The sequence below is a fragment of the Pannonibacter phragmitetus genome (assembly GCF_050510895.1).
GTDB lineage: Bacteria > Pseudomonadota > Alphaproteobacteria > Rhizobiales > Stappiaceae > Pannonibacter > Pannonibacter phragmitetus_B.
In genome coordinates this window covers 4,272,654-4,330,324 of record NZ_JBNINT010000001.1, presented here as the reverse complement: position 1 = coordinate 4,330,324, position 57,671 = coordinate 4,272,654, and the positions used below count along the sequence as shown (strand labels likewise).

Below are 57,671 nucleotides of genomic sequence, written 5' to 3'. Positions count from 1 at the left end.
GTGAAGGCGCTGAACACGGTCAGCCCCCGGCGAGCCCCAGAACCGCCAGCCCCATCGCCCCCGCACGCCGCGCAAGCTCAATGGTCCCCGTCTCGCCCAAACACCCCTCCGCCCGGCAGCCCGAAGGCCCTGCCGAATCACACCCTGCACACAGGCGTTAACCATGGCCTTGTCAAGGCAGCAAGGTCAAGATTGCGGCGCAAATGGGCGGTGGTGTTTGGGGGATGGGGGATGGGGGATGGGGGATGACGCTTCCCCCAAAGGTCAATCAGATATCCCGGCCCAGAGCAGGAGGAAGCATCAGCTCCGCCTTCTCCCGCATCGGCGCTCCCTCCCTCACGGCACCCCGTTGCTTCCGTCTTGCCATGGCTTGATCATGGCATGACGGAAGGGGGCTTATGAGACACGAAGAAAGCAACCATCCGGAGTGATTCTCTGTCATTGGCTGGGCCGATAGCCCAAAACGGGTAGCCAGACCGCATAAGCCTTTTGCGTGATCGAGTGAACGACTGGCAAATCCTCAGGGTTCGCTGCTCTAATCTCGATCATTAATTTCGCGCAGCGATAGCGGCGGCGGCCCCGCCCAGAGCGATGGCTCCAATCCGATTGGCAATCCGTGTGGCACGAGGGGTTCGCAATAGAAGCCGCGCCTTATGGGCGAGGAAGGTCTAGGTCAGATCAATTGCAGCCAGCGTCATCAGCGTGACAGCGGCGAGGATCGCCCATTCCCGAACTCCCGTCACCGAAAGATCGATCAGGGACGGCAGGAGGGCAAGGTAGAACACCATAATCTTCGGGTTGCCCAAGGTGAGCGCCATACCCGCACCGAACATGGACAAGGGCGAAGCCCGCCGGGGAAGATCGTCAGCAGCCTCGCCCACCGGCTTCTGCCACATCTTGAACGCCAGCCAGCAGAGATAGGCAACGCCGAGCCACTTCAGGATATGAAAGCCGAATTGGAATGTCTGTGCCAGCGCGGTGAGGCCAGCCATTGCCATAGTGAGCCAGATAACCTCACCGATCCACATAGCCGCGACGAAGGGTATAACGTCCCGCCAACCGCTGGTGATCACCCGCGATACAAGTGCAGCGATGCTTGGACCGGGGGTTCCCGCATTCAGAAGCAGGGCACCTGCGAAGATAGCAACAGACAATAATTCCAAGGGTTTTCTCGGGTGGTCATTTGATCGACATTCAGATCGTGTCGCCACCGCGTCAAACCGGATATTCACACGCATAGCAGGATACTTCCACTCCGAGCCCAGAGCGCCGAATGCTGCAATGTGTTTGAAGGGCCGCTATTTCGCCAAGACGAATTGGGTCATCCCGGCACCCAACTGGTCGGTAGGCCGCTTCTGAAAGCCAAAATGCTGGTAGAATGTTTCTTTACCCTTCGCAGACATCAAACCAATTGTCGCGCCCGTCGCGGCGCGTGCCAAGGCCTCTTCGAGAAGCTTTGAAACAATCTGTCGCCCGATTGAGCGGTTTTGATGGCTTGGTCGCACGATGATGTCTTGAAGGTAGAAATACAGCACCCCATCCCCGACCACGCGACCCATACCAATGAGATGTTCACCTTCAAAGCAGGTCAGATCAATGACACTTCGCTCCAACGCTCTTTTCGCAGTGTCGAGACCGATCTCGCCCCATCCGCAGTCAGAACGCAGCTCTATGAAATCTTCTGGTTTTGGTGGGGCGAATAGGTATGAAATTTGATGATTTGGCAAAGCTGGGGCCCTCTGCTGCAAGCTGACATTCCCAAAGTGGCGTCCCGCTTGACGTAGGGGTCGCACGAACCTGACCGCTGGACAAGTGCTCTTTGCGCCGAGCGGCGTCTTCGATCGCGCGGGCTCAATGGTCCCCGTCTCGCCCAAACACCCCTCCGCCCGGCAGCCCGAAAGCCCTGCCGAATCACACCCTGCACACAGGCGATAACCATGGCCTTGTCAAGGCAGAAAGGTCAAAATTGCGGCGCAAATGGGCAGTGGTGTTTGGGGGAAGAGGAAGAAATGAGAGATGGTTCAGTTGCTGCACGGAATGCAACAACTGTTCTTTGGCCACTGATGGGCAAACTTGAGCTCAACATAACCTATTCGGCGTTCAAGGCAGCAACGAGAACAAATCAAATTAGAGGCCCAGTTCCCGTCGCACGACCGCGAGCTTCGCGTTCACGCTCTTGAAGTACCTCACGCCACATTTCATAGGTAGAGGCAACCATACGTTCCAATTCTTCGCGGGAATACAGTTCAACAGCTTCGTCCGTATAGAGCTTGACCGCGCGCCGATCATCCGAAGGATCGCCAAATTGAACGATAGTCAGCCGCACATCGGCGAAGTCCTCGTCAGCTGCCCGTATGCGTTCGTGCATCATAGAGAATGCAAACCTGCGCCCATCCGCGTTTAAGCCGCGGTTGCGCCGAGGCTCTATGAACAAAGCGCTTGCGCGTTCGTCAATGGCTAGGATCATTGGAAGCCAGAGAGTAATCTTTTGCCCCATGGCCATCGACAGCGGGAAGAACTCATGCCTACGACCGTAGATCCGGCCGGAAGTTGCAAATTCGTAAAGGCCAAGCGCAACTCGTCGATTGTAGGTGAACTCCTCGTCCGAACGGCTGCGCCTCTGCAACTCGGCCTCAATCACAGACCAAGGTGCCAACTCTGCTACACCAAAGCCTAAATCAGGCTGGATGTTAAATATATCGAAAAAGCAAGCGCGCACCGGTTTGTAGGAGAAGGTCGAGAAACCGCCTTTCATCTGCTCCAAACTCTTGCGCTTCATATCATCGGGCAGGGGTGCGATGCGAGCAAGATCAATGTCAGGCAAAGGGCGTATCGTCACTAGGCGGTTCTCCTGCACGAGGATCTGAGCCGACTGAAACCTTGTGGTGCCGGAATCGCTCAATGATTATATCATCCGATATTCTCATGCCGAAAGCAACATTTGTTCGCGCTTTGTCCACGACGACTTCCCACGGCGACCCCTTAGCGTGGGAGAGATCCACAAGCCTGCCAGGCGGAAGGTGCCCATACGATCTCATCACGTCAGATACGAGGTCAATGACATCTAGGTCTGTCGGTTTTGGCAGATCGCGAGCTTTTCCCGTAAGAGGATCTTGCGCAACCGCCCGGCTATTGATCGGCTCGGAACCTGACGGTTTGAACGCACGATAGACGGAAGGATGGACAGGACCGTATTGCCACGCCTCGAAGTAACCAGACACGAGAGGACTCTTCATTTTGGTTAGATAGAGGCCGTGAGCGAAGTAAAGCAGTTTCTGGAGGGCAAGATTGGTGATCTTCCAGCCGCGCCGATCGGCTTCATCGAGCAAGAGGTTCGCAATAGCTCTCGGATCGTATGGCCCGCTCATAATATGATAACTGCCGCACCAGAGTTCGACTTCTATTAACCATCATGCTCCACATCGGAGCAATTTGGCAACGGCGGAAAAACTGGTGCCGCTTGCAGGACTCGAACCTGCGACCCCATCATTACGAATGATGTGCTCTACCAACTGAGCTAAAGCGGCTTATCCGGCTGGAGCCTTGAAGCTCTTGCGGATGGTGTCCGGCGCAAGGCGCGGAGACCGGCACCGCTTGGTGCGGTGGTGCGCGCTTGATAGCGGAGGCGGGGCGGGGATGCAAGAGGCTTTCTTGCAAGATTTTCACCGCCCTTCCCGCCTGTGGATGGTGCAGCTTCCCCGGCCCTGCGAGGCGTTTGACGGCCTGCGGCAGGACGCGCACCAAAGAGGCCCCAGCGGATTGCTGCCGCAAAGGCTGGGAGCACGGCGGCCCCACTGGCACTACCCCGGCAAACGCAGCGTGGGCCGCGCAGCAGCCATGACACGGCGCAGCAGAGCGTCCCTTACAGGTCCCGGCCCAGAGATCAGCAGGAGGCCGGGACGGTGCGTGGGGAGGCGTTGTGCGTCTTCCAGCGGTCTGGGACGGTGCTACTTGCCCCAGGATCGCCCCCGTCTCAGTTCACGAACTTCGGCTTGGGCAGAGGCACTTCATCGGCAGCATCCGGCCCCGGATCATCCGGCAGGCGCGGGAAGGGATAGGCGGCGGCATGGCGGACGGAGCCGCCCGCCTTGTCCGGCGCCGGAGCATCCACCGGCTGGCTCGCCGCCGGGTTGATCACATCAACCTGTGCCGTTGTTGCCGCAGGCTTGCCAGCCTGAGCGGTGGCAGTGCCGTTGACGAGCGCAGCAGCTGCCCCTTCTGGCTTGGGGGCTGGGGCGGCTGGCTTGTCACCGGGTGTTTCGGCCGGCTTTACTGCCGGTTCCGGTGTCAGGTCCATCACCGGCTCGTCATCGGCTTCCGGCTTGGGTGCACGCACGGGCATGTCGAAGGGGCCACTGGGGCGCGGCGCCTGTGAGGCTCCATCCTGCGGCGCGGCAAGGCCGGGACGGTCGAACAGGGCCTCATCAGGCAGATCCAGCGCAAGAGCACCTGCAGGGGCTGGTGGTGTGTCCCAGACGAAGGCATCGAGACGTCCCGTCACCGGCGAGACCGGAGACCAGTCCGCCGACACCACGCCGTCGGCAATCCATGCCTTGTCGAGCGGGGCGCGCACGGCGCGGGCCAGCCACTCGCGCATGCGGCCCTTGTCGCCGCTTTCCGCTTCTTCCAGATCCGCCATCAGCAGGAAGGCATTGCGGGTGGGCTCGGAGCGCAGCACCTTCTTCAGCTGGGCGCGGGCCTCGGCAAAGTCGCGGGCATCCAGCGCCACACGGGCGATGGCGAGCGCGCCCTCCGCCGTGTTGGGGCGCAGCGCGGCCAGCGTCTTCACCCGCTTCAGCCGGTCGGCGGCAGCATCGCCAATACGGGCATGGGCATAAGCATCTGCCAGATCGGGATGCGGTGACAGGCGCCAGGTGGCTTCCAGCACCTTGGCCGCCTTGCGCACATCGCCCTTGCGGGTGGCAAGACGGGCGGTGACGGCAGCGGCGGGCACAAGGTCACCGGCCAGCCCGTGGGCCTCACGGGCGAGCTGCATGGCCTGATCGGGATCGCCATCCTCAAGTTCCAGCGCCCTTGCCGTCAGCAGCACAGCGCGCTGGCGGCGATAGGCCGGTTTGTCGATGAGGCGGGCGGTATAGTTCTTTTCCAGCGTGGCGATGGCGGCTTCCCAGTCGGAAGCGACCGCCTGATAGCCCAGAACCGCCTGTCCAGCCCAGTCGAGGCCGGGCTGCGCCTTCAGCGCCTCTTCGGCATAATGGCGGGCAGCAGCAGGCGCGCCCTCACGCTCAGCCTCGATGAACAGGCCATGCAAACCGAGGACACGTGTGCGCGGATCTTCCAGCATGGTCTCGAAGCGGCGGCGCGCCTCCTCCCGGTCGCCGGACATCTGCGCGGCCTGCGCGATCAGCAGCTGGGCTGCGGGCTCTGATGGCAGCAGCTTGCCCGCCTCGAGCCCATGCTTGCGGGCGAGCTTTGCATTGCCCGTTCCCAGCGCCAGCAGGCCGGAAGACAGGGCCTGATAGCCCCGGTCGCGGCGGCGGCGGCGGAAAAAGCGGCTGGCGATCTTCGGCGAGCGCAGCACGGTGAGCACCAGCCAGACCGCCCCGAGAAACAGGGCAAGCCCCCGATGACGACCAGCGCCACAGTGGCAGGCGGTTGTTCCCAGATGTAGCCATTCCAGGTGACGGAAACCATGCCCGGCAGATCGGCGAGCCAGGCGAACCCGAGCGCGGCGGCGAACAGGGCGGCGAAGAAGACGAATACGCGGATCATGCCAGTCCTCCGGGCTGCGGGTCGGATCAGCTGCCCTTGCGGGCGAGGCTGGAGAGAACGTCCTTCGAGGTCTTTTCCGTAAGTGCATCAACGGCCACACGGGCGCGGGCCGCAGCGGCCCAATCCGCACCGGCAGCCTTGCCCGCCTCCGGCAATTCGTCATAGGCAGCAAGCGCGGCAGGCAGGTCACCGGCGGCAACGGCATTTTCCATGCGCCGCAGGGCCGCTTCCGGCCCCTGCCCGCTGGCATCGCCGGGGCCGCGCACCGTGAAGATGGACGCTGCACTGGAGGTCAGGCTGTCGAGGATCGAGCCGTCTTCGGCGGGCTTGGCGAAGGTTGCGTGGATGGCGCGGGCCACAGGGGCAAACTCCGCCATCAGCTTCTGCTGCGGGGCAATGCCGTTCGCAGCATGGCTCTCCAGCAAGGCAATGTCTGCGCCCTCAGGCAGACTGGCGCGCAGGGCGGCCAGTTCCGTTTCAAAGGGCTTGCCCGCATCAACCGCGGTCTTGAGAGCCGACACGGCAACGGCGCGCGCCGCCATCTCGCGGGCGGTGGCGTCACCCATGGTGGTTTCAACAGTGGCAAGGCGCTCGGTCAGCGCTGCGGCTTCAGCCTTCAGCGCATCCAGCGATTTGCGGCTTTCTTCCGTGGCTGCGGTCAGATCCGCCGAAAGGCTGGTCAGCGTGCCCGCATTGCGCGCCTGCGCATCCGATACCGTACGGATCGCCGCTTCCGTGCTTGTCGCAGCCGATTGCAGCGCCGCCAGAGAGGCTGACAGACTGTCGACCGCCTTCTGCATGCTGTCGAGACGGGCCGAGAGTTCTGCGTCAGGCGCTGGATTGGCAGCAGGAGCCGCGCTGCCATCTTGAGCAGGAGCTGGCGCCGCCCCTCCCATGCCGTCCACCTTGCCACGCAGGGCATCCAGCTGGCCGCTCAGCTCGGCAAGGCGCGAAGACGTGTCACCGCGCAGGGCATCGATGCTCTGGGTAAGACGTGTATCAAGGCTTTCGAGCGCTTCAGGTGCAGGCGCCTGGGCTTCACCCTGCGGCTGGCCTTGCGCGGGAGGCGCTTCCTGCAACTCGGCCAGGCGGCGTTCAAGCGTGTCAAGCCGGGTAGCATCCAGCGCCGCCTGCTCGGTCACTGCAGCGCTGAGCCCAGCGCGCAGCGGCAGATATCCGGCCAGATTGAGCCCGTAACCGGCCCCAAACACTGCGGCGCTGACAAGCAGCGAGGCAGCCAGCGCACCGCCAAAACCAATAGAGGCTGCCGCCGGACGGCGCGGCTGCGGCGCGGAAGCCCCACGCTCGGCCTGCGCTGCGGCGGAAGAGGCAGCAGATGAAGCAGATTGCTCGGCGCCTTGCCCGGCAGCACTGGAGCTTGTGGAACTTTGGCCGGCCGGACCCTGCGAGGCTGTGGCAGTGGAAGCGGCCGAAGGCTTTGCGGCACCGGCTGCGCTCTGGCTGGCAGCAGCCGGGCTGGCCTGTGCGGCCGCGGCTGCGGACGCAGGCTTGGCAGCCGCTGTCTCCTGAGCCGTCTTCGGGCTTGCAGCGGCGGCGGCCTGCGGGGCCGCACCTGACGTCCCGGCCTTGTTGGGTGCTGACGGCTTTCCAGCGGCTGACGGCCCGGCAGCAGAGGCCTTGGCGTCGTCCTTGGGCGCAGCGGCCTTGGAAGGATCGGCCTGCGAAGTTTCAGCTTTGGCGGTCTCGCCCTTGGCTGCAACCTTTTCCGGGACCAGATCAATGGTCACTGGCCGCCTGGAACCACCAGCCGTGCCGGATGAAGATGCGCCGGTTGCAGATTCGGAGCCTTTGGCGCCCTGACCGGGCTTGTCCTTTTCGGAAACCATGACCTCTTCCTCCTGTGGCATGACCGGCTTCAGGGCCATCAACTATACACAATACCGGCAGGGCAGGAACCGCTGACCCGGCGTGACATGATGTCTAAACGGCGCGAGCAGGCCACCCCGCCGGTTAACAGCGGTTTAAGGCGCGCAGGAACAGAGCCTCCTCGTCCGGCGTCTCCGCCCATTCCACAGGCCCAAGCGCCGTCAGCGGCGCCCCGGCCTTGGCCGACAGCGCCACCATGCGCGGCAGCATGGCAGGGGCAAGGCCGCGCAGCAGAGTGGCACAAACCTCGGCAGTGCGGGTAGAATAGGCAAGCAGAATGTCGATCTCACCCTTCACCAGCGCCTCGTTGACCTCATGCGGCCAGCTGGCAACCGGATCGGCCTGGTAGACCTCGATCAGGCGGCACCCGATTCCGGCGGCATCGAGGTGCTTTTCAAGATCACCCGACCGGTCCCTGGCGCCGAAATAGAGAATATCGCCACTGCCATGGCAGGCCTCAATGAGGCGCGACAGGTCTTCTGCATCCCCATCGGCGCTCAGCACCGAGGTGAAGCCCAGCTCCCGTGCCGCCGCTGCCGTGCGGGCGCCCACCGTATAGACGGCAAGGCGCGCCAGTTCCGGCAGCTGGCGGTGGCCGGCCAGCGCACCTATGGCCTGCGAGCTGGTGATGGCAAGCGCATCCACGCCGTCGAGATCGATCTCGTCCGGAGCACGGCGCACGATATCCAGCGCTGGCGCCTCGATCACCTCATGCCCCATCTCGCGCAGGCGCGCGGCGGTTCGGGCACAATGGGGATAGGGCCGGGTGACGAGAATGCGCATGAAGAACCTCAGTACCGGAAAAAGGCAGGACCACCGAGAGACTGCAGGATCTGACCCGCCTCGCAGCCAAGCTCGAAGGCATCATCAAGTCCGCCCTCGCGGGTGACGGCATGCTGCTCGCTTCCATCCGGGCGCAGGATAATGCCCCGGAAGCGCAGACGGTTCCCATCGACTTCCGCAAGACCGCCGATCGGCGTACGGCAGGACCCATCCAGCACCGCGAGGAAAGCGCGTTCGGCAGTGAGCCGGATTTCCGTGTCACGGTCATGAATGGGGGCAAGCAGCTTCAAAGTCGCTTCGTCATCAATGCGGCTTTCGATGCCGATGGCGCCCTGCCCGACAGCAGGCAGGAAATCTTCCGTATCGAGAAGACTGGTCACCACATCCTGCATGCCAAGGCGGCGCAGGCCGGCATAGGCCAGGAGCGTGGCATCGACCTGCCCTTCTTCCAGACGCTTCAACCGCGTCTGCACATTGCCCCGGTACATCACTACCTCGATATCCGGGCGCAGGCGCTTGATCATCGCCTGACGGCGCAGCGAGGATGATCCCACAACAGCGCCCTGCGGCAGATCCCTGAGGTGCTTGGCCTTGGGCGAGATGAAGGCATCGCGCACGTCCTCGCGCGGCAGAAAGGCCGTCAGCGCCAGCCCCTGCGGCAGAACGGTCGGCATGTCCTTGGAGGAATGCACGGCCAGATCGATGCGCCGCTCGATCAGGGCTTCCTCGATTTCCTTGGTGAACAGGCCCTTGCCGCCCGCTTCCGAAAGCGGCCGGTCCTGGATCTGATCGCCTGAGGTCTTGATCACGACGATCTCGAAGTCGTCCTCCTTGAGGCCATGGGCGGCGGCGAGCCGGTCACGGGTTTCATGGGCCTGGGCGAGTGCAAGAGCACTGCCACGCGTTCCGATGCGCAAAGGTTTCGATTGCAAGACGAAGGATCCGGGTGCTAGGGGCTGACCATTGAATTCATGATGACAATAGGTTCTCTAGCGCCATTGTCCAAGGCGGCACAATCCCGGATTATACGGGGCGGGCCGGATTGGGGCACAGAAGTACCTTTTGAGACACCGGCAAAGCCCGTGAAACCACGGCAGCCGCGACGGCGGGCAGAACCCAATGCTGACAGTTCTTGGCATCGAAACCAGCTGCGACGAAACCGCCGCCTCCGTGGTGCGCGGGCCGCAGACGCCGGAAATCCTCTCCAACGTCATCCGCTCGCAGATTGACGAGCACACGGAATTCGGTGGCGTGGTGCCGGAGATCGCCGCCCGCGCCCATATTGCCGTGCTGGACCGGATCGTGGCCGAGGCCATGTCGGAGGCTGGCGTCAGCTTCGATGACATCGATGCGGTGGCCGCAACCGCAGGTCCCGGCCTCATCGGCGGGGTCATCGTCGGGCTGATGACCGCCAAGTCCATCGCCATGGCGGCCGGAAAACCGCTCATCGCCGTCAACCATCTGGAAGGCCACGCGCTGACGGCACGCCTCACGGACCAGCTGGAGTTCCCCTATCTGCTGCTGCTGGTTTCCGGAGGGCACACCCAGTTCCTGCTGGTCACCGGCATCGGTGCCTATGAGCGGCTGGGCAGCACCATTGACGATGCCATTGGCGAGGCATTCGACAAGACCGCCAAGCTGCTTGGCCTGCCCTATCCGGGTGGCCCGGCAGTGGAGCGCATGGCCCTTCGCGGCGATGCCACCCGCTTTGCCCTGCCCCGCCCGCTGATGGACCGGCCCGGCCTCGACATGTCCTTTGCAGGACTGAAGACGGCGCTGCGCACCACGGCGCAAAAGCTGCAGCCGGTGGATGAGCAGACCGTCTGCGACCTTTGTGCCGGATTTCAGAAGGCGGTTGCCGATGTGCTCGCCATCCGCACCCGCGCAGCCCTTGCCCTGTTCCGCCAGCGTTTTGCCGGGATAGAGCCTGTCATCGTCGTGGCGGGCGGCGTTGCCGCCAATGGCGAAATCCGCCGCGCATTGACATCCGCCGCCGATGAAGCCGGGGCCCGCTTCATCGCCCCTCCTGCCCGGCTGTGCACGGACAATGCCGCCATGATCGCTTGGGCCGGGATCGAGCACATGATGGAAGCCCGCCGCACGGGCGCTGCCCTCGACGGCATGTCCTTCGCCCCCGCCCCCGCTGGCCTCTCGACGAGACCTCCGCAGGGCTGCTGGGCGCAGGGAAAAAGGGCGCCAAGGTGTAAGGGCACCCTTGCCTCACCAAGGCGGGTCCATCAGCATCCATCGAAGATGAAGTGCGTCCAAAACCCGGTTCCCTTCGCGGACCGGACTTGCTAGGCAGGGGCGGTTTCAAAGGATGGATGCTGCCATGCAAGTGCGCCACAAGGCCTATGTCTACCTCACCTGCGGGCGCAAGCTGCTGGTTTTCGCTCAACCGGATCAGCCAGAAGTCGGCCTTCAGGTACCAGGCGGCACGCTGGATCCGGGTGAAAGCCATCTCATCGGCGCAAGGCGCGAATTCTTCGAGGAAACGGGGCTGACGCTGGACGGCGCCCTTGATCACCTCACAGATCAGAACCACGTGTTCGACAATGGCCGGGGGCGCGATCTGCACAAGCGCCGCCATTTTCACGCCACGGTGCCGGTGATTCTCAAGGACGAGTGGGAACACTACGAAATGACGCCGAGCGGCGGCGGCGATCCGATCCGCTTCCGCCTGTTCTGGCAGGACCTGTTCACCGAGGTGAACCCTGCCGTGTTCTACGAGGGCTTCGGCGCACAGATCGGCCTGCTTCGGCAGCGCCTGCAAGGGAGATAGACATGGGCGGGATCGAGACCATTGCAGTGCTGGGCGGCGGTGCCTGGGGCACAGCGCTGGCGCTGTCCGCTGCAAGGGCTGGCCGCTCCGTCACGCTCTGGGCCCGCGATCCTGCACTTGTGGCCGAAATCCGCAGCCGCCAGACCAACCGCGCCTATCTGCCAGGCGTAACCTTCGATGAACCGCTGACTGCAACCGACGACATTGCGGACGCGGCGAAGGCAGACGCCATCCTGCTGGTGACGCCTGCCCAGACCACCCGCGCCGTGCTGACGCCGCTGGCAGGGCTCCTGCGCCCCGGCACGCCCGTGGTGCTCTGTTCCAAGGGCATCGAAAAGGGCACCGGCAACCTTCTCACCGACACGCTGGCCGAGGTGCTGCCACAGGCCCACCCAGCCGTGCTGTCCGGCCCGAGCTTTGCTGCCGATGTGGCACGTGGCCTGCCGACCGCCGTAACAGTTGCCGCCCGCGACGGCGCAATGGCCGATGCGCTGGCGCAGGCCCTCGCCTCCGCCAGCTTCCGGCCCTATGCCTCAAGTGACCTCATCGGAACGCAGGTAGGCGGGGCGCTGAAGAACGTTCTGGCCATCGCCTGCGGTGCAGTGGCAGGGCGCAAGCTCGGCGCTTCGGCGCAAGCTGCCCTCACCGCTCGTGGCTTTGCCGAGCTGACACGGCTGGGCCTTGCCATGGGCGCAAGACCGGAGACACTGACGGGCCTTTCAGGCCTTGGCGATCTGGTGCTCAGCTGCTCCTCAACCCAATCGCGCAACTTCAGCTTCGGCCACAAGCTGGGCGAAGGCCGCACGGCGGAAGACCTGCTGAGCTCGGGCGAGAAATTGGCCGAAGGCGTGTTTTCCGCTGAGATCGCCGTGGAACTGGGCGAACGCCACGGCGTCGATCTGCCGGTCTGCAAGGTGGTGTCCGATGTGATCTCCGCGCGCCTGACCATTGACGAGGCGCTGAACCGGCTGATGAGCCGCCCGCTGCGCCGCGAGGCGGGGGCCTGAAAGGACAGCGCAAAATTTGCGTGAGCCTCGGCAATTTTGCCGCTTCATTCCACCGTCAAATGTTCTAACCTGCGGCACAAACAGGAGGTTCTTCCATGCTTTACGCCTTGATCTGCACCGACAAGCCCGGCGCCCTGCAGACGCGCCTCGACAACCGCCCGGCGCATGTGGAATTTCTCAAAGCCATGGGCGACCGCCTGAAAGCAGCCGGTCCGTTTCTCGATGACGCCGGCAACATGACCGGCAGCCTCGTCATCATCGAGGCAGAGAACCGGGACGAAGCCCTCGCCGTTTCGCAGGAAGACCCCTATGCCCGCGCCGGCCTCTTTGCCTCCGTCGAGATCCGTCCGTGGAACTGGGTGATCAAGAACCCGGAGGCGCAGTGACCGTGAAATACTGGCTGATAAAGTCCGAGCCGGACGTCTGGTCCTGGGAGCAGCAGAAGGCCAAGGGTGCTGCGGGCGAGGAATGGACGGGCGTGCGCAATTATCTGGCCCGCAACAACATGCGCGCCATGTCGCTGGGCGACCGGGCATTCTTCTACCACTCCAACATCGGCAAGGAGATTGTCGGCGTGGCGGAAGTGTGCAGCGGCACCGCGCAGGACAGCACCACCGATGATCCGCGCTGGGACTGCGTACACTTCCGCGCCGTCTGCGATGTACCCAAGCCCGTCACGCTGGCCGCCGTCAAGGCCGAGCCGCGCCTTGCGCAGATGGCACTCGTCACCTCCATGCGCCTGTCGGTGCAGCCGGTAACGGAGGAAGAGTGGAAAGTGGTGTGCGAGATGGGCGGGCTCGATCCGAACGTCTGATTCCCTTTCCCTATAGTTCAGGAGACCGGATTGACCGGCATTGCAGATCCGAAGCACTTCATCGAGACGAACACGGAAGTGCTCGCTGTCCCGCATGCCAGCGAAATCCGGCTCCACCTCGCCAGCGAAGCCATGGACCTGTGGCAGAAGACCGAGGATGAACTGGGCGAAATCGGCCTGCCGCCGCCCTTCTGGGCCTTTGCCTGGGCAGGCGGGCAGGCGCTGGCGCGCTACCTGCTCGACAATCCGGATCTGGTGCGCGGCAAGACGGTGACGGATTTTGCCGCAGGCTCCGGCATTGTCGGCATCGCCGCAATGATGGCAGGCGCGGCATCGGTAACAGCCGTGGAAATCGACCGTTTCGCCATCGAGGCCATTCGCCTCAATGCGGCGCTCAACGGCGTTCCCCTGTCCACGGAACTGGGCGACATCACCGGCACCCCGCCGCCACAGACGGACCTGATGATCTGCGGCGATGTGTTCTACGAGCTGCCCATGTCGCGCAAGCTGATTGCCTGGCTCGACCAGCTGAACGAAGCCCGCACGCTGATTCTCGTCGGCGATCCGGGCCGCTCCTATCTGCCGAAGGAAAGGCTGGAGCATCTGGCCACCTACACTGTGCCGGTGATCCGCAGCCTTGAGGATTCAGAAGTGAAGAAGACCAGCGTCTACCGCTTCCGGCCCGCATCAGGAACCTGATCCAGCGGCGCCTTCGACAGGCTTCTGCTGCAACGCCGCATAAAGCAGCTTGCGCTTTTTGCGGGCAAGCCTTCCTATAGAGATCCCTTTCCGCCAGACCACTCTGGCAAGAAATATGCTGAGCCGGCCAGATCCGGCAATCACACGTCCCCCGAGGAGCCTTCCATGCCGGTCGTCAACCGTATTGCCGATCTTGCCGATGAAATCGCCAGCTGGCGCCGTGATTTCCATGAGAACCCGGAGATCATGTACGAGACTGTCCGCACGGCAGCCAAGGTGGCAGACCTGCTGCGCAGCTTCGGGCTGGACGAGGTGGTGACCGGGATTGGCCAGACCGGCGTTGTCGGCGTGATCCGGGGCAAGAACGGCGGTGCAGGCCGTGTCATTGGCCTGCGCGCCGACATGGACGCTCTGCCCATCGCGGAAATGACCGGCCTGCCCTACGCCTCGAAGACACCCGGCAAGATGCATGCCTGCGGCCATGACGGGCATACGTCCATGCTGCTGGGAGCTGCGAAGTACCTGGCCGAAACCCGCAATTTCAACGGGACAGCAGTTGTCATTTTCCAACCGGCCGAAGAGGGCGGCGCGGGCGCCAAGGCGATGATCGACGACGGCCTGATGACCCGCTGGGCCATTGATGAGGTTTACAGCCTGCACAATCTGCCCGGCCTGCCGGTGGGAGAGTTCGCCATCCGAAAGGGGCCGATCATGGCCGCGACGGATGAATTCCGCATTACCATTACCGGGCGCGGCGGCCATGCGGCCAAGCCCCACGAGACGGTCGATCCGATCATCGTCGGCACGCAGATCGTCAGCGCCCTGCAGACCATCGCCAGCCGCGCCGTCAATCCGCTCGATTCGGTGGTCGTCTCCGTCACGATCTTCGAGGCGGGCACTGCCTTCAACGTCATTCCCGAGACGGCGACCTTGCGCGGCACCATCCGCAGCCTGACCGATGCCACCCGCGATCTGGCGGAGAAGCGCCTGAACGAGATCGTCTCCGCCCTGTGCACGGCCTATGGCGCAACGGCGGAGATCGAGTTCCGCCGCGGCTATCCGGTCACCTCCAACCACGACGAGCAAACGGATTTTGCTGTCAGCGTGGCGGAGGAGATTGCCGGGCCCGACCGGGTGCAGCGCGAGACCGAGCCTATGATGGGTGGCGAGGATTTCTCCTACATGCTGCTGGAGCGGCCGGGCGCTTACATCTTCGCGGGCAATGGCGACAGCGCCAGCCTGCATCACCCGCGCTACAACTTCAATGACGGGCTGATTCCCTCCGGAAGCTCCTATTTCGTGCGGTTGGTGGAGAAGGCGCTCGCTGCCTGAGCTTCCAGCAGGTTTTGAGCACTTACCGCTCATATTGCCTCTTCCGAATGCTACGAAAAAGCGTCCGGCATCATCCTTAAGGATCATGCTTTCATTCTCCTCTGGCAGGCGGCCAAAGAGTTTTTTATGGTGGCGGGAGATAATGGAACATCGGGGCCCATCATGCTCGTGACTGCTGCAGCCATTGAGGCTGCCTATGATCGAATTACGCCCCATATTCGCGTCACACCCACCCTGCAGCTCAGATCCGGAGACCTCGACCTTCCGTCGGGCGTTTCCCTGAAGCTCGAATCCCTGCAGCACAGCGGCTCCTTCAAAGCCCGCGGCGCCTTCAACACGCTGCTGAGCAAGGAAATTCCGGCGGCCGGTGTGACTGCCGCGTCAGGGGAAACCATGGCGCAGCGGTGGCCTATGCCGCCCGCAGTCTCGGCGTTCACGCCCGGATTTTCGTGCCCGAGCTGGCCACCCCTTTCAAAAAGCCAAGATCCGCAGCTACGGCGCAGGCTTGGAAATTGCGGGGCCCACCTATGCCGAAGCGCGGGAAGCCTGTGGCGCCTATGAAGCCAGAACAGGCGCGATGGACATTCACTCCTACGCCAATGCAGAGACCATCATCGGACAGGGCACGGCAGCACTGGAATGGGAAGGACAGACCAAAGGTCTCGACACGCTGCTCATTGCAGTCGGCGGAGGTGGCCTGATCGCGGGTGTGGCCACATGGTTTGCAGGCAAGACGCGCATCATCGGGGTGGAGACCGAAGGCTGCCAGAGCATGAAGGCCGCGCTAGAGGCCGGGGAGCCGGTTGAAGTGCCGGTCTCCGGCAGTGCAGTGGACAGCCTCGGCGCGCGGCGCGTGGGGGATCTGACCTTTGCCATTTCTGCGCGCTGCGTCGAGCGGATTGTCATTGTCCGCGATGACGAGGTCATGGCCGCGCAGCAAAAGCTCTGGCGGGGGCTGCAGCTGGTGGCAGAACCTGGCGGCGCGGCGGCTTTCGCAGCGCTGCTGTGTGGCGCCTATGTGCCCCAGCGGGGCGAACGCATCGGAATCCTTCTGTGCGGCGGCAACATGGATCCGTCCGTACTGACCACCCACTGACGTGCAAGCCCCGTCGCTCACTTGACCAAATGCTCAGCCTTGCTTGAACTCTTGCCGCGTGCCTCCGCCTTGAAAAGGCGGCGCCAAGCCGCTAACCCAAGGACCAGAGCAATTTTTTTAAAAACGGGATGGACACCCATGGCAACTCACAAGCTTCTTCTTCTGCCCGGCGACGGCATCGGCCCGGAAATCATGCCCGAGGTGAAGAAGATCATCGCCTGGTTCAACGCACGCGGCACCGACACGTTCGAGACCGAGGAAGGCCTCGTCGGCGGCTGCGCCTATGATGCGCATGGCCAGTCCATTTCCGAAGGCGACATGGCCAAGGCCATGGCCGCTGATGCCGTGATTTTCGGTGCCGTTGGCGGCCCGAAGTGGGACAAGGTGCCTTACGAAGTCCGCCCGGAAGCGGGCCTGCTGCGTCTGCGCAAGGACATGCAGCTTTTCGCCAACCTGCGTCCGGCCATCTGCTACCCGGCACTGGCCGGTGCCTCCTCGCTGAAGCGTGAAGTGATCGAGGGTCTCGACATCCTGATCCTGCGCGAGCTGACGGGCGGCGTTTATTTCGGCGAGCCGAAGACCATCACCGACCTCGGCAACGGCCAGAAGCGCGCCATCGATACGCAAGTCTACGACACCTACGAGATCGAGCGCATCGCCAAGGCAGCCTTCGAGCTGGCCCGCACCCGCAAGGGCAAGGTCACCTCGATGGAGAAGCGCAACGTCATGAAGTCGGGCGTGCTCTGGAACGAGGTGGTCACCGCCACCCACAAGAACGGCTATGAGGACGTGCAGCTGGAGCACATGCTGGCAGACGCCGGCGGCATGCAGCTCGTGCGCTGGCCGAAGCAGTTCGACGTCATCGTCACCGACAACCTGTTCGGCGACATGCTGTCCGACGTTGCCGCCATGCTGACCGGCTCGCTCGGCATGCTGCCGTCCGCCTCGCTGGGCGCTCCCGACGCTGCCACCGGCAAGCGCAAGGCGCTGTATGAGCCGGTGCACGGCTCGGCTCCGGACATCGCCGGCACGGGCGCTGCCAACCCGATCGCCATGATCGCCTCCTTCGCCATGGCCCTGCGCTACTCCTTCGAGAAGGTGACCGAAGCGGACATGCTGGACAAGGCCATCGCCAATGCGCTGGACAAGGGCCTGCGCACCCGCGACATCGCCTCGGAAGGCGCCACCGTCATTGGCACCACCGCAATGGGTGATGCCATCGTGACCGAGCTGAACGCACTCAGCGCCTGATCACGAATAGCCGATCATAAGGCCGCCGCTTGCCATGCGCAGGCGGCGGCCTTATGCATTGCCGCCCATCCGGACGCACACTCCATTCGAAAGGCACAGCAACATGGCCAAGGAAAAACCGTTTCTCGGCACCTGGATCCTCGATGTGGAGGAAAGCGACTTCGAGCAGGGCGAGCCGCCGCGCTCGGCAACCTTGCGCATCGAGGATGATTTCGGCGTGCTGACCTTCACAATGAACACCGTGTCAGCCGATGGCGAAGTCACCAATGACAGCTTCACCGCCATGCCGGACGGCCCGCCGATCCGCCTTGGCAAGAGCGGACTGGTCGATTCCATGCGCCTCGGCTTTGCGACCGAACGCAATCTCGTCTCCGAAGCCCAGCGTGACGGCGTCACCCTGATGAAGGCCGAACGTGAACTCTCGGAAGATGGACGCACGCTGACGGTTACCCAGACCGTCCTGCTGCCCGGCGCCATCACCAGCCGCAACATCTCCGTCTACCGCCGTTCGCAGTAAGGCCGCCTCTCGATGAGCCCTGCTCATTGACAGGTGTTCGTCCACCCGGTGAGCCAATCTCGCCGGGAACGCTGCTGGCTTGTGCTGAACATAGAACAAAAAGTGAAAACACGACCCAAGCTCCGCTTGACGGGACCAGAATCTTCTGGAATCAATAGGAACATAGGAAGAACAAAGTCCAGACACCGAGCCGGAACGCCAACCGGCACACTCAACGCCCGTCTGGAGGGAAGCTCCCTATCCGCGCAAGGTTTGTCCCGGGCATACAGCCTGATGGACAATATGACGCTCTGGCAGGATCCCCGCCTGAACGAGCGCCGCAGACCATGCCGCACCTGCCCGCAGACGCAGCAGGCAAGAGCGCCCGCACCCTCGCCCCGGGTGCCCTGCCGCTCGCCTTCTGCTCCGCCTTTCCGCCCAGCGCCTCGGGCCGGAAAGGCGGGCGGCCGGGCATTCCAGAAGATCCCCGTACCCTCTGCGCTTTGAGCCGGGGCTTGCAGGCGCGTGTAGGCGCTTCACCGGCGGTTTGGGCCAATGATGACTTTGGCGGCTGGGCCGCAGCCCCGTCTGTCCGGACCCCCAAAAAATCGGGGCGCCGATTGCACGGCTCCCCGGTCTTAACTTACCAGCCCTGAAATGGCTCAGCGGCTCTGGTTGCGCTTGGCGAGGGTGCGCAGGCGCAGGGCATTGAGCTTGATGAAGCCGGCAGCGTCCTTCTGATCGTAGGCGCCCTGGTCGTCCTCGAAGGTAACCAGCTTGTCGGAATAGAGCGACTTCGGGCTCTCGCGGCCAATGACCATCACGTTGCCCTTGTAGAGCTTCAGCGTCACTTCGCCTTCCACGTGCTCCTGGCTCTTGTCGATCAGGGCCTGCAGCATTTCGCGCTCGGGCGAGAACCAGAAGCCGTAGTAGATCAGCTCCGCATAGCGCGGCATGATCTCGTCCTTCAGGTGCGCCGCGCCGCGGTCCAGCGTGATGGATTCCATCGCACGGTGTGCGGTGAGCAGGATGGTGCCACCCGGAGTTTCATAGACGCCGCGGCTCTTCATGCCGACAAAGCGGTTCTCGACGAGGTCCAGGCGGCCGATGCCATTGTCGCGGCCATAGTCGTTCAGCTTCGCCAGCAGGGTTGCCGGGGACAGGCGCTCGCCGTTGATGGAAACCGCGTCACCACGCTCGAAGCCGATCTTGATGACCGTCGGGGTGTCGGGGGCCGTTTCCGGGGAAATTGTGCGCATATGCACATATTCGGGAGCCTCGACTGCCGGGTCTTCCAGCACCTTGCCCTCGGACGACGAGTGCAGCAGGTTGGCGTCCACGGAGAACGGAGCCTCACCCTTCTTGTCCTTTGCGACCGGGATCTGGTGCTTCTCGGCGAAGTCCAAGAGATCGGTACGGCTCTTGAAAGTCCAGTCGCGCCAGGGAGCGATGATCTTGATGTCCGGGTTCAGGGCATAGGCGGACAGCTCGAAACGGACCTGATCATTGCCCTTGCCGGTGGCGCCATGGGCAATGGCGTCAGCGCCGGTCTTCTTCGCAATCTCGATGAGATGCTTGGAGATCAGCGGGCGGGCGATGGAGGTGCCCAGCAGATAGACGCCTTCGTAGACGGCATTGGCGCGGAACATCGGGAAGACGAAATCGCGGACGAATTCCTCGCGCACGTCCTCGATAAAGATTTCCTTGATGCCCAGCATCTCGGCCTTCTTGCGGGCCGGCTCCAGTTCCTCGCCCTGGCCGAGGTCAGCGGTGAAGGTCACCACTTCTGCGCCCAGTTCGGTCTGGAGCCACTTCAGGATGATGGAGGTGTCGAGGCCGCCGGAATAGGCAAGCACGACCTTCTTGATGTCGCCATGGGCCATGGAGGTATGTCCGTTCGCTGTTCTTTTTGACGTCACGTTTGGCGTGTAAGGCATCCCGGCTGCGCCGCCGGATGCCTTGGAAAACCGCGCGCACTCTAGTTGCGGCAAAGCGGACTGCAAAGCCTTTTTCTGCGCCATGCGCCTCATGCCTCGAAAGGCCGCAAGCCAAGCAAATACGCCGCTTGCAGGTATTCCGCTGCAGATGTATTTTCCGCCGCCGCCCTGAAATGGGCAGAATTGCCGGGCCTGTTCCCAGCTGGCGGTTTTTTCCATCAGGGATGACTCATGCGTTTCTTCGCTTCCTGTCTGCTTCTTCTCGGACTGACTGCGGCCTCCGCCGGTTCTGCGCTTGCCGGCGACCTGTCCGCCCGGCGCGGTCCCGCAGCGCCCTTCAGCTTCGACACTGTGATTGGTCAGGCCAAGGCTTTGGCTGGCAAACCCTATGCAGAGCCCAAGACCCGCTCTGCGGACACGCTCGAAAAGATTGACTTCGACGCCCATTGGAAGATCCGGTTCGACCCGGAAGAGACGGTTTCGATCAGCCCGGATGCACCGGTGCAGTTCTTCCACCTTGGCCGGTATTTCAAGAACCCGGTCAAGATCTATCAGGTTGAAAGCGGCGTCAGCCGGGAAATCCTCTACGATCCGGCCTATTTCGACAGCCCCAATGACAGCCCGGCCCGCAAGCTGCCGGCCGACATCGGTTTTGCCGGCTTCCGCATCATGCGCCCGGATCTGAAGACGGACTGGATTTCCTTCCTTGGCGCTTCATACTTCCGCACCGACGGCCAGTCGCATCAGTACGGCCAGTCGGCCCGCGGCCTTGCGATCAATTCTGGCATGTCCGAACCGGAAGAGTTCCCGCGCTTCACGTCGTTCTGGCTGGCGCCGGGCGAAGCTGAGGGTGAAACCATGGTGCTCTACGCGCTGATGGACAGCCCCAGCGTTGCCGGTGCCTACAAGATGACCATGCGCAACAAGGACGGCGCAGGCCAGACCATTGACGTGGAAAGCCGCCTGTTCTTCCGCAAGCCGGTGGAGCGCCTCGGCATCGCGCCGCTGACCAGCATGTACTGGTATTCGGAGACGAACCGCTCCACGGGCCTCGACTGGCGCCCGGAAGTTCATGACACCGATGGCCTTGCCATCGTCATGGAGAACGGCGAGCAGGTCTGGCGCCCGCTGAACAACCCGAAGGGCGTGCGCACCTCAACCTTCCAGGCCTCAAACCTGAAGGGCTTCGGTCTTGCCCAGCGTGACCGCAGCTTCGAGAACTACGAAGACGATGGCGTGTTCTACAACAAGCGGCCGTCTGTCTGGCTGGAACCACTGGCACCTTTCGGTGAAGGCGCCGTGCAGCTGATCGAAATCCCGACCGATGACGAGATCTACGACAACATCGTCGCCTATTTCATCCCCAGCAACCTCCCGGCGGCCGGTGAGGAGCGCAGCTTCTCCTACCGGATGCACTGGAAGGACGCCCATCCGCTGCCCGGCGTTGGCGCCCGCACCGTCGCAACCCGCGCCGGTCAGGGCGGTGTTCCCGGCCAGCCGCGTCCGGCGGACCAGATCAAGCTGTCCATCGACTTCGAAGGCCCTGCCCTCAAGGGTCTCGGCCAGCAGGATGGCGTGACGGCCGTGGTGGAACTGTCGCGCGGCAAGGCGATCAATCCTTACGTCCTGCCGGTCGTCGGCACGGACCGCTGGCGCCTGATCTTTGACGCCAAGGTGGAAGATCACGACCCGATCGAAGCCCGCGCCTTCCTGAAGCATGGCGATGACGTGGTGACGGAAACCTGGCTCGGCCAGATCAGCCACGAACTGGTCGCCCACCCGCAGTAAGGCACGGCCACTCCAACAGAAAAGGCCCGGACGGGAGACCGTCCGGGCCTTTTTTGCCGGTCACTCACCTAAAGCTCAATCCGAAAATACTACAATACTGCATAGAATGACCAATCAAAATAATTAACCAAATTTAACTACCTAAGAGTAACATCAGTTAAATTATTTTAATAATAACCAGAAAGTAAGAATTTCACAAACATCGATATATGAAAAATTTAACGCGATGAAATTTAATTGGTCCGAAACCCAGGTTTCACCAAGAAAGGCAGATCATGTCCAGCCTATCCTTCGGACGCTTCAGCATTCGTATCCCTGCGGCACTTGTTGGATGTGCCCTGGCAACAGGCGCGATGATAGGTCTGTTCTCCTACCAGAGCAGCTCACGGGAATTGCTGGCAGACGCCCAGAGAAAGCTTGATGCACTGGCGCAGGCTCGAAAGGCAGAGCTGTCCCAGTATCTCGGGAGCATTGTCGAAGACCTGACCATCATGGCCAGCAATCCGGCGACTGTAGAATCTCTGTACAGCTACAATGAGGCCTGGGCGCAGATAGGCGACAATCCGCAAGCCGCTCTCCAAAGTGCCTATATAGAGAAAAACCCATATGCTCTGGGCAAACGGGATGAGCTGATGGGCGCAGGTCAGAGTCCTTATGACCGGGCACATGCCACGTATCACCCATGGATGCGCGGGTTCCTTAAAGCTCGCGGCTATTATGATATCTTCCTCTTCAATGAGCCGGGAGACTTGGTTTACACCGTCGCAAAAGAAGCAGACTTTGCCACTAACTTCAGATCCGGGCAGTGGAAGGATACCGACTTGGGCATGGCCTTCCGTGAAGCGGCGGACGCTCCAGAAGGATCTGTTGTTTTTCTCGACTTTCAAGCATACGCCCCCAGCAATGGAGCTCAGGCGAGTTTCATTGCAACTCCGGTATTCCGGAACAATCAGCGCATTGGTGTGCTTGCATTTCAAATGCCTATCGACCGTCTGAACCAGACCATGGGCAGCAGCGCAGGCCTTGGAGAGAGCGGAGAGACTGTGCTCGTGGGCCCTGATGGGCGGTTCCGCATTGACTCGGCCAAGACGCCTGATGTGAATGACATTCAGATAACGCAGCTTACGGGCAGCCTCATCGCTGATGGCCTGGCAGGAAGAACAAGCACCGGCGAAATTTCTGGATACCGGGACGCGACCTTTGTCGCGGCGGTCACGCCTGTCGACTTTGAAGGCACGCGCTGGGCGATCGCTGCCCTGCAAGACTACGACGAAATCACGGCGCCCGTACGTACCTTGCGCAATCAGATCCTCCTGATTTTCTCGGCAGCCGCCCTGGCAGTCACTCTGATCGGCATTTTCATTGCGCGTGGCCTGGTGCGGCCAATCCAAGAACTGGTCAAAGACGCCAATGAACTTGCGGGCGGCAACGTGGATGCCGCGTTCGGCGCAGCAAGCCGCAAGGACGAGATCGGCGACATTGCCAAGGCGATAGCCGGCTTCCGGGATACCGTTTCCGAGCAGGCACGCCTCGCGGAAGCGCAGGCAAAAGAGCAGGCCGATCGCCTGGCGCGGCAGAAGCGTGTCGAGGAGCTTCTCGACACCTTCCGCAGACAGTCGGAGGAAATGCTCGGGTCCGTGTCCGCCAACATGCAACAGATGCAATCCACTGCGCAGAATCTCATACAGATCTCGGCTTCCACATCAGAGACGGCTGGCAACGCCTCCAGCGCAACCACGACTGCCTCCGAAAACGTTCAGCTTGTCGCGTCAGCAGCTGAAGAGCTGTCCGCCTCCATTTCCGAAATTGGAGGACGCATCAACGAAACAATGACCATCATTCACGATGCCACCAGCCAGGCAGTCGATAGCAAAACGAAGATGACCAATCTCGCAACGGCAGCGCAGCGCATTGGAGAGGTCGTCGGCCTGATCAGGGCCATTGCCGAACAAACCAACCTGCTTGCCCTCAATGCAACAATTGAAGCAGCACGGGCTGGAGAGGCAGGACGCGGCTTTGCCGTGGTGGCCGCTGAAGTGAAGGAGCTGGCAAACCAGACATCACGAGCGACGGAGGAGATCAGCGGTCAGGTGCTTGAGATCCAGACCTGGACAGGTGATGCGGTTGGAGCGATCAGCGGAATTGCGGACATTATGGACAAGGCCAACCACTACACCAGCTCAATTGCTGCTGCCGTTCAGCAACAGGATGCAGCAACGCGGGAAATCAGCCGGAGCGCAAGCAACACCTCTCACAGCACGGTCGCAGCTGCGAGAAACATGGGTGAAGTCACGGATTCAGTCGCCAGAACCAAGATCTGCGCAGATGAGGTTGACACTGCCTCAAGCACGGTTGCCCATCGCGTTACCGATCTCAACAGTCTGGTGAACTCATTCCTGCGCAACGTCGCTGCCGCCTGACCAGCACAAGAACGGCAGAGTAAAAAAGGCCCGAACGGCATCCCCGTCCGGGCCTTTTACTCTGCCCGGGCCAGCCCGGCTGTCAGATATCCTTCAGGTGCCAGTTCCGGATTGAGGGCCATAGGCCCGCAGCAGCAACTCCACAGTTTCGGAGATGATCGTGCCCATCTCCTCCCGGCCCACCGCGTTGCCCGAAAAGAAGTAGGGATAGAAACCGCGCGATTTCAGCAACCCCAGGAACTGGGCAGCTGCCACTTCCGGCTTCCCCTTTGAAGGGCCCCTGCTGCGAAAGCATCCTGCATGAAGCTCTCGAAAACACGGAACTTGTCCATGCGTGCGGCAACTTCAGCAGACAAAGCCGGGTCACGAAACGCCTCACCGAAGATCATCCGCGCCATTTGCAGGAAGCAGGGATTTACCAGCAGCTCGCCCTCGGCCCAGCCAAGGGCTTCAAGCTGCCCGGTGACTGGCAGATCCGGGCGGAACGTCACATTGAGGGCGGCAGTCATCCAGGAAACGAGGCAATCCGTGATGGCACGGAACAGCGCTTCCTTGCTGTCGAAGTGATTGTAGACCGTGCGTTTGGAAACACCTGCTCGGCCGGAAATGCGGTCCATACTGGCCCCTGCAAATCCGCGCTCCTGAAACTCGGCCACAGCGGCCTCAATGATCTGTTTGCGCTTCTGCTCGCTGAGCGAAAGTTCTCTTTCTTCGGTCATGCCACTTTCTTTCCAGAAACCGGCCCTCATGTAAACTCGGGAGTTTACATAGCACCGCCCCCTGATGTAAACTGCACCGTGTAGTTTACCCATAGCCAAAACAAGCTAGCCACGGGAGCCCTTCATGCCAGTTACCCTGACACTCAACGGCAAGGAACAGGTGATCGACGCCAGCCCGGACACGCCCCTGCTCTGGGTCCTTCGCGACACCCTCGGCCTCACCGGCACCAAGTTCGGCTGCGGCGTCGCCCAGTGCGGCGCCTGCACGGTGCATCTGGACGGCACCCCGGTCCGCTCCTGCCAGACCTATCTGGGCGATGTGGAAGGAACCAGCATCACCACGATCGAAGGGCTTGAAAGCCCGGCAGCGAAGGCCATTCAGGCAGCCTGGACAGAACTTGACGTACCGCAGTGCGGCTATTGCCAGTCCGGACAGATCATGGCCGCAACGGCCCTGCTGACGGAAACGCCGAAGCCCACCGACGCCGATATTGAGGCAGCCATGGACGGCAACGTCTGCCGCTGTGCCACCTATGCCCGGATCAAGACAGCCATTCATGCGGCTGCAAGCAAGCTGGAGGGCTGATAGAATGCTGCACAGGATCTTCTCCCCCTTACCACCGCAACGCCCAACCGGCGCGGCTTCCTCAAGCTTTCCGCAGGCGCTGCCGGCGGACTGCTGATCGGCCTCAACCTGCCGGGCAGCGCAAGAACTGCGGTTGCCGCAACGTCTGAAGGCATGCTCCAGCCTTTCGTGCATGTGCTGCCGGACAACACCATCGTTGTCCTGTCCAAGCATCTCGACAAGGGACAGGGCGTCGCCACAGGTCTTGCAACACTGGTCGCAGACGAAATGGACGCAGACTGGGATCAGGTGCGGGCGGATTTCGCCCCGGCCGACGCCGCGCTCTACAAGAACCTGTTCTTCGGCATGCAGGGCACGGGCGGTTCGACAGCCATTGCAAATTCCTTCATGCAATACCGCACCGCCGGTGCTGCCGCGCGCAGCATGCTGGTGCAGGCGGCCGCAAAGGCCTGGTCGGTTCCCGCAGCTGAGGTCACCGTCAGTGCGGGCCGGATCTCTCATCCTTCCGGCAAATCGGCCAGCTTCGGCGAGATGGCCGGGCTTGCGGCGGCCGAGGCCGTTCCCGCCGAACCACGGCTGAAAACCCCGGCGGAATGGATCTACATCGGCAAGTCGTTCAAGCGGGTCGACACTGCGCGTAAGTCCACCGGCGCTTCCGGCGTCTATGGCATGGACCAGCGTTTCGACAACATGCTGACCGCCGTTCTCGCCCGCCCTCCCCGCTTCGGCAGCAAGGTTGCCAGCGTCGATGACAGCGCCGCCCGCGCCATTGCGGGCGTGATGGATGTGATCACCGTGCCAAGTGGTGTCGCGGTTCTGGCAAGCGGCACCTGGCAGGCCATGCAGGGGCGCGATGCCCTCTCCATCACCTGGGACGACAGCGCCGCCGAAATGCGCTCGACTGCGGAAATGGAGGCTGAACTCAGAGAGCTGACTGGCACGCCGGGCGCAGCCGCGGAAGGCAATGCCGATGCAGAGCCCCTGCTGGCCGGGGCCGCGCGGGTCATCGAGGCGGATTATATGTTCCCCTTCCTGGCGCATGCGCCAATGGAGCCGCTGGACATCACCGTTCTTTACGACGGCAGCCGCGCGACCTTCTGGACCGGCTCGCAATTTCAGACGACCGATCAGGCAATCAGTGCCGGCATCCTGGGCCTGACCCCGGACAAGGTGGCGATCAACACACTCTGGGCAGGCGGCTCCTTCGGCCGGCGTGCCCAGCCGGACAGCCACTACTTCGCCGAAGCGGCATTGATTGCCAAGGCGCGGCATGAGGCAGGCCACGCTCCCCAGCCGCTCAAGATTGTCTGGACCCGTGAGGACGACATTCGCGGCGGCTATTACCGCCCGATGACGGCCCACAAGGTGAAGGTGGGACTGGACGAGGCTGGCCGGATCACAGGCTGGCAGCATCGCATCGCGGGCAAGTCCATCATGAAGGGCACGGGCTTCGAAGCCTTCATGGTCAAGAACGGCATTGATGACACCATGGTGGAAGGCGTGCATGGCACGACCTACGACATCCCCGGTTTCCAGCTGGAAGCACACATGACCTCGACGCCGGTGCCGGTGCTGTGGTGGCGGTCAGTCGGGCACACCCACACGGCCTATGTGATGGAGACCATGATTGACCGCATCGCCCGGGAGAGCGGCGCCGATCCGGTCGCCTTCCGCGAAAGCCTGATCAAGGATGATCCGCGCAAGCTGGCCGTTCTGCGGCTGGCTGCGGAGAAGGCAGGCTGGGACACTCCACTTCCCGAGGGCCGCTACCGGGGTGTTGCTGTCCACACATCGTTCAACAGCCATGTAGCCGAAGTTGCGGAAATCTCCTTCCGCGAAGACGGCACGGTGAAGGTGGAAAAGGTTGTCTGCGCCGTAGACTGCGGCATCCCCATCAATCCGGACAATATCCGGGCTCAGATCGAAGGTGCCATCGGCTATGGGCTTGGCGCCGTGCTGCGCAACGAAATCACGTTCACGGACGGCGAAGTGGACCAGTCGAACTTCGACACCTACCTGCCCCTGCGCATGTCCGACATGCCTGCCATCGAGGTGCATATCGTTCCGTCAGAAGAAGCACCAACCGGCATCGGTGAGCCCGGCACGCCGCCGATCGGACCGGCCGTAGCCAATGCGGTTGCAGCGGCACGAAGTGACTATGTGACGGTGCTGCCTTTCAGCAAGCACGGACTGGCCTGACCTGCAAAGGCGCCGGAGCTTCCGGCACGGCGGCACTCGTTGCCAAGCTGCACATGGAGACCGATACTCAGGGCCCGGACGGCATTCCGTCCGGGCGCACATTTTTTGCCAGATGCCAGCCAGCGGGATAGGCACAAGGACCCATCCGGTCTTGCAACATAGTGACAGATTCCGGCAGCAGACTATGGCAAGATGAGGCATGTCCCGTTCTGCCCGATTGCTTGATCTCATCCAGATCCTGCGGCGCCACCGCAGGCCCGTCAGCGGCGAAAGCCTGGCGCGGGAGCTTGGCATTTCCATCCGCACCCTCTACCGGGACATTGCGACACTTCAGGCGCAAGGGGCCGGCATCACCGGGGAACCCGGCGTCGGCTATGTGCTGCAGCCGGGCTTCATGCTGCCGCCCTTGATGTTCACCGAAGATGAGCTGGAAGCCCTTGTGCTGGGCTCACGCTGGGTCTCAAAGCGGGCGGGCGGACCACTGGGACAGGCGGCCGAAAACGCACTGGCCAAGATTGCCGCAGTGCTTCCGAAAGATCTGCGGGAACAGCTGGATACCACCAATCTGCTGGCCGGGCCCGGCGAGCGGCAACAACGGCCGGAAGCGGATCTGACCGTCATCCGGCTCGCCATCCGCCGCGAGCATATCCTGAAAATTGCCTATGAAGATGCAGCCGGGCATGCCACCGCGCGCAGCATCTGGCCCTTTGCGCTGGGGTTCTTCGACAAGGCCCGCGTCATCTCTGCATGGTGCGAACTGCGCCAGGACTACCGCCACTTCCGGACGGACCGAATCCTCAATCTCGAGGAAACAGGCAAGCGCTATCCCCGCCGCAGACAGGTGATGATGAAGGAATGGTGGGAGCGGCTGAAAGCCCGTACAGATGCGGATTGATGCTGCCATTTTCTGACAGCATCATTGTCTAGTTTCTTCCTGTCCAACACCGGAAGGAGAGAGACAGATGAAGCCGTCCAATTTCGTGATTTTCTACGTGCAGGATACCGCCGCAAGTACGGCATTCTATGCCAAGCTTCTGGGCATGGATCCAATTGAACAGTCGCCGGGCTTTGCCATGTTCGTAACGCCTGAGGGATTCAAGCTCGGTCTGTGGCAGAGGCAGAGTGTCATCCCGCCCTCAGACGGCCAGATTGGCGGCACGGAAGTCATGTTCGAATGCGCAAGCAATGACGAACTTGATGCCATCCACCGGGCCTGGGCAACAACAGGTGCCACCATCCTCCAGACACCGGCGCAGATGGTCTTCGGCTACACCTTCACCGCAGCAGACCCGGACGGGCACCGGCTGCGCGTTTACCGCCGCAACGAAAATCCGGTGTGAAGACGAAATGGTCCGCGCAGGCAACACACCTGTGCGGACCATTCTGAAGTGTCAGGCAGCGCCTTCCAGCGCGTCGCGGTCTTTCTTGCGCATGCGCTCGGAAGCGGACTTGAGCTGGCCGCAGGCGGCGAAAATGTCCCGGCCGCGCGGGGTGCGGATCGGCGAGGCATAGCCGGCGCGGTTGACGATATCGGCAAATTCCTCAATCCGCTCCCAGTCGGAACACTCATAGTCCGAACCCGGCCAAGGATTGAAGGGGATGAGGTTGATCTTCGCCGGAATGCCCGAAAGCAGGCGCACCAGTTCGCGCGCATCCGCATCGCTGTCATTCACGCCCTTCAGCATCACATATTCGAAGGTGATGCGCTTGGCGTTGGACAGGCCCGGATAGCGGCGGCAGGCTTCCAGCAGCTCCTGGATCGGCCACTTCTTGTTGATCGGCACCAGCACGTCGCGCAGGTCATCGCGCACTGCATGCAAGGAGATTGCCAGCATGCAGCCGATCTCATCGCCCGTCCGGGCGATTTCCGGCACCACGCCGGAGGTGGAAAGAGTGATGCGGCGCTTGGAGAGAGACAGACCGTCGCCATCAGATGCAATCAGCAGCGCCTGCTTCACATTGTCGAAATTGTAGAGCGGCTCGCCCATGCCCATCATCACCACATTGGTGACGAGGCGGCCTTCAGACGGGACAATCGCACCCTGCGGCGTTGCAGCGTCGGGAAAATCGCCCAGCCGGTCGCGTGCGATCAGGATCTGAGAGAGGATTTCTTCCGAGGTGAGATTGCGCACCATCTTCTGGGTGCCCGTGTGGCAGAAGGTGCAAGTCAGCGTGCAGCCCACCTGCGAGGAGACGCAAAGCGTGCCCCGCCCCTCTTCCGGGATATAGACGGTCTCGATCTCCACCGGGCGCCCGGCGCCACGCGGGGAAAACGGAACAGCCACTTGCGCGTGCCATCGACGGAGATCTGCTCCGAGACGATTTCCGGGCGGGCGATGGAGAAATGATCCTGCAAGGTATAGCGCAGGTCCTTGGCGATGTTGCTCATCTGACCAAAGTCAGACACGCCGCGCACATAGAGCCAGTGCCACAGCTGCTGGGCGCGCATCTTGCGCTGGCGCTCGGGGATGTCGATCGAGGCCATGGCTTCGGCCAGCCCAGCCCTGTCGAGGCCGATCAAAGTGGGCTTTTCAGCCGCAGCAGCAAGCACCGGAGAAGCAGGCTGTGCAGCTGCGGGTGTCTGCGCGGCGGAACGATGCGCAAGGTCAAGCGAGATCGCCATAGCGTCCAGTATCCAGATCCGAGGGTCAAAACCCGAAGGTTGAGAGGCCGCAAAGGCCACGCGCCGGAACGGACCAGTCCGCTGCTTCAGCGCCTTGAAAACAGAAAAGGCGCAGCCTCCCGCAGGAGCCGCGTCCATTAGCGCCTGAAAAACCACAGGAGCGCCGGAAAATCAACTGCCGATGCACTTAAAGGCCGCAAAGAAGGGCGCAGACCGAAGCGCGCGCCCTCTTCTATTGCGGATCTGACAGGCCGCCTTCAGCCGCCTGTCTTCCGGCGCTGCTTACTTGCAGGCCTGATTTGCCGTGTCGATCGCCGCCGTCACGCCTGCCAGAGAGAATGCGTAGGAGGTTTCGGTGCCACGCGCCGAAACTGCCTTTACGCTCATCTTGCTGCCGGCCTTCATGGCTGCAACGAGCTGCTGCTCGGCGGCAGCATTTTCCACCCAGGCACCATCGTTCTTCGTGAACATGGTGAAGGGCTTCCCATCAATATCAACCGTGACCTGCGAGCCGTCCCGCATCGGATATCCGACCTGGAAGCTTGGTTCGCTGTTCACGCCTTCCGACGGACGGGTCGACACGAAGAAGAACACATCTCCGTGATTACGGTCCGTCGGCAGCATTTGCGTGGGCTTGGTCAGGGCAAAGCAGACCTTGCCGCCACCGCTCGCGTGGGTATAGGCCGCCCAATCCCTCTGCTGCTTCAGCAGCGTCGGAGCCTGGGCGACGGCGGCAGCTCCGGACAGAGCGAGGAACAGACCGGCGGTTACCAGGGTTCGTGCTTGCATCATCTCCACACCGTTTTGCTTGCGCGTCAAACGCTTCAGATTTTACTCAAGTGTCGTCCGGCATATAAACCTTGGATTAAGGCTACCTTAAAGCCGGTTACGAAAGGGTTGAAAGCCAATCAATCGCGTGGCGCTTGCCGCTATTCCCGCTATTATCGGCTCGCGTCATGCGCACGCTGGCTGGATAAATCGGGCGAGAGTGTGACATACGTTCCGGGATTACCGGATTATGACCGGGTTAAAACCCGGCACATTGGGAGTGAAGTCTGCGGTGAGTCAGGCGCAGTATTTTTCAGAACTGATCGAGAGGGTCGCCGCAACGCAGGATAAAGCTGCGTTCATCGAATTATTCGATCACTTCGCGCCGCGCATCAAAGGTTACCTGATGCAGCAGGGTACCGACAGTGCCAGCGCCGAAGAGCTGGCGCAGGAGGTTATGGTCATTCTGTGGCGCAAGGCCGCCCTCTTCGACAAGACCAAAGCCTCCGCCAGCACCTGGCTGTTCCGCATTGCCCGCAACCGGCGGATCGACTCGCTGCGCCGTCTGAAGAACGGCGATCTGGATGCCGAAGACCCTGCCCTGCAGCCCTCCGCACCGGAAGATCCCGACGTCATTCTCGACACAGGCCTCAGGGAAGAGCGCATCCGCGCCGCTCTTGAGGAGCTTCCCGAAGCCCAGCGCGAGGTGGTGCGTCAGGCCTTTTTCCTCGGACTGTCGCACAACGAGATTGCCGAGAGCACCGGCCTGCCGCTTGGCACAGTCAAGTCCCGCATCCGCCTCGCCTTTGCCCGTCTGCGGCAGGTGCTGGAGGCCGATACAGCCGTCGATATCGACTGAGGCTCAGTCTTCCCAGCCCGGAATCTGACGCCCCAGCCGCATGATGGGCCCGCCATGGCGGTGCGGTGTCTTGTCCTGCTTCGGCCCGCCAGCGGTCACCGGCCTGTCGGCGTAGCGGCCCAGCGCCCGGTGCCGGTCATAGAGCACGATGGCTCCCGCAGTGGCGACGTTGATGCAGAACTTGGCCGGGATCTTTACCACATGGTCGCAACGCGCCAGCATGGCGGAGGAAAGGGAGCCGCGCTCCGGCCCCAGTACATAGGCAGCGCGCAGCGGATGCATGAAGCTCGGCAGATCGATGGCTTCGTCCGTGAGTTCGATGCCCACAAGCTGGCAGCCTGCGGGCAGATCCATTGTGTCCACCGTGTCCCATTCGAAAAGGGGCAGATGATCCGGGCTCTTGGAGGTGTCGGAGCGCGGCGCCCTGCGGATGGCAGGCCCAGCATCCACGGTGAAGAAGAAGCTCGCCCCGAAGGCATGCGCCGAGCGCATCAGGTTGCCAAGGTTCATCCGCTTGGAAAGCCCCTCCGCCCCCACACCGAAATAGCCGCGCATCGTCAACTTCCTTCTTCCATCATTCCTGCAGGGGCTCATAGACGCTGGGGCCGCCCGCCTCAACCCGTCAACGTCTTCCGCTGTCAGGCACCCCCAACTGCGGCGCACATTCCGTGACGAGATTTTCCTTGCAGTGCAGCAGCGCGGACCGCAGATTAACTATGGTTTAAACATGTGTGGAGCGGGGGCCCTGCGTGAAAGCCATCCTTTGTCATTCCTACGGTCCGGCCTCATCGCTGACCGTTGAAGATCTGCCTGTGCCGCCAGTTGGGCCGGGCGAAGTGCTGGTCCGTGTCAAAGCCTGCGCGCTGAATTTCTTCGACACGCTGATCATTCAGGGCAAATACCAGCTGCGGCCGGAGATGCCTTTCTCTCCCAGCGCCGAATTTGCCGGCGTGGTGGAACGCACCGGCGATGGCGTCGAGCGCGTGCGAACCGGCGACAAGGTGATAGGCTACATCCGCTTCGGCGCAGCGCGGGAGCTGGTGGTGGCCAGCGAGGATGACCTCAACCCCCTGCCCGAGGGAATTTCCTTCGAGCAAGCTGCCGGGGTTTCCGTCACCTATGGCACCACGCTGCATGCCTTCCGCGACCGGGCAAAGCTTCAGGAGGGCGAAACCGTGGTCGTGCTCGGGGCGTCCGGCGGTGTGGGACAGGCTGCGGTGGAGATCGCCTCACTGATGGGGGCACGCGTCATCGCCTGCGCCTCTTCGGAGGACAAGCTGAGCCGCGCCCGCCAGCTTGGCGCGGTACTGACCATCAACTACGAGAAAGAGAACCTGAAAGAGCGGATCAAGGAGCTGACGGACGGCGCCGGGGCAGACGTGGTCTATGATCCGGTGGGAGGCGATCTGGCCGAGCAGGCGCTGCGGGCCACCGGCTGGGAAGGCCGCTATCTCGTCATCGGCTTTGCCGCGGGAGAAATACCGAGAATCCCTCTTAATCTCGTGATGTTGAAGGGCTGCGATGTCCTCGGCGTTTTCTGGGGCGAATCGATCATCCGCGACCCCGAGGGCCACTGGGCCAACATGAGCCAGATTCTCGAATGGGTGCGCCAGGGCCGGTTGAACCCTCACATCCACGCAGTCTACCCGCTGGAGCAGGCCGCAAAGGCCATCCAGGAGATCGCAGACCGCAAGGTCATGGGCAAGGTGATCCTGACGCCATAACAGGCACTCCTGCGCATACCGGCAAACCTGCAACGGCAGACGCCAGCCTTCGAGGCGCAGTGCCATGTGGATCAAACAAAGAGCCCGGGCTTGAGGCCCGGGCTCCGGTCATAGCATCTGCAGGACAGATCAGTTCAGCGTGTCTACCGAACCCAGCGTGAAGATCTGGGTCTCGCCCGGCGCATCATCAACGCCGTCGTTGTCGGTGACGAGGATCATCCGGCCATCGGCGGTAACAGCGAAACCTTCCGGCTTGTCGAGCAGCCAGCCCTTGGTCGAGGCCAGCGTCGGGACGAGGTCCAGCTTCACGGTCTTCTCCACCACAGGCAGAGTACCGCCAAGAGCAACCGGCTCGATGCCGGCAAGATCGATCACTGTGATCTGCTTGATCGCAGCAAACTCACCGCCCTGGTTGTCACGCTCCAGCACAGCGAAACGCTCGCCGCCCAGATGGGTGATCTCGGACAGGCCGACCCAGCCGCCAGCCGCACTCTTCGGCTTGTCGAGCGGATAGTGGACGAAGCCCCAGGACTTGTCCGCCGGGTTGTAGATGCCGAGCTTGACGAGGCCCTTGGCGTCATCGCCCCACTCGCGCTGGATCGCCGTTACGACCAGGGTCTTGCCGCCGCGCTCAAACTCAGCCACGCCTTCAAAGCCGAAGCGCTTGGACTGGGCAACGAGGGCTTCCGGCAGGCTGATTTCCTCAGTCACCTTGCCATTGGCATCAGCCTTCACGAGGAGATGCGGCACGCCTTCCTTCTCCGGATTGCCTTCGCTGACAAGCCAGAAACCGCCATCCTTAGCCAGCGAAATACCCTCCAGATCGAACTTCTTCGGCGAACCGCCGGTGACGTTCACATAGGAGGTGATTTCCACCGGGCTCATGGACAAGTTCACCGTGTAGATCCGGGCCTTGTCGTAGAAGCTGTCCGAAACAGCATAGAGCTTGTTCGGGTCGGTCTTGTCCGCAGCAAGACCCGAGAGCGCACCCCAGCCGATCGGAGCATGGGTTTCCGGATCAAAGGCTGAGGTCAGCACCGGATAGGCAGGCTTGTCAGCGCCGAATTCATAGATGCTGACCTGTGAACGCAGGCCGTCCTCGGCACTGTCTGCCTCGTTGGCGGCAACGAACAGATTGCGGGACGGGATGACCAAAACGCCCTCAGGGGCCACATGGGTGGGCAGCATCTGCAGGAGCTGCGGCTCGCCGCCGGTGTCCTTGAACACCGACACCATGTTGGCACGCTCGGAGTTCACGAAGATCAGCTTCTGACCGCCAAACTCACCAACGGTGACCCCTTCCGGCTCATTGCCCTTCTTGGAGGCGCGCTTGGCCGGGTAATGACCGGTCATCATGGCAATGTGCTCGAGCTTGTTGCCGCTGTCGTAGAGCACGTCACCCTTGGTGTTCCAGATGGTGAAGCCACGCGAGCCGCCTTCATAGTCGCCCTCGTTGGCGGTGATGAAGCGGTCATTGTCGAGCCAGGCCACGGCGTCAGGCTCGCGCTTGACGTTCTCGATACCACCAGAGGCGTCCGAGCTGCGGTCCTTGGCAACCGGAATGGCTTCGGCGCTGGAAGAGCCGGCCGGGAAATGCGCACTCACCTTGCCCGACGCAAGGTCGATGAGTGCCAAATGATTGTTTTCCTGCAGCGTCAACGCCAGCATGTTGGCGGCGTTGATGGACACGAATTCCGGCTCCGGATCTTCCGGTGCAACTTCGGCAAGGCCGGTCACGTCAACGATGCGGGCAGCATCACAGTTTGTGGGCTGTCCATCGGCATCCAGATCGAAGATGGCAACATGACCCGCCGGCATCTGCGGCAGCTTGCCCTCGTTCAGCTCTTCATCGCGCTCGTTCTCGACAGCAACAGCTAGGAATTTTCCATCCGGCGAAATGGCAACCGAGTCCGGCTGGCCCTTCACGTCACAGGTGGCAGCAATCGACTTGTCTGCAAGGCTGATCACAGCCAGATGGCCCGCCGGCTCGGTGTAGTTCGGGCTGGTGTTGACGCCAGCCAGGATGAACTTCTGCGCCGCCGTTACCGAAGTGGGCTCTCCGCCCATCGCGATGCGGCCGGCAGGCTTGGGCTCGGAGGGATTGGCGATATCAACGAACACCACAGCCTCACCGGGGCTGTCGGAAAACACCAGCGTCTGGCCGTCCTTCGTCGCTGTGATGATTTCGGCCGAAGTTTGGGTAGCCGGGTCAACGCCTTCGCCAAGCGTCTTGTAGACCGGCATGGTGGCGATGCGGGTGAAATAGGTGTCGGCGGCAGATGCGTGTGAAACAGCGGCCAGAACGGAAAAACCAGCCAGAAGCTGGCTGCGCAGAGAAATCATGGTGCCTCCCCGAAGCGAGATGTTTGGTGAAAAGACGGCGCACGCTAGGCGCCAGAGACGACCTTGAGGTGACAAAGACATGAAGCTTTTGTGACACAGAGCCAGGAACTGCGGCAGTTGTGCAACAGCACGCAAGACTTGAAGCGCAAGACCGCACATAAATTCTGGACAGATGCCTCCGCCAGGTCTTTACTCAGGCTTACTCGCGGATGGCCCAACGTCCGCTGGCTGGCCACCGGGTGCTGCCAGCCATTCTTACGCTCTCCATTTTCGGATATCCAGGATGACACGCGGCTTCTCGCGCCTTGCCCTTGTGCTTGGCCTGCTTTCCTGCATTGGCCCCTTTGCGGTCGATCTCTATTTGCCGGCCTTGCCGCAGATTGCGTCCAGCCTTGGCACCACTGCCAGCGCAGCGCAGATGACCTTCACCGCCTATTTCCTCGCCTTCGGCCTTGCGCAGCTGATCTACGGGCCGATGGCAGACTGGCTGGGGCGCAAGCGGCCTGTTTATGCGGGCCTTGCCGTATTCATCGCAGGCTCCGCCATCTGTGCGCTGGCCCCCGATATCAACTGGCTGGTCCTGGGCCGTTTCGTGCAGGCCCTGGGCGCTGCGGCGGCCATGGTCATTCCGCGCGCCATCGTGCGCGACATGCACACCGGCACACAAGCCACCCAGCTGATGGCACTGGTGATGCTTGTCATCAGCATCTCGCCAATGCTGGCGCCGCTCACCGGCTCGGCCATCATTGCCATGGGGAGCTGGCGGTTCCTGTTCGTCGCCCTTGGCCTTGCAGCGGCGCTGGCCATGGCCCTCACCGCCTGGCAGCTGCCCGAGACCCTGCCGGCCGAACGGCGTGTGCCGCTGCGGCCAAAAGTCATTTTTGGAGGCTGCCTTGAGCTGTTGCGCGATGCCCGCTTCCTCGGACTGACGATGACGGGCGGCTTCGGCATGGCGAGCTTCTTCGTCTTTATCGGCTCGGCCTCGTTTGTCTACACCGGCCACTTTGGCATGAGCCCCGTTGGCTTCAGCTTCGCCTTCGCCCTCAATGCCATCGGCTTCTTCGGCACATCGCAACTCGCTGCCGGACTCGGGCGCAAGCATGGCATGGCACGGGTTGCCCTGCTGGCCGTGACGGGATTTGCCCTGTGCAACGTGGTGCTGGTGGCGCTGGTGGCCCTCGGCATTGATGCACTGGCCGTGGTCATGGCGCTTCTCTTCCTCGGCAATGCGTGCCTCGGGCTCGTCATTGCGCCCACCATGGTGATGGCACTGGACGATCACGGTGAGAACGCTGGCCTTGCCTCCTCCTCGGCGGCACGCTGCAAATGCTTGCCGGTGCATTGATGCTGATGCTGGCCAGCCCGTTCTTTGATGGAAGCGTGCTGCCCATGGTCGTCGCCATCGCCGCTTGCGCTGTCCTTGCCCTGGCTGCCGCCATACCCACTCTGGGCCTCGCAGGGAAGGAACGCACAGTTTACTGACCCAGGAGCGGCAGCCCGGTGCGCCTCAAACGGAAGGCCCACCGGGCATTGGATCAGGCCGCCCGGACCGTGCGCAGGAAGCGGGTTACTTCGCTCTGGAGACGGTTCGCCTGGCCGGAGAGGTGCTGCGCCGATCTCAGCATGGTGCCTGACGCCTCCACACTCTCCTGCGTGACCCCGGCAACAAGCGAGATGTTGCTGGAGACATCCTGAACCCCGGAAGCAGCCTCAGCCACGTTGCGGGCCACGAGCTGGGTGGTTGCGCCCTGCTCATTCACGGCTCCCGCAATAGCGCTGGACATACCGTCCAGTTCGCGGACCACATCGCCGACGAGCCCGATCGCCCCGACCGCCGAGCGGGTCTGCGCCTGAATCTCGGTCACCAGACGGGAAATATCTTCAGTCGCATGAGCCGTTTGCATTGCCAGTTGCTTGACTTCGGATGCAACCACGGCAAAGCCCTTGCCTGCCTCACCTGCCCGCGCCGATTCAATCGTCGCATTGAGGGCAAGAAGATTGGTTTGGCCCGCAATGGCAGCGATCATGGAGACCACTTCACCGATATGGTCGGCCATGGTGGACAGGGCCGTCATCTGATCTGACGTCTTGCCGATCTCGCCCGTCGCCTGCATGGAAACCTTCGCAGCACGCTCCACCTGGGTGGCGATCTCCGTGACGGATGCAGACAGTTCCTCCGTTGCCGCCGCAATCATCTGAACATTGGCCGTTGCCTGACCGGCAGCTGCCGAGACAGTCAGCGTCCTGTCATTTGTGCCTGATGAAACCTCCGCCAGACGGGACGCCATGGCTGCCATCTCCTCGGCCGAGTCGAGTACATTCCGGATCAGGGCACCCACTGCACTCTCAAACTGTTCAGCCACCTGCCACATGATCTGACGCTGCCGCTCAACCCTGTCCGCGTCCTCCGCCCGGGCCCTGGCGGCCGCCGCAGCCTGATCTTCCTCGGCATTGCTCCGCAGCTGAGCGACGGCGAGGCAGATCCGCCCCAACTCCGTACGGCCGCTCAGCGCCGGAACATCAACATCTGTATGACGCGACGCCATCCGGTCCAGCGCCTCGTTCACCTTCCGCAAAGGCCACACAATGCTCTGCGAAATCGCGGCGCCCGATGCAGCGGCAGCGGCCAGAACTGCAATACTGGAATAGATGAACAATGAACGGCCGAATTCCTTGACAGCCGCCATCACACCGCTCTGTTCCTCTTCATGCGTTTCAGCGAACTGGAAAACCTCTTCCAGATGTGGTGCGATCCCGGCGAACAAGCTGCTGAGCACCGCAGTTTCGCCGACAAGCTTGAGACGTGCGGCAGCAAACTCTGCGAAGCTGGCACGATACGCCATTGCAAGATCAAGTATTTTCTGCTTTTCAGAAGCAGCAATAGAACTAGTATTGATCTTGTTGATCAACTGTTGAAATTTCTCATCAAACAAGGCGAGATACTTCTCATCGCCTCGAAGCATGAAATCCTTCTCGTGCCGCCGCAGCGTAAGTATCACCACGGTCAATGCATCGTCATGAGCTTCAGCGGCAATTTCCTCGACCTCATGAACCGACTTCCTCAACGCCAGCTGAAGCCCTTCGGTTTCCCTCAACCCAAGACCGACATAGGCATCGCGGATCACCAGAAACTGCTCCTGGCTCTTTTGCACCCCTTCAGAGATATGCCCCAGGGCTGGCTGAATAGGCCCGGAAACAGGATCTGACTTCAAACCGTCAATCAGTTGCAGGACGCGCGCTGCCTTTTCGGCATAGCGCTGCGCGTCAGGCAAGTCCTTGCGCAGCAAGAAGTCCTTTTCTGCACGCCGCATTTCCAGCATCTCGGCCCGAAGATGCTGCGCCTGCTCTTCCAGTCCCTCATACTGGTCTTGAAGGAGATAGGCAGCTTCAACATCCTTGTCGATGTAAAGATAAGCGGCAAGCAGACCAAGCGCCGCGCCGCCGGCCAAAGACACCAAAAGTACCAACTTGACAGTTATACGTATGTTGCAGAGCATTTTAATCATGGCAAATCCCCCGATCTGCTCAAATCTGTGCGGAGAATAATTAATTGAACATAAACACGCAAAGGCACGGTCATTTTACTTAAAAACATCAAAATAAAACAAAAAATCCAAATCACAAGACGGAACAAGAACGCAAGAATTGATTCAATGAACTCAACGTAAGGTAGAGGGGCGAGCGGAAAAACAAGAAATGATGCCAAATGAAAAATTTGTATCGAAATATTTAGCCAGCAAATTACACGCCTGAAATTGAATACATCTTTAAATTGCACAAAAAGACTGACGGAGCGCGCATTTTCAGCGAAAGCTTCTCACTCCAATCAAACATTGACAACAGCCGCAATTCCCGCCAAAAGCGTGGCCGGTCCTGCCGTTAGAGAGTGTGGATTGAGACGATGATGTTCCGGCTTGCAGCCGCATACATGGGCATTGAAGCGATGGCTCCGGCCAGCGCTGTTGCCGCACGTCTTATGACCACTGCGACCAAACTCACTAAAACCACCGCCAAAACCACCGTTTGACGGTGCCTCTCGTCCCGCGCTCCCCGGGATGGGCGGGCGCCGAAGAGCCGGGCAGGTGCCGCGTGTGCGGACCCGCCGGGTAAGCGGGGAGACGGACGAGAGAGGAATTCATGGGCTACAAGATCGCCATTGTTGGTGCCACGGGCAATGTGGGCCGCGAAATGCTGGACATCCTGGCCGAGCGCGGCTTCCCGGCAGATGAAGTCGTGCCGCTGGCCTCGCGCCGGTCGCAGGGCACCGAAGTCTCCTTCGGCGACAAGACGCTGAAGGTGCAGGCGCTGGAAAACTATGATTTCTCCGATACCGACATCTGCCTGATGTCCGCAGGCGGCAGTGTTGCCAAGGAATGGGCTCCAAAGATCGGCGCCCAGGGCTGCGTCGTCATCGACAACTCCTCCGCCTGGCGCTACGACGCGGAAGTGCCGCTGATCGTGCCGGAAGTGAACGCCGATGCAGTCGCAGGCTTCACCAAGAAGAACATCATCGCCAACCCGAACTGCTCCACCGCGCAGCTCGTCGTAGCGCTGAAGCCGCTGCATGATGCGGCCACCATCAAGCGCGTCGTCATCTCCACCTACCAGTCCGTTTCGGGCGCCGGCAAGGAGGCGATGGAAGAGCTGTTCAACCAGACCCGCGCTATCTTCGTGAATGATCCGGTCGAGAACCAGAAGTTCACCAAGCGCATCGCCTTCAACGTCATTCCGCACATCGACGTGTTCATGGAAGACGGCTACACGAAGGAAGAGTGGAAGGTTCTGGCCGAGACCAAGAAGATCCTCGATCCGAAGATCAAGGTCACCTGCACCGCCGTGCGCGTTCCGGTGTTCATCAGCCACTCGGAAAGCGTCAACATCGAGTTCGAGAAGCCGATCACGGCCGATGAAGCGCGCGACATCCTGCGCGAGGCTCCGGGCTGCCTCGTCATCGACAAGCGCGAAGACGGCGGCTACATCACGCCTTACGAGACCGCCGGCGAAGACGCCACCTACATCTCGCGTATCCGTGAGGATGCCACGGTGGAGAATGGCCTCAACATCTGGGTCGTGGCCGACAACCTGCGCAAGGGCGCGGCGCTCAATGCCGTCCAGATCGCCGAGGTTCTGGTGAACCGCGGCCTGATCAAGCCGAAGAAGCAGGCCGCCTGATCCTTCAGCACAGAACAGATCTGTCAGCAAAAGCCCCGGATTGAACCTCCGGGGCTTTTCAGCTTTAAGATGCCCGCCAGAACAGAGCGCCGCATGCGCCGGACAGGCAGCCACAGCGGCTACGGAGGAAACAGATGACGGGCACCTTGGGCGCTGCCGCTGCAGGCCACGCCACCACGCGCTTTTCGGATCAGCTGGTCCAAGCCGCAGGTGAGAACTGGACTGCTGCCACGGAGCATCCCTTCACCCATGCCATCGGCAGCGGCACCATGCCGCGTGAAGCCTATGTGCGCTATCTCATCGAAGACTATACGTTCATCACGGATCTGGCCTCTGTAATCGGCTATCTGGTGGCCAAGGCCCCGGACATGGCCGCCAAGCGCCCACTCGCGGCGTTTCTGGCGCTGCTGACGTCAAACGAGAACGACTATTTCATCCGCTCCTTTGCGGCGCTTGATGTGGCGCCTGAGATCTATCTTCAGGCGGCCCAGGGCCCCGTGACCCGCGCCTTCGCCAGCCTGCTGCTGGAGGCCGCTGAAGCAAGCTACGAGGAAGGGCTTGCGTGCCTCCTCTGCGCCGAATGGGTCTATCTGACCTGGGGCGAACGCGAAGCCCGCAAGCCGCGCCCTGCCGCCTTCTGGCTGGCCGAATGGATCGACCTGCACGCCGGCTCCGGCTTCGAGGGCTTCGTCTCGTTTCTGCGCAACGAAATGGACCGGACCGCTTCCCGCCTCACGGAAAAAGCGAGAAACCGGGCCACGGAGCGTTTTGTGCACATGTGCGCACTGGAAAAATCCTTCTTCGACGCCGCCTGGAACGGCCCAGCAGGAGTGGCCCAACCGGCCTGACCCCGACCATCATGCCCATCTATGAAATCGCCGCGCTCGCGGCGGCGGCCCTCTGGGCTTACGGCGGCATCATCTCCGCCACCCCCTCGTCCCATCTGGGTGCAATTGCCTTCAACCGGCTGCGCATGCTGATGGTCTTTGCCATGCTGGCCACTGCGGTAACTGTCGGACCTGGATGGGCGTCACTTGGCTACGAGCATATGGGCGCGCTGGTGCTTTCCGGCCTCATCGGCATTTTCATCGGCGATACGGCCCTGTTCCTGACGCTGAACCGCATGGGCCCGCGCCGCACCGCCATGCTGTTCTCGCTGAACGCGCCCATGTCTGCCGTTCTGGGATGGCTGGTTCTGGGCGAAGCACTGAGCGGGCAAGGGCTGGCCGGTGTCGTCATCTGCTTTGCCGGGGTGATGCTCTCGATCGCCTTCGGCAAGCGCCGCTCGCAGCTCCACACATGGGAGAGCATCAAGGGGCCTCTATGGATCGGCCTTCTCCTGGGGCTGGCTGCCGCCCTGTCGCAATCCGTTGGCTCCCTCATTGCCCGTCCGGTCATGGAAACCGGCGTTGATCCGGTTGTGGCTTCTGCCGTACGCATCGGCACCGCCGCGCTTGGCCTCGTCTGCCTGGGCGCCCTGCCCCTTTCCTATCTGAAGCCGGCGAACCCGCTCAATCTCAGGATTGCGGGCTGGACGGCCCTGTCCGGTTTCATCGGCATGGGTGTAGGCATGACGCTGGTGCTGTTTGCGCTTTCCGGCGGCAAGGTTGGCATCATCTCCACCCTGTCCGCCACAACGCCCGCCCTGCAGCTGCCGCTCCTGTGGTGGCGCACCGGCGAAATGCCCGCCCCCGGCGCCTGGATCGGCGCCGCACTGGTCGTCTTAGGCTGCGGACTGATGTTCGGGGTCTAGCCCCTCAGGCCGCCCGTTCCCCCTGCTCACCGGCGATACGCACCACATCGGCCATGATGCCGGTGAGCTGGAAGTCCTTCGGAGTATAGACCGCAGCAACACCCATGGCCTTCAGCGTCCGGGCGTCCTCGTCCGGAATAATGCCGCCGACAACGACCGGGACATCATCAATGCCTGCTGCCCTCAGCCGCTCCATCACGTCGCGCACCAGCGCCAGATGGGAGCCGGAGAGGATCGACAGGCCGATGACATGCACGCTCTCCTCCAACGCTGCGTTGACGATCTGCGCCGGGGTAAGCCGGATGCCCTCGTAGACGACTTCCATCCCGCAGTCGCGGGCGCGCACGGCAATCTGCTCCGCGCCGTTGGAATGACCATCGAGGCCCGGTTTGCCGACAAGGAACTTCAGCCGGCGGCCCAGCTTGCGCGAGACAGCTTCAACGCTTTCACGCACCGCTGCCACATCGCCCGCATCGTCCCGTGCGGCGCGGCCAACGCCGGTGGGGGCGCGGTATTCGCCAAAGACTTCGCGCAGAGCGGCGCCCCATTCACCGGTCGTGACGCCCGCCTTCGCCGCAGCAATCGAAGGCTCCATGATGTTGCGCCCTTCGCGTGCAGCTGCCTTCAGCTCTGCGATCGCCGCATCCGCTGCGGCCCCGTCACGGGCAGCCCGCCAGGCCTTGATGCGTTCGATGGCCTCATCTTCCACATGCGCTGAAACGGTCAAAATGCCGCCATCCTCCCCCGCAGCCAGTGGCGAGGGCTCGCTCTCGGTCCAGCGGTTGACGCCGACGACGATCTGATCGCCACTTTCGATGCCCGCAAGGCGGCGGCTGTTTGCCTCCACCAGCTGCTGCTTCATGTAGCTGGTCTCGACGGCAGCAACCGCCCCGCCCATGGCATCAATACGGGCCAGTTCCGCCCGCGCTTCGGCCTTCAGCTCTTCCACTCTTGCGGTGATGACGGAGGAACCGTCGAAGATATCGTCATAGTCGAGCAGGTCGGTCTCATAGGCGAGGATCTGCTGCATGCGCAGGGACCATTGCTGATCGAACGGCCGGGGCAGGCCCAGCGCCTCGTTCCAGGCTGGAAGCTGCACGGCACGGGCGCGGGCATTCTTCGACAGCACCACGGCCAGCATCTCGATGAGAATACGGTAGACGTTGTTCTCCGGTTGCGGTTCGGTCAGGCCCAGCGAGTTCACCTGCACCCCATAGCGGAAACGCCGGTAGCGCGGATCGGCAATGCCATAACGGTCGCGGCAAATCTCGTCCCACAATTCGGTGAAGGCGCGCATCTTGCACATCTCGGTGATGAAGCGCATGCCCGCATTGACGAAGAAAGAGATGCGACCCACCGCCTGCGGAAACTCAGCCTCCGGAATGGCCCCGCTCGCCTTCATGCCATCAAGAATGGCAATCGCCGTCGCCAGCGCAAAGGACAGCTCCTGCACCGGCGTCGCTCCCGCCTCCTGCAGATGGTAGGAGCAGACATTCATCGGATTCCACTTCGGCATCTCGCTGTAGGTCCAGGCAATCACATCTGTGGTGAGCCGCAGCGAAGGCGCAGGCGGGAAAACGTAAGTGCCGCGAGAGAGATATTCCTTGATGATGTCGTTCTGGGTGGTGCCAGCCAAGCGCTTGCGGTCCGCGCCCTGTTCATCTGCAGCAGCCACGTAAAGTGCCAGCAGCCAGGGTGCTGTGGCGTTGATCGTCATGGACGTATTCATCCGCTCCAGCGGAATGTCCTGGAACAGGGTGCGCATATCGCCCAGATGCGCCACCGGCACCCCCACCTTGCCAACCTCGCCCCGTGACAGAAGGTCATCGGGGTCATAACCGGTCTGTGTCGGCAGATCGAAGGCGATGGAAAGGCCCGTCTGGCCCTTCGCCAGATTGGCCCGGTAAAGCCGGTTGGAGTCCGCGGCCGTGGAATGGCCCGCATAGGTGCGGAAGATCCAGGGCTCATCCCGCTTCCGCTCACCCTCGCCCGTCATCTTGTCATCACTCATGCGGAAACCCTCCACCCGGCCTGCAGGCCGCCATCCATGCCATGACGATAAGGCCTCAGCGGCACCGGATAAATTCGCCAATAGTCGCCCTGCTGCGGTGCGGTAAATTAAACGCCGTAGACCAAACAGAAAACCAAAATTGCATGAAAAACAATATCTTACGCAAGGTAAAATAGCAAAAAATTAACCCGCAACCACAGACAAGAAAGCTAGAAGAAATCACTGGGTGGAAACATGAGACTGTCATTTATACTTAGGTCTGTTGTCGGCACTCTCGCCGTAACAGGATGTGCGATCGCAGGCTGGATCAGTCTGGAGTCAAAAGCAAAGCTGGATAAGTATACTCTGGCAGACGCGCGCGTCAGGGCCATGCAGGCCTTGTCCGACATCCCCGCAAATGCCAACGCAGAGCGGGGCCTCATCACCCTTCTTCTGGATTCCGAAAATGCGGCCGAGCGCTCGCGCGGGGCCGACATCACCAAGAGCCGCCAGCCAACCGACGCTGCCTTTACAAAGGCTCTGGCTGCAGCATCTGAATTGGCAGACCTAGAGACTGAAAGCGCCTCAGTCGCTGACACCGTTACCGCGAGCCAGAATTCCTGGCAGCAGCTGCGCGCGGCCAATGACCGGCTGGTGTTCTCCGCTCCTCTCGAGCAACGGCGCAAGGCTTCTCAGGAGACATTTGCCGCCTCTGCAAAGATGAACAACACGATTCTCGGCACGATCGACCGCGAGATGGAAATTCTCGCCGAAGTTGATGGTGTTGCACTCAACTACAGCAAGCTGGCCCGCACCGTGTGGCAGCTGCGGGATACCGGCGGACGTCAAGCCGGCATGATGCAGGGCTTCGTCGTCAGCGGAAAGGCACTCACGCCGGAACAGCTTGAGACTTTTACCCGCCTCGATGGCGAAGTCCGCCAGATCTGGGGTGAGATCGCCAAGGAGGCGGCAAAGCCGGGAGCCAATCCGGCGGTGGCCGCAGCCATCGCAGGTGCCAAGGCGAACTACGTGGATGCCTTTGCCTCTCTGAAGACTGATGTGCAGCCAGGCTTTGCAACGGGGCAGTTCAGCATCGACGGCGATGCCTACCGCAAGCGTGGCGTCGCACTGTGGCCAGCCGTTCTGGCCATGCGTGACGCCGCCTTCGAGGCGGCTCTGCAGCGCATTGAAACCCTGCGGGCAGAAGCTGCAAGCAGCCTTTACTCGACCCTGGCGCTCATGGCCTTCGTCCTCCTGACGGCTGCAGCCGCCTTCTGGGTCATTGCAGCCAAGGTCATCCGCCCGATGACCGCAATGACCGGCGCCATGGGGCAGATTGCCCACGGTAACCTCGACATTCCGATCCCCAGTTCCGGCCGTGAGGACGAGATTGGCGAAATGGCCGAGGCCGTGACCATCTTCCGCGACAACGCAATCCAGATCCGCAACGCGGAACAGGAAAAGGAAGAGATGAAGGCCCGGGCTGAAGCAATGCGGCGTCAGGAACTCGATGCACTCGCCTCCAGCTTCGAGGCTGACGTGATGGACGTAGCCCGTGCCCTTGCAGACGCGGCACTCAATCTGGAGCGTAATGCCGGACAGATGGGCACGCAGGCCGAGCGCACGTCCAGCCGCGCCGGAGCCGTGGCCGCAGCGTCCGAACAGGCCTCTGCCAACGTCCGCACTGTGGCCGCAGCAACCGAAGAAATGTCGAACTCGACCCGCGAGATCAGCCGTCAGGTTCAGGTATCGGCGGAGATCACCGTCAAGGCCAACACCGAGGCGACCCGGGCGGGTACGATGGCGGAAGGCCTTGCCCAGTCCGCCCAGAAGATTGGAGAGATCGTCAATCTCATCAATCAGATTGCAGGCCAGACAAACCTCCTCGCCCTCAATGCTACCATTGAGGCAGCACGGGCAGGAGAGGCCGGACGGGGCTTTGCCGTGGTGGCAACGGAAGTGAAGGAACTCGCAGCCCAGACCGCAAAAGCGACAGAAGAAATCGCCTCACTGGTCTCCGACGTTCAGTCGGGCACCTCGAATGTGGTGGGTGCCATTCAGGGCATCCGCTCGGTCGTGGGCGAGATTTCCGACATTGCCGGCATGATCTCTGGCTCCATCGACGAGCAATACAAGGCCACCACCGAAATCCTGCACAATGTCGAGGAAGCTGCGACCGGCACCGTGGAGGTTTCGCGCAACATCACCGACGTGAACGAGGCTGCAGAACAGACCGGCCACATCGCCCGCGACGTTGTCAGCGCCTCCAACGGCATCTCCAGCCAGGCCGAGGAACTGAAGGGCAAGGTGGAAGGCTTCGTCCGCCGCGTCCGCGCTGGCTAAGCCCCGCAAAAGCCACAAGACAAGGACAGCCCCGCGCGGGGCTGTCTTCATTTGAGCGCCGGGTAAAATGCCGGTCTTGCGTCTGCAATGACTGGCAAAGGGCAGCATGAGCCCCTATGTTGGGCCCATTGTCCGGGAGAATGTCCCGGAATGGCGGCCCGCTCCGGACATGGCATGACACTGGCACATAGCAGACAGGATGTAAAAGACAGGACCGCAGGCGCATTCCGCCTCGCGCCGGTTCTGTTCAAACTCCTTCTGCTGGCTTTTCTGGCCACGCTGCAATGGACGGCGCTGCCGGGGCAAATCTCCCGGCTGGATCTGCAAAGGGCCGAGGCCGGGCTTGCCAGCGCCGGACAGGCCGCGCAAGCTGCCCAGCGCGCCAGAGACGCCTGGCGCAATGCAACGGCAGAATGGCGCAAGTCCGGGTCTGACCGTCATCTCTCCACGCCTCCGCAAGGGGCTGATCCGGCTGGTCTTGCCCCCTCGGGCACGGAGAACCTTCCGCAGGCCGGACGGCTGGCGCAGGCAGCGGTTTCTCCTGCCCTGCCCACACTTGCGCTGCCGCGCGATTTTGATGCCCGAGCCCCACCTGCTGCGGCCTGACGGGCTCCGAGACCAAACCTCCATGAGCTTGACTCATACAGGTTTGGCTAAGCCCTTGCGGCATCTGAGCATTTTCAAGGCGTGATGCGCTAGCATCTCAGCGCCTTGGTACGATGCCCTTTCTGACCTGACTCCCCCTGTTTTTCTCCACGGCTGACGCTCGCGCAGGACTGGCTCCGCGCGGCCGTACCGTTCCATGGATCATCACACCATGCGCAAATCACGCTGGGTGCTTGCAGCCTATCTGGCTGTCATCATCTTCGGGCTGCTGGCGGCATTGCCCAATTTTCTGTCCCCCTCACAACTGGCCAGCCTGCCCGGCTGGATGCCCAAACAGCCCGTCACCCTGGGCCTCGATCTTCGCGGCGGATCACACCTCGTGCTGGAAACGGACACCAAGGCTCTGCTGAAGGACCGGATCGACGACCTGCAGCGGCAGGCCCGTCAGACCTTGACAGGAGCTGGCATTGGCACGGCTTCGATCCGCACGATGGATGGCACCATCACCATTTCTCTCAAGGATGAAGGGCAGACGGACGCCGCCCAGGAAGCGCTGCGCCCCTTGATCAACACCGCAGGCGGATTGATGCCCGGCATGGGCGGAGCACCGGACATGACCATCACCCGCACGGGCAGGGGCACCGGCACGCTGGAGATGAAGCTGACGGAAGAAGGCATCCGCGACCGCATCAGTGCAGCCGTTGCCCAGAGCCTCGAAATCATCCGCATGCGCATAGATCAGGCGGGTGTCGCAGAACCTGTGATCCAGCGGGTGGGCGGTGACCGCATCATGGTGCAGTTGCCCGGCGTGCAGGATCCGGCCCGCATCCGCGAGCTTCTGGGCAGCACGGCCAAACTCTCCTTTCATATGCTGGCAGATGCCGCACCGGGCGCACGCCTGCCGGCCGGCGCCAGCCTGCTCCCCGCAGTCAAAGGCGCGACGCGATATCCGGTCGAAAACCGTGTGGCGCTGTCGGGCGAACGGCTGGCCGATGCAAGGGCAGGATTTGATCCGCAGACCAGTGCCCCGCTGGTGCTGTTCCGCTTCGACAGCAGCGGCGCACGGCAGTTTGCCGAGATCACCAAGACCAACACCGGCAAGCCTTTTGCCATCGTGCTGGATGGCAAGGTCTTGAGCGCACCGGTTATCCAGCAGCCGATCACCGGCGGCTCGGGCCAGATCAGCGGCAATTTCACCATCGCGGAAGCCGCAGACCTTGCCGCCCTGCTGCGTGCAGGCGCCCTGCCTGCCCCGCTCACCGTCATCGAGGAGCGGACCGTGGGGGCAGATCTGGGAGCGGATGCCATTGCGAGGGGCGTTGAAACCGGCATCGCCGGGTTCGGCCTGGTGTTTGCCTTCATGATGGTGCTCTACGGCCGCTGGGGCCTTGTCGCCAATTTCGCACTGGCGCTGAACGTGCTGCTGACGCTGGGCGCCCTCAGCATGATGGGCGCGACGCTGACGCTGCCCGGCATTGCCGGAATTGTGCTCGGCATCGGCCTTGCGGTGGATGCCAATGTGCTGATCAACGAGCGCATCCGTGAGGAGACGCGCAAGGGGCTCAGTGCCCATGCGGCACTCGATGCCGGCTTCAAGCGCGCCTATGCCACGATTGTGGATTCCAACGTCACGGCGCTGATTGCCACGGTCCTGCTGTTCTGGTTCGGCACCGGCCCGGTACGCGGCTTTGCCGTAACCATGGGCCTCGGCATCGCCATTTCCATGTTCACCGCCGTGTCGATCGTCCGGGTCATCATGACGGCAATCATCCGCAGGTGGCGGCTGAAGAAGCTGGTGATCGAGCCACCCTTCGGCTTCCGCCTGATTCCTGACGGCACCAGCATCCGCTTCATGCGCGGGCGTTTCATCGGCATTGGCATGTCCATCTTCCTGTCGCTTGCGTCAGTGGTTCTGCTGATCAAGCCGGGCCTCAACCTCGGCGTGGACTTCCGGGGCGGCATCCAGATGGAGGTGACAACGCAAGGGCCCGCCGATCTTGCCAGCCTGCGCAGCGGACTAGGCGGGCTCGGCCTTGGCGACATCGCCCTGCAGCAATTCGGCGATCCCACTCACGTGCTGCTGCGGGCCGAGCGCCAGCCGGGCGGCGAGGAGGCACAGACGGCAGCTGTCAACACCATCCGAAGCCACCTTGCACAAATCGCACCCGGCTCTCAGATCGAACGTACGGAGGTGGTCGGGCCGAAGGTCAGCGGCGAACTGGCGGCTGCGGGCATCCTTGCCGTCGTTCTAGCAAGCCTTGCCATGCTGTTCTACATCTGGGTCCGCTTTGAATGGCCTTTTGCAGTGGGCGCCATCGCCACTCTGGTGCTGGACGTGACCAAGACGGCCGGCTTCTTCGCGCTCACCGGTCTCGACTTCAACCTCACGGCCATTGCCGCACTGCTGACGCTCGTCGGCTACTCAGTCAACGACAAGGTGGTGGTCTATGACCGCATGCGTGAGAACATGCGCCTCTACAAACAGATGCCGCTGCGGGAGATGATCGACAAGTCGATCAACGAAACTCTCGGCCGCAGCCTCTACACCTCGATCACCGCCTTTCTGGCCATGCTGCCCATGGCGATCTGGGGTGGCAGCGCAGTAGAGAGCTTCGCCGTGCCGATGGTGTTCGGCATCGTGGTGGCGGCCAGCTCGTCGGTGTTCATTGCCGCACCGATCCTCCTGTTCCTTGGCGACTGGCGCAAACGCCGCCAGAAAAAGGCAGGGGCACTGCCTGTCGAACCGGCGGCGCAAGCCTGAACGCATAAAAACAGCATGCCCCGCCGTATTTTGCCGGCGGGGCACTTGCACCGCACGGACAAACTCAATCAAAAATAAAGTTCCAGAAGGATAACAGCCCTATGCCCCATGACACGCCGCTGATTGCCACCATCGTTGCCGGACTTGGCATCGCTTTCATCCTGGGGGCAATCGCCAACCGCTTCAAACTGCCGCCGCTGGCGGGCTACTTGATCGCGGGCGTGCTGGTGGGGCCACACACACCGGGCTTCGTCGCCGACCAGAACCTTGCCCCCGAACTTGCGGAAATCGGCGTCATCCTGCTGATGTTCGGCGTCGGCCTGCATTTCTCGCTGAAGGATCTTCTGTCGGTGCGGGCAATTGCCATACCGGGCGCATTGGTGCAGATTCTCGCCGCCACGCTGATGGGCGCAGGCCTGACCTGGATGATGGACTGGCCGCTGCGCTCCGGGCTCGTCTTTGGCCTTGCCCTGTCTGTTGCCAGCACCGTGGTGCTGCTGCGTGCACTTCAGGAGCGCCGCCTCGTTGCAACCGAACAGGGACGCATCGCGGTCGGCTGGCTGATCGTCGAAGATCTGGCCATGGTGCTGGCACTCGTCATCCTGCCCGCAATTGCCAGCGTCATCGGCGGGGAAAGCACCATCGCTCCGGACCCGCTCGCCGCCCGTTTCGGCCTTGGCATCTGGGGCGTCCTGGGGCTGACGCTGGTCAAGGTCGCCGCCTTTGTGGCGCTGATGCTGATCATCGGGCGGCGGATCATCCCCTGGGTCCTGCACTACATTGCCCATACCGGATCACGCGAGCTGTTCCGCCTTGCGGTGCTCTCCATTGCTCTGGGAGTTGCCTTCGGCGCGGCAAAGCTCTTCGGTGTGTCGCTTGCGCTGGGAGCCTTCTTTGCCGGCATGATCCTGAGCGAATCCGAGCTCAGCCACCGGGCTGCCGAGGAATCCCTGCCGCTGCGCGATGCTTTCGCCGTGCTCTTCTTCGTGTCGGTCGGCATGCTGTTCGATCCAGCCAGCATCATCCGTGACCCGCTGCCAGTCCTGGGAGTCGTCTTCATCATCGTCGTCGGCAAGTCTGCAGCAGCTTTTCTCATTGTCCGTCTCTTCGGCCATTCGCGTGAGACGGCGCTGACCATTGCTGCAAGCCTGGCCCAGATCGGTGAGTTCTCGTTCATTCTCGCTGAACTTGGCGGCAAGCTGAACCTTCTGCCGGACCAGGGCCGCGATCTGATCCTTGCCGGTGCGATTCTCTCGATCCTGCTTAATCCGCTGTTCTTCGCCGCGATTGACTGGCTGAAGCCCAAGGCGGAAGCACATGAGGATGCCGCCGGCACACCGGTGGCCCAAGCTTCGGAAAAACAGGTGAAGCCCCTGTAACGCAGGCGACCAGCCAGACCGGCCACACAGTCCTCGTCGGCTTTGGCCGGGTCGGCGGCCTGGCCGGGCGGGAGTTGCACGCCGCAGGCGAGCCCCTGCTGGTGATCGAGGATGCAGACAAATCCTTGAGCGCGCTGGAGGAGGCCGGCATCGAAGTGATCGTGGGCAATGGCGTCCGCCAGGATGTGTTGCAGGCAGCAAATATCGCCGAAGCACGGCGGCTGATCATTGCCATTCCCAACGCCTTCGAGGCGGGGCAGATCGTCATGCAGGCCAAGGCCGCCAATCCGGAGATAGAGATCATCGCCCGTGCCCATTTCGATGCGGAAGTGGACCATCTGACCGGCCTTGGTGTCGGCACGATCATCATGGGAGAGCGTGAGATTGCCCGCGCCATCGTGGAGAAGGTGACCGGAGCGCGCCCGCTCACCTGACCTGCCCTCCCCCGGCGCTGCACTTCATCTGTGCACCGCAAAACAGGACAGACTGCCGCAACGCAAGTTAAGCAATAGTCGTATAGATCAAACGTCATTTTAGACGGATAGTTGCGCGATAGCGGGTCTTTTGCACCCAATCACTGCTGCGCTGCAATAGTCTCGCGCCGCAGGGAGGCGTGCAGGAGCCGGGGCTGGCAGTTTCACTGCCGGAGTGGAGGAGGACACCCATGGCGACCGTGGCACAGGTAGGATCACAGGCAGCATCGCAGGCAAACGACAATCTGACGAAGGGGGACGCGCCCTTGAAGGACCTCTACGAAATCGGCGAAATCCCCCGCTCGGCCATGTGCCGGAGAAGATGTATGCCTGGGCGATCCGGCAGGACCGGCACGGCCCGCCAGAAGAAGCCATGAAGCTGGAAGTGGTGCCGACCTGGACGCTCGACAGCCACGAGGTTCTGGTTCTCGTCATGGCCGCTGGCGTCAACTACAACGGCATCTGGGCCGCGCTTGGTGAGCCCATCTCCGTCTTCGGCAGCCACAAGAGCGCCTATCATATCGCAGGTTCCGATGCCTCGGGCATTGTCTGGGCCGTTGGCTCCAAGGTGAAGCGCTGGAAGGTGGGCGATGAAGTCGTCATCCATTGCAACCAGGATGACGGCGACGACGAGGAGTGCAACGGCGGCGACCCGATGTTCTCGCCCACCCAGCGGATCTGGGGCTACGAGACGCCGGATGGCTCCTTTGCCCAGTTCGCCCGCGTCCAGTCGCAGCAGCTGATGCCCCGCCCCAAGCATTTGACCTGGGAAGAAGCGGCTTGCTACACGCTGACGCTGGCGACCGCCTACCGCATGCTGTTCGGCCATGCACCGCATCAGCTGCGGCCCGGCCAGAACGTGCTCGTCTGGGGCGCCTCCGGTGGCCTTGGGGTCTTCGGCGTGCAGCTGGCTGCGGCCGCCGGAGCCAATGCCATCGGCGTCATCTCGGATGAGGACAAGCGCGACTATGTCATGTCGCTGGGCGCCAAGGGCGTGATCAACCGCAAGGATTTCAACTGCTGGGGCCAGCTTCCCAAGGTCAATTCACCCGAGTTCAACACCTGGACGCAGGAAGCGCGCAAGTTCGGCAAGGCCATCTGGGACATCACCGGCAAGGGCAATGACGTGGACATGGTGTTCGAGCATCCCGGCGAGCAGACTTTCCCGGTCTCGGCCCTTGTCGTGAAGCGCGGCGGCATGGTGGTGTTCTGCGCGGGCACGACCGGCTTCAACATCACCTTCGATGCCCGTTACGTCTGGATGCGGCAGAAGCGCATTCAAGGCTCGCACTTTGCCCATCTGAAGCAGGCGTCCGAAGCGAACAAATTCGTCATCGACCGGCGTATCGATCCGTGCATGTCGGAGGTATTCGGCTGGGACCAGATTCCCAAGGCCCACACCAAGATGTGGAAGAACCAGCATGCACCGGGCAACATGGCCGTTCTGGTCAACTCGCCCGTTCCGGGCCTGCGGACCTTTGAAGATGTGCTGGAGGCAGGCAAGCGCTGAAGGTGGTCAGCAGTGAGCGGGCGGCCTTCCGGCGGCCCGCATCACGTCATGGCAAACATGCGCACCTGCTTGGAGAAGCGCGAATGACGCAGGCCGAAGAGGTGGTGCAGGATGCTGTCCACGTCGGCCGGATAGAAGGGCTTGCGCAGGAAAGCACGGGCCTGCACCTTCTCGGCAGCTGAATCCAGCGTGTCGTTGTATTCGGTTGACATCAGGATCACATCAGACCCGCGCGCCACAGTCGACAACCGCTCCGCCAGTTCCAGACCTGTCATGTTCGGCATGTTGAAGTCGGTGAAGATCACCCGGTAGGGTTTTTCGCTGACCAGTTTGATGGCAGCCGCGCCGTCCCCTGCTTCCACGATGTTCAGCTTGAAGATCGACCGCTCAAGCACCTTCCGCACGATCTTGCGCACCGTGGTCGAGTCGTCGACGATCAGAACGTCAAAGGGCGTGCTGATGGCCTGAAAGACATCAAGGATATGCTTGACCTGTGCGGCGGTGAAAGGCTTTGCCAGAAAGTCATAGGCACCGAAGTTCTTGAGTTTCGACTCTGCCGCCTCATCAAGACCGTCAGACATGGAAACGGCGAAAGTTTTGGATCCCATGACCTGAATGGCTGCCATGACTTCAACGCCATTCAACTGCGGCATGTTGATGTCAAGGAAGGCAATCTGGAATGCGTTCTTGCTAAGTAGCTCGACCGCCTCCTTTCCATCGGCAGCTGCGGTGATGGCGACGTCGTAACCTGAATACTGCAACGCACGCTCAATAAATTTGCGCACAGTTGCACTGTCATCCGCAACCAACACCTTTATTGGTTCTTCAGCTGGAGATCCCAAGAAGCTGCCCCGCAATTGCCTAAAGTCTGGATGTACCTGCCGGTCTTTGTCTGCTGCCAGCATTCGCCGAATTTAGTACACATGATTTGCTTAATTTTCCGGAACCTTCCAGCGGAATATGGCTCCATTCCCGGCAAGGATCGGAAAAAATGACAGTATCGCAACCCAGGATACATTTGCCTTGGGAATTCCACGCGCCGTCTATCGCTCAGCGCCGGATTTCCGGCCTAATGTGCACATACGATTCGGCGGGTTGCGGGGCGACCGGACAAGAGGCGGCAAAGACATGCACTTTGATGAGGAAGCAATCGCTTCCAGGCGCGAGATCCTGACAGGGTCCATGATTTTGGGTGGCGCTCTGCTGCTGGCAGGATGCCAAAGCAGGACACCTGCTGACGTTCCGCCCTACTACAGGGATCTGGCACGGGCAAACGCAGTTGTCGATCAGGCGACAGCCCAGCAGATGATCTCCCAGTACCGGGAAAACAACGGGCGCAGCCGCGTTGTGGCAGACCCGGCCCTGATTTCCCTCGCCCAGCAGCAGGCAAGGGTCATTGCCGCAGCCGATGATATCCGCGCCTCGCTCTCCCCGCAGAACCAGCTGAAGAACAGGCTGGATGCCATCGGCGAGACCAAGTCCTATGGCGTAGAGAACGTCAGCGCCGGTTACCGGACGCTCGCCGAGGCCTTCTCCGGCTGGCGCGAGTCGCCGACCCATAACAAGGTGATGCTGGATGAGCGCGTGACCCGGATGGGCATTGCCACGGCCTACAGCCCCTCCTCCAAGTACAAGGTATTCTGGAGCCTCGTTCTGGTCTCACCCAGAGGGTGATCCCAGGCCAGCGGAAAACAGAAGGGCAGGCGGCGGATTTCCCGCCCCTGCCCTTTCCCGTTATCCGTCCGCAGCCTCAGCCTTGTGCGGGTTCAATGATCTCGTAGCCGGCGCAGGTTTCAAACCGCTCTGTCTCCGGGTCCATCACCCGCAGCTCGCCGCTGCCGATATCGAACCAGGCGCCGTGAACCTTGAGAGTGCCTTCGTTGCAGGCCTGATCGACGAAGGGGAAGGTGCGCAGGTTCTTCAGAGACTGACGCACACCGGCATATTCCATCGCCAGCTGCGGATCATCCAGCCGGTCGACCGGCATGCAGGCCATGGCAATGGCAGCCGGTTCCAGCAGCTTGATCCAGCGGCCGATGAACTCGCCCGTCGCCAGAGGTGCATTTGCATTCTGCCGGAACGCCTGCACACCACCGCACTTGGCATGGCCCATGATGACGATATGCTGCACCTTCAGCACGCGCACGGCATATTCCAGAGCGGCGCTGGTGCCGTGCTGGCCTTCGGTCTGCTCGAAAGGCGGCACCAGATTGGCGACGTTGCGCACCACGAAGAGCTCGCCGGGACCGGCATGGAAGACACCTTCCGGCGTCACCCGGCTGTCACAGCAGGAAATGACCAGAACCTCGGGCTTCTGGCCATAGATCGCCAGCTGCTCCTGCTGCTCGCGGAAGCGGACGTAGCCCTTCTGGAGATAGCGGCCATAGCCATCAATCAGGTCCTGCGGAAACTCGTGTGCCATGTCAGTCATGCTCCTTGCCATCCGGCAGGCCCCAATGTGCGGCGCGGAAGGCGGTTATAAAGGCAGGGCGCGCTGCCGCCAACCCCGCGCCCTTCGTCCGGCGCTCCGGCACCTCTTCCGGCCTTCAACCAAGGTTCCCCTTGCCCCGGAGGCGGGCAGCGGTCTTAATCATCCGCAGATGCAATGATTTGGGAGGCAGGACGTGAGCAAGACCAGCGCGGGCAATTTCTTTGAGGACTTCCGGATCGGTCAGGTGATCCGCCATGCAACCCCGCGCACGGTGACTGCTGGTGATGTGGCGCTCTACACCGCCATCTACGGCCCGCGTTTTGCGGTGCAAAGCTCAAATGCCTTTGCACAGGACCTGGGCTACCCGTCCGCCCCCATCGACGACCTGCTGACTTTCCACATCGTCTTCGGCAAGACGGTGCCGGACATTTCCCTCAATGCAGTGGCAAACCTCGGCTATGCGGGCGGGCGCTTCCTTGCGCCGGTCTACCCCGGCGACACGCTGTCCGCCGTGTCGGAAGTAATCGGCCTCAAGGAAAATTCCAACGGCAAGACCGGTGTCGTCTATGTGCGCTCTACAGGCTACAAGTCTGATGGCACAGAGGTTCTGGACTATGTGCGCTGGGTCATGGTCAACAAGCGCGACCCTGGAAATCCCGCTCCGGCCCCTGTCGTCCCGACCCTGCCGGAGAGCATCGCGCCGGACGCTCTTGGCGATGCTGTGCCTCTGCTCGACACGGCCAAATGGGACAACGACCTGGCCGGCAGCCGCTTCCGCTTTGATGACTATGTGCCCGGCGAGCGCATCGACCATGTGGACGGCATGACGGTGGAAGAGGCTGAGCATCAGATTGCCACCCGGCTTTACCAGAACACCGCCAAGGTGCATTTCAACCAGCACACGGAAGGCAAGGGCCGGTTCGGCAAGCGGCTCATCTACGGCGGCCACGTGATCTCCCTGGCGCGCGCCCTCTCCTTCAATGGGCTGGGCTCAGCCTTCCACATCGCCGCCATCAATGCAGGCCGCCATGTAGCTCCGCTGTTTGCAGGCGATACTGTCTATGCCTGGTCGGAAGTGATCGATGCGGCAACGATCGAAGGCAGGGAAGACGTTGGAGCGCTGCGCCTGCGGCTCGTCGCCACCAGAAACACCCCTTGCGCAGACTTCCCCTATGCCACGGCCGATGGCGTCTATGCGGACAACGTGGTGCTGGACTTCGACTATTGGGCCTTGATGCCGAAGTGACCCCAAATCCCTACCGCTTCGCCAGCGGATGATGGGCTTCGACGAGGGCCTGCAGGCGCTCGTCAAGCACATGGGTGTAGATCTGCGTTGTCGAAATATCCGCATGGCCCAGCAGCTGTTGCACGACGCGCAGATCCGCCCCGTTCTGCAGGAGGTGCGAA

47 protein-coding genes, 1 tRNA gene and 5 pseudogenes (2 of these 53 cut by a window edge) are annotated in these 57,671 nt (G+C 62.0%); 31 read left to right on the top strand and 22 right to left on the bottom strand.

Going from position 1 to position 57,671, the window contains the following annotated elements:
- The 10 genes from ACQB61_RS20870 to hemC all read right to left on the bottom strand — a co-directional run.
- Positions 1-17 carry the 5' portion of a hypothetical protein gene (locus tag ACQB61_RS20870; RefSeq protein ID WP_430514177.1) on the bottom strand. It extends 790 nt beyond the left edge of the window, so 17 of the gene's 807 nt are visible here — the first part of the coding sequence; the start codon lies at positions 15-17; its stop codon lies beyond the left edge, outside the window.
- A 651-nt stretch (positions 18-668) separates the two neighbouring features.
- On the bottom strand, positions 669-1,163 hold the full coding sequence (locus tag ACQB61_RS20865; protein WP_430514176.1) for a LysE family translocator: 495 nt from the start codon (positions 1,161-1,163) through the stop codon (positions 669-671).
- 135 nt (positions 1,164-1,298) lie between these two features.
- Positions 1,299-1,748: a GNAT family N-acetyltransferase gene (locus ACQB61_RS20860; protein ID WP_430514175.1), complete on the bottom strand. Its 450-nt coding sequence runs from the start codon at positions 1,746-1,748 to the stop codon at positions 1,299-1,301.
- A 374-nt stretch (positions 1,749-2,122) separates the two neighbouring features.
- A complete protein-coding gene (socB, locus tag ACQB61_RS20855; RefSeq protein WP_430514174.1) occupies positions 2,123-2,902 on the bottom strand; it encodes a type VI toxin-antitoxin system SocB family DNA replication inhibitor toxin in 780 nt (259 codons plus the stop codon).
- Entirely contained in the window at positions 2,817-3,368 is a 552-nt protein-coding gene (gene socA / locus ACQB61_RS20850) for a type VI toxin-antitoxin system SocA family antitoxin (protein ID WP_430514173.1), read from the bottom strand. Before socA ends, socB begins: the two co-directional genes overlap by 86 nt.
- An 83-nt stretch (positions 3,369-3,451) precedes the next feature.
- Positions 3,452-3,527, bottom strand: a tRNA-Thr gene (locus ACQB61_RS20845).
- A 446-nt stretch (positions 3,528-3,973) separates the two neighbouring features.
- The gene (locus ACQB61_RS20840) at positions 3,974-5,551 is read right to left on the bottom strand and encodes a heme biosynthesis HemY N-terminal domain-containing protein (RefSeq protein WP_430514172.1); all 1,578 of its coding nucleotides are present in this window, start codon (positions 5,549-5,551) and stop codon (positions 3,974-3,976) included.
- A 208-nt stretch (positions 5,552-5,759) separates the two neighbouring features.
- On the bottom strand, positions 5,760-7,580 hold the full coding sequence (locus ACQB61_RS20835; RefSeq protein ID WP_430514171.1) for a COG4223 family protein: 1,821 nt from the start codon (positions 7,578-7,580) through the stop codon (positions 5,760-5,762).
- 124 nt (positions 7,581-7,704) lie between these two features.
- A complete protein-coding gene (locus ACQB61_RS20830) occupies positions 7,705-8,403 on the bottom strand; it encodes a uroporphyrinogen-III synthase (protein ID WP_430514170.1) in 699 nt (232 codons plus the stop codon).
- Between the two features lie 8 nt (positions 8,404-8,411).
- Positions 8,412-9,335 carry a hydroxymethylbilane synthase gene (gene hemC, locus ACQB61_RS20825; RefSeq protein ID WP_430514169.1) on the bottom strand — a complete coding sequence of 308 codons (924 nt, stop codon included), beginning with the start codon at positions 9,333-9,335 and terminating at the stop codon, positions 8,412-8,414.
- Between the two features lie 190 nt (positions 9,336-9,525).
- Here hemC and tsaD point away from each other — a divergent pair.
- From tsaD to ACQB61_RS20770, 11 genes and pseudogenes are all read left to right on the top strand, one after another.
- Positions 9,526-10,610 (top strand): annotated as a pseudogene (tsaD, locus tag ACQB61_RS20820) (tRNA (adenosine(37)-N6)-threonylcarbamoyltransferase complex transferase subunit TsaD).
- Between the two features lie 125 nt (positions 10,611-10,735).
- Complete coding sequence (locus ACQB61_RS20815; protein ID WP_430514168.1) at positions 10,736-11,185, top strand: NUDIX hydrolase; 450 nt, start codon at positions 10,736-10,738, stop codon at positions 11,183-11,185.
- A gap of 2 nt (positions 11,186-11,187) precedes the next feature.
- Positions 11,188-12,192: an NAD(P)H-dependent glycerol-3-phosphate dehydrogenase gene (locus ACQB61_RS20810; RefSeq protein WP_430514167.1), complete on the top strand. Its 1,005-nt coding sequence runs from the start codon at positions 11,188-11,190 to the stop codon at positions 12,190-12,192.
- A 95-nt stretch (positions 12,193-12,287) separates the two neighbouring features.
- Positions 12,288-12,578: a YciI-like protein gene (locus ACQB61_RS20805; RefSeq protein WP_430514166.1), complete on the top strand. Its 291-nt coding sequence runs from the start codon at positions 12,288-12,290 to the stop codon at positions 12,576-12,578.
- A 2-nt stretch (positions 12,579-12,580) separates the two neighbouring features.
- On the top strand, positions 12,581-13,006 hold the full coding sequence (locus ACQB61_RS20800) for an EVE domain-containing protein (RefSeq protein ID WP_026356011.1): 426 nt from the start codon (positions 12,581-12,583) through the stop codon (positions 13,004-13,006).
- Positions 13,007-13,036: 30 nt separating this feature from the next.
- Complete coding sequence (locus tag ACQB61_RS20795) at positions 13,037-13,705, top strand: class I SAM-dependent methyltransferase (protein WP_430514165.1); 669 nt, start codon at positions 13,037-13,039, stop codon at positions 13,703-13,705.
- Positions 13,706-13,870: 165 nt separating this feature from the next.
- Positions 13,871-15,037 carry a M20 aminoacylase family protein gene (locus ACQB61_RS20790; protein ID WP_430514164.1) on the top strand — a complete coding sequence of 389 codons (1,167 nt, stop codon included), beginning with the start codon at positions 13,871-13,873 and terminating at the stop codon, positions 15,035-15,037.
- Between the two features lie 126 nt (positions 15,038-15,163).
- Positions 15,164-15,598 carry a pyridoxal-phosphate dependent enzyme gene (locus ACQB61_RS20785; RefSeq protein WP_430514163.1) on the top strand — a complete coding sequence of 145 codons (435 nt, stop codon included), beginning with the start codon at positions 15,164-15,166 and terminating at the stop codon, positions 15,596-15,598.
- Positions 15,543-16,133, top strand: coding sequence for a pyridoxal-phosphate dependent enzyme (locus tag ACQB61_RS20780; RefSeq protein ID WP_430514162.1), 591 nt, complete (start codon positions 15,543-15,545; stop codon positions 16,131-16,133). Before ACQB61_RS20785 ends, ACQB61_RS20780 begins: the two co-directional genes overlap by 56 nt.
- A gap of 138 nt (positions 16,134-16,271) precedes the next feature.
- Positions 16,272-17,384 carry a 3-isopropylmalate dehydrogenase gene (gene leuB, locus ACQB61_RS20775; protein ID WP_430514161.1) on the top strand — a complete coding sequence of 371 codons (1,113 nt, stop codon included), beginning with the start codon at positions 16,272-16,274 and terminating at the stop codon, positions 17,382-17,384.
- 103 nt (positions 17,385-17,487) lie between these two features.
- Positions 17,488-17,901 (top strand): hypothetical protein, encoded by a 414-nt coding sequence (locus tag ACQB61_RS20770; protein WP_430514160.1) that lies wholly within the window; start codon positions 17,488-17,490, stop codon positions 17,899-17,901.
- Positions 17,902-18,542: 641 nt separating this feature from the next.
- Here the strand turns inward: ACQB61_RS20770 and ACQB61_RS20765 are convergent.
- Positions 18,543-19,763, bottom strand: a complete 1,221-nt coding sequence (locus ACQB61_RS20765) for an argininosuccinate synthase (protein WP_334252049.1) — start codon at positions 19,761-19,763, stop codon at positions 18,543-18,545.
- A 285-nt stretch (positions 19,764-20,048) separates the two neighbouring features.
- On the opposite strand from ACQB61_RS20765, the gene ACQB61_RS20760 reads away from it, so the two are divergent.
- Both ACQB61_RS20760 and ACQB61_RS20755 read left to right on the top strand, forming a co-directional pair.
- Positions 20,049-21,605, top strand: a complete 1,557-nt coding sequence (locus ACQB61_RS20760) for a glucan biosynthesis protein (protein ID WP_430514159.1) — start codon at positions 20,049-20,051, stop codon at positions 21,603-21,605.
- Positions 21,606-21,880: 275 nt separating this feature from the next.
- A complete protein-coding gene (locus ACQB61_RS20755) occupies positions 21,881-24,025 on the top strand; it encodes a methyl-accepting chemotaxis protein (protein ID WP_430514158.1) in 2,145 nt (714 codons plus the stop codon).
- 93 nt (positions 24,026-24,118) lie between these two features.
- On the opposite strand, the gene ACQB61_RS20750 is transcribed toward ACQB61_RS20755, so the two are convergent.
- Both ACQB61_RS20750 and ACQB61_RS20745 read right to left on the bottom strand, forming a co-directional pair.
- The gene (locus ACQB61_RS20750) at positions 24,119-24,280 is read right to left on the bottom strand and encodes a TetR/AcrR family transcriptional regulator C-terminal domain-containing protein (RefSeq protein ID WP_430514157.1); all 162 of its coding nucleotides are present in this window, start codon (positions 24,278-24,280) and stop codon (positions 24,119-24,121) included.
- Positions 24,250-24,744, bottom strand: coding sequence for a TetR/AcrR family transcriptional regulator (locus tag ACQB61_RS20745; RefSeq protein ID WP_430514156.1), 495 nt, complete (start codon positions 24,742-24,744; stop codon positions 24,250-24,252). Before ACQB61_RS20745 ends, ACQB61_RS20750 begins: the two co-directional genes overlap by 31 nt.
- Positions 24,745-24,868: 124 nt before the next feature.
- On the opposite strand from ACQB61_RS20745, the gene ACQB61_RS20740 reads away from it, so the two are divergent.
- The 4 genes from ACQB61_RS20740 to ACQB61_RS20725 all read left to right on the top strand — a co-directional run bounded on the left by ACQB61_RS20740 (position 24,869) and on the right by ACQB61_RS20725 (position 28,869).
- On the top strand, positions 24,869-25,330 hold the full coding sequence (locus ACQB61_RS20740; RefSeq protein ID WP_430514155.1) for a (2Fe-2S)-binding protein: 462 nt from the start codon (positions 24,869-24,871) through the stop codon (positions 25,328-25,330).
- 153 nt (positions 25,331-25,483) lie between these two features.
- Positions 25,484-27,529, top strand: coding sequence for a molybdopterin cofactor-binding domain-containing protein (locus ACQB61_RS20735; protein WP_430514154.1), 2,046 nt, complete (start codon positions 25,484-25,486; stop codon positions 27,527-27,529).
- 199 nt (positions 27,530-27,728) lie between these two features.
- Positions 27,729-28,424 carry a helix-turn-helix transcriptional regulator gene (locus tag ACQB61_RS20730; RefSeq protein ID WP_430514153.1) on the top strand — a complete coding sequence of 232 codons (696 nt, stop codon included), beginning with the start codon at positions 27,729-27,731 and terminating at the stop codon, positions 28,422-28,424.
- A 67-nt stretch (positions 28,425-28,491) separates the two neighbouring features.
- On the top strand, positions 28,492-28,869 hold the full coding sequence (locus ACQB61_RS20725) for a VOC family protein (protein ID WP_430514152.1): 378 nt from the start codon (positions 28,492-28,494) through the stop codon (positions 28,867-28,869).
- Positions 28,870-28,920: 51 nt separating this feature from the next.
- Here ACQB61_RS20725 and rlmN read toward each other — a convergent pair.
- Both rlmN and ACQB61_RS20715 read right to left on the bottom strand, forming a co-directional pair.
- Positions 28,921-30,152: pseudogene (gene rlmN / locus ACQB61_RS20720) on the bottom strand (23S rRNA (adenine(2503)-C(2))-methyltransferase RlmN).
- A 282-nt stretch (positions 30,153-30,434) separates the two neighbouring features.
- Complete coding sequence (locus ACQB61_RS20715; protein WP_430514151.1) at positions 30,435-30,944, bottom strand: invasion associated locus B family protein; 510 nt, start codon at positions 30,942-30,944, stop codon at positions 30,435-30,437.
- Between the two features lie 226 nt (positions 30,945-31,170).
- Here ACQB61_RS20715 and ACQB61_RS20710 point away from each other — a divergent pair, with 226 nt between their 5' ends.
- Positions 31,171-31,779, top strand: a complete 609-nt coding sequence (locus tag ACQB61_RS20710) for a sigma-70 family RNA polymerase sigma factor (RefSeq protein WP_430514150.1) — start codon at positions 31,171-31,173, stop codon at positions 31,777-31,779.
- Between the two features lie 3 nt (positions 31,780-31,782).
- Here ACQB61_RS20710 and ACQB61_RS20705 read toward each other — a convergent pair whose 3' ends face one another.
- The gene (locus ACQB61_RS20705) at positions 31,783-32,334 is read right to left on the bottom strand and encodes an RNA methyltransferase (RefSeq protein ID WP_123195308.1); all 552 of its coding nucleotides are present in this window, start codon (positions 32,332-32,334) and stop codon (positions 31,783-31,785) included.
- Between the two features lie 194 nt (positions 32,335-32,528).
- On the opposite strand from ACQB61_RS20705, the gene ACQB61_RS20700 reads away from it, so the two are divergent.
- Positions 32,529-33,503, top strand: a complete 975-nt coding sequence (locus ACQB61_RS20700; RefSeq protein ID WP_430514149.1) for an NADPH:quinone oxidoreductase family protein — start codon at positions 32,529-32,531, stop codon at positions 33,501-33,503.
- A 129-nt stretch (positions 33,504-33,632) separates the two neighbouring features.
- Here ACQB61_RS20700 and ACQB61_RS20695 read toward each other — a convergent pair whose 3' ends face one another.
- Positions 33,633-35,846, bottom strand: a complete 2,214-nt coding sequence (locus ACQB61_RS20695; RefSeq protein ID WP_430514148.1) for an esterase-like activity of phytase family protein — start codon at positions 35,844-35,846, stop codon at positions 33,633-33,635.
- 283 nt (positions 35,847-36,129) lie between these two features.
- Between ACQB61_RS20695 and ACQB61_RS20690 the strand changes: the two genes are divergently transcribed.
- Together ACQB61_RS20690 and ACQB61_RS20685 are read left to right on the top strand one after the other, a co-directional pair.
- Positions 36,130-37,191 (top strand): multidrug effflux MFS transporter, encoded by a 1,062-nt coding sequence (locus ACQB61_RS20690; RefSeq protein ID WP_430514147.1) that lies wholly within the window; start codon positions 36,130-36,132, stop codon positions 37,189-37,191.
- Positions 37,173-37,328 (top strand): hypothetical protein, encoded by a 156-nt coding sequence (locus ACQB61_RS20685; RefSeq protein ID WP_430514146.1) that lies wholly within the window; start codon positions 37,173-37,175, stop codon positions 37,326-37,328. The genes ACQB61_RS20690 and ACQB61_RS20685 overlap by 19 nt, the downstream gene beginning before the upstream one ends.
- 53 nt (positions 37,329-37,381) lie before the next feature.
- On the opposite strand, the gene ACQB61_RS20680 is transcribed toward ACQB61_RS20685, so the two are convergent.
- A complete protein-coding gene (locus ACQB61_RS20680; protein ID WP_430514145.1) occupies positions 37,382-39,301 on the bottom strand; it encodes a methyl-accepting chemotaxis protein in 1,920 nt (639 codons plus the stop codon).
- Between the two features lie 682 nt (positions 39,302-39,983).
- On the opposite strand from ACQB61_RS20680, the gene ACQB61_RS20675 reads away from it, so the two are divergent.
- The 3 genes from ACQB61_RS20675 (at position 39,984) to ACQB61_RS20665 (ending at position 42,771) form a co-directional block, all read left to right on the top strand.
- On the top strand, positions 39,984-41,018 hold the full coding sequence (locus ACQB61_RS20675) for an aspartate-semialdehyde dehydrogenase (RefSeq protein ID WP_430514144.1): 1,035 nt from the start codon (positions 39,984-39,986) through the stop codon (positions 41,016-41,018).
- Positions 41,019-41,152: 134 nt separating this feature from the next.
- Positions 41,153-41,866: a TenA family protein gene (locus tag ACQB61_RS20670; protein WP_430514143.1), complete on the top strand. Its 714-nt coding sequence runs from the start codon at positions 41,153-41,155 to the stop codon at positions 41,864-41,866.
- A gap of 11 nt (positions 41,867-41,877) precedes the next feature.
- A complete protein-coding gene (locus ACQB61_RS20665) occupies positions 41,878-42,771 on the top strand; it encodes a DMT family transporter (RefSeq protein ID WP_430514142.1) in 894 nt (297 codons plus the stop codon).
- A gap of 4 nt (positions 42,772-42,775) precedes the next feature.
- Here ACQB61_RS20665 and ACQB61_RS20660 read toward each other — a convergent pair whose 3' ends face one another.
- Positions 42,776-44,782 carry a methylmalonyl-CoA mutase family protein gene (locus ACQB61_RS20660; protein WP_430514141.1) on the bottom strand — a complete coding sequence of 669 codons (2,007 nt, stop codon included), beginning with the start codon at positions 44,780-44,782 and terminating at the stop codon, positions 42,776-42,778.
- A 378-nt stretch (positions 44,783-45,160) separates the two neighbouring features.
- On the opposite strand from ACQB61_RS20660, the gene ACQB61_RS20655 reads away from it, so the two are divergent.
- The 5 genes and pseudogenes from ACQB61_RS20655 (at position 45,161) to ccrA (ending at position 53,833) form a co-directional block, all read left to right on the top strand.
- Positions 45,161-47,104 carry a methyl-accepting chemotaxis protein gene (locus tag ACQB61_RS20655; RefSeq protein WP_430514140.1) on the top strand — a complete coding sequence of 648 codons (1,944 nt, stop codon included), beginning with the start codon at positions 45,161-45,163 and terminating at the stop codon, positions 47,102-47,104.
- Between the two features lie 174 nt (positions 47,105-47,278).
- Positions 47,279-47,710, top strand: coding sequence for a hypothetical protein (locus ACQB61_RS20650; RefSeq protein WP_430514139.1), 432 nt, complete (start codon positions 47,279-47,281; stop codon positions 47,708-47,710).
- Between the two features lie 211 nt (positions 47,711-47,921).
- Complete coding sequence (secD, locus tag ACQB61_RS20645; RefSeq protein WP_430514138.1) at positions 47,922-50,471, top strand: protein translocase subunit SecD; 2,550 nt, start codon at positions 47,922-47,924, stop codon at positions 50,469-50,471.
- Between the two features lie 101 nt (positions 50,472-50,572).
- Positions 50,573-52,284, top strand: a pseudogene (ybaL, locus tag ACQB61_RS20640) (YbaL family putative K(+) efflux transporter).
- Positions 52,285-52,514: 230 nt separating this feature from the next.
- A pseudogene (ccrA, locus tag ACQB61_RS20635) lies at positions 52,515-53,833 on the top strand (crotonyl-CoA carboxylase/reductase).
- A 41-nt stretch (positions 53,834-53,874) separates the two neighbouring features.
- Here the strand turns inward: ccrA and ACQB61_RS20630 are convergent.
- Positions 53,875-54,738 carry a response regulator gene (locus ACQB61_RS20630; RefSeq protein WP_430514137.1) on the bottom strand — a complete coding sequence of 288 codons (864 nt, stop codon included), beginning with the start codon at positions 54,736-54,738 and terminating at the stop codon, positions 53,875-53,877.
- Positions 54,739-54,961: 223 nt separating this feature from the next.
- On the opposite strand from ACQB61_RS20630, the gene ACQB61_RS20625 reads away from it, so the two are divergent.
- Positions 54,962-55,507, top strand: a complete 546-nt coding sequence (locus tag ACQB61_RS20625; RefSeq protein WP_430514136.1) for a CAP domain-containing protein — start codon at positions 54,962-54,964, stop codon at positions 55,505-55,507.
- A 76-nt stretch (positions 55,508-55,583) separates the two neighbouring features.
- Here the strand turns inward: ACQB61_RS20625 and ACQB61_RS20620 are convergent, their stop codons facing one another.
- A complete protein-coding gene (locus ACQB61_RS20620; RefSeq protein ID WP_430514135.1) occupies positions 55,584-56,264 on the bottom strand; it encodes a carbonic anhydrase in 681 nt (226 codons plus the stop codon).
- Between the two features lie 193 nt (positions 56,265-56,457).
- On the opposite strand from ACQB61_RS20620, the gene ACQB61_RS20615 reads away from it, so the two are divergent.
- A complete protein-coding gene (locus ACQB61_RS20615; protein ID WP_430514134.1) occupies positions 56,458-57,510 on the top strand; it encodes a MaoC family dehydratase in 1,053 nt (350 codons plus the stop codon).
- Positions 57,511-57,520: 10 nt separating this feature from the next.
- On the opposite strand, the pseudogene ACQB61_RS20610 reads toward ACQB61_RS20615, so the two are convergent.
- Positions 57,521-57,671, bottom strand: a pseudogene (locus tag ACQB61_RS20610) (site-specific tyrosine recombinase XerD) (it continues 790 nt past the right edge of the window).

Coding starts and splice junctions, on each gene's coding strand:
- socA (WP_430514173.1), bottom strand. CDS start 3,368: ATGAGCGGGCCATACGATCCGAGAGCTATTGCGAACCTCTTGCTCGAT.
- ACQB61_RS20835 (WP_430514171.1), bottom strand. CDS start 7,580: ATGGTTTCCGAAAAGGACAAGCCCGGTCAGGGCGCCAAAGGCTCCGAA.
- ACQB61_RS20830 (WP_430514170.1), bottom strand. CDS start 8,403: ATGCGCATTCTCGTCACCCGGCCCTATCCCCATTGTGCCCGAACCGCC.
- ACQB61_RS20815 (WP_430514168.1), top strand. CDS start 10,736: ATGCAAGTGCGCCACAAGGCCTATGTCTACCTCACCTGCGGGCGCAAG.
- ACQB61_RS20810 (WP_430514167.1), top strand. CDS start 11,188: ATGGGCGGGATCGAGACCATTGCAGTGCTGGGCGGCGGTGCCTGGGGC.
- ACQB61_RS20805 (WP_430514166.1), top strand. CDS start 12,288: ATGCTTTACGCCTTGATCTGCACCGACAAGCCCGGCGCCCTGCAGACG.
- ACQB61_RS20790 (WP_430514164.1), top strand. CDS start 13,871: ATGCCGGTCGTCAACCGTATTGCCGATCTTGCCGATGAAATCGCCAGC.
- ACQB61_RS20785 (WP_430514163.1), top strand. CDS start 15,164: ATGGTGGCGGGAGATAATGGAACATCGGGGCCCATCATGCTCGTGACT.
- leuB (WP_430514161.1), top strand. CDS start 16,272: ATGGCAACTCACAAGCTTCTTCTTCTGCCCGGCGACGGCATCGGCCCG.
- ACQB61_RS20770 (WP_430514160.1), top strand. CDS start 17,488: ATGGCCAAGGAAAAACCGTTTCTCGGCACCTGGATCCTCGATGTGGAG.
- ACQB61_RS20765 (WP_334252049.1), bottom strand. CDS start 19,763: ATGGCCCATGGCGACATCAAGAAGGTCGTGCTTGCCTATTCCGGCGGC.
- ACQB61_RS20760 (WP_430514159.1), top strand. CDS start 20,049: ATGCGTTTCTTCGCTTCCTGTCTGCTTCTTCTCGGACTGACTGCGGCC.
- ACQB61_RS20755 (WP_430514158.1), top strand. CDS start 21,881: ATGTCCAGCCTATCCTTCGGACGCTTCAGCATTCGTATCCCTGCGGCA.
- ACQB61_RS20745 (WP_430514156.1), bottom strand. CDS start 24,744: ATGACCGAAGAAAGAGAACTTTCGCTCAGCGAGCAGAAGCGCAAACAG.
- ACQB61_RS20740 (WP_430514155.1), top strand. CDS start 24,869: ATGCCAGTTACCCTGACACTCAACGGCAAGGAACAGGTGATCGACGCC.
- ACQB61_RS20735 (WP_430514154.1), top strand. CDS start 25,484: ATGCTCCAGCCTTTCGTGCATGTGCTGCCGGACAACACCATCGTTGTC.
- ACQB61_RS20730 (WP_430514153.1), top strand. CDS start 27,729: ATGTCCCGTTCTGCCCGATTGCTTGATCTCATCCAGATCCTGCGGCGC.
- ACQB61_RS20725 (WP_430514152.1), top strand. CDS start 28,492: ATGAAGCCGTCCAATTTCGTGATTTTCTACGTGCAGGATACCGCCGCA.
- ACQB61_RS20715 (WP_430514151.1), bottom strand. CDS start 30,944: ATGATGCAAGCACGAACCCTGGTAACCGCCGGTCTGTTCCTCGCTCTG.
- ACQB61_RS20710 (WP_430514150.1), top strand. CDS start 31,171: ATGACCGGGTTAAAACCCGGCACATTGGGAGTGAAGTCTGCGGTGAGT.
- ACQB61_RS20705 (WP_123195308.1), bottom strand. CDS start 32,334: ATGCGCGGCTATTTCGGTGTGGGGGCGGAGGGGCTTTCCAAGCGGATG.
- ACQB61_RS20695 (WP_430514148.1), bottom strand. CDS start 35,846: ATGATTTCTCTGCGCAGCCAGCTTCTGGCTGGTTTTTCCGTTCTGGCC.
- ACQB61_RS20690 (WP_430514147.1), top strand. CDS start 36,130: ATGACACGCGGCTTCTCGCGCCTTGCCCTTGTGCTTGGCCTGCTTTCC.
- ACQB61_RS20685 (WP_430514146.1), top strand. CDS start 37,173: ATGCTTGCCGGTGCATTGATGCTGATGCTGGCCAGCCCGTTCTTTGAT.
- ACQB61_RS20675 (WP_430514144.1), top strand. CDS start 39,984: ATGGGCTACAAGATCGCCATTGTTGGTGCCACGGGCAATGTGGGCCGC.
- ACQB61_RS20670 (WP_430514143.1), top strand. CDS start 41,153: ATGACGGGCACCTTGGGCGCTGCCGCTGCAGGCCACGCCACCACGCGC.
- ACQB61_RS20665 (WP_430514142.1), top strand. CDS start 41,878: ATGCCCATCTATGAAATCGCCGCGCTCGCGGCGGCGGCCCTCTGGGCT.
- ACQB61_RS20660 (WP_430514141.1), bottom strand. CDS start 44,782: ATGAGTGATGACAAGATGACGGGCGAGGGTGAGCGGAAGCGGGATGAG.
- ACQB61_RS20650 (WP_430514139.1), top strand. CDS start 47,279: ATGACACTGGCACATAGCAGACAGGATGTAAAAGACAGGACCGCAGGC.
- secD (WP_430514138.1), top strand. CDS start 47,922: ATGCGCAAATCACGCTGGGTGCTTGCAGCCTATCTGGCTGTCATCATC.
- ACQB61_RS20630 (WP_430514137.1), bottom strand. CDS start 54,738: ATGCTGGCAGCAGACAAAGACCGGCAGGTACATCCAGACTTTAGGCAA.
- ACQB61_RS20625 (WP_430514136.1), top strand. CDS start 54,962: ATGCACTTTGATGAGGAAGCAATCGCTTCCAGGCGCGAGATCCTGACA.
- ACQB61_RS20620 (WP_430514135.1), bottom strand. CDS start 56,264: ATGACTGACATGGCACACGAGTTTCCGCAGGACCTGATTGATGGCTAT.